A 50,891-nucleotide genomic window follows, 5' to 3' on the forward strand; every position below is an offset into this window, starting at 1 on the left:
TCGGTGGCTACAAGAAGTCCGGCGTCGGCCGCGAGACGCACAAGATGATGCTCGACCACTACCAGCAGACCAAGAACCTGCTGGTCAGCTACGACACCAACCCGCTGGGCTTCTTCTGACCCACCCTCGGGGCGCGCCTGGCGCGCTCCGTCTGCACGTCGTTGTACTCCTCGTTTCACCCCCCTTCAGACGCGGCTTCGGCCGCGTTTTTTTATGCACGGCGCCACCGTAGGGTGCGCCGCGCGCACCGCGCCGGTCCCCGATCGCCTCGGTCGCGTGATGAATCAGGCCGGATGCGATGGCGCCGATGGTGCGCACGGCGCACCCTACAATCGGGTTGCAACCGCATCCGTAGGGTGCGCCGCGCGCACCGAGACGGTCCCCGATTGCCGCGGATGTGTTACGCGACGGCGGCCACGGTGCGCATGGCGCACCCTACGGAAGCGTATCGAGACCATCCTGGAGAGCCGAGCTGCTGCGAGCGCGGCGCGTTGAGTGCGATCAGGCTTTGCGCCCGTTGAGGATCAGCAGGGTCACCACGCCGCCGACGATGCCCCAGAACGCCGAGCCGATGGACAGCAGGGTCATGCCGGAGGCGGTGATCATGAAGGTCACCAGCGCCGCCTCGCGCTCGCGGGCGTCCTGCATGGCATTGGTCAGGCCATTCATGATCGAACCGAGGAGGGCGAGCGCGGCGATCGACAGTACCAGCTCGCGCGGGAAGGCGGCGAACAGCGCGGCCAGGGTGGCGGCGAAAGTGCCGGCGATGGCGTAGAAGATGCCGCACCAGAAGGCCGCGGTGTAGCGTTTGTTCTTGTCTTCGTGGGCGTGCGGGCCGGTGCAGATGGCGGCGCTGATCGCCGCCAGACCGATGCCGTGGGCGCCGAACGGGGCGGTGATCAGCGAGATGATCCCGGTCGCGCTGACCAGCGGGGAGGCGGGTGTCTGGTAGCCGTCGACGCGCAGCACGGCGACGCCGGGCATGTTCTGCGAGGTCATCATCACCACGAACAGCGGAATGCCGATGCTGACCACGGAGGCGAAGGAGAAGCTCGGCGTGGTCCACACCGGTGCCGCCAGTTCCAGGGTGAAGTGGCTGAAATCCAGCAGCCCCAGGGCGCCCGCCAGCACGCAGCCGACCAACAGCGCCACCAGCACCGCATAGCGCGGTGCCAAACGCTTGGCGATCAGGTAGGAGAAGAACATGCCCAGCACCAGCCCGGTACGGTGCTGCGCGGCGACGAAGATCTCACTGCCGATCTTGAACAGGATGCCGGCGAGCAGGGCGGCGCACAGCGAGCCGGGCAGCTTGCGCATGATCTTCTCGAAGCTGCCGGTAAGGCCGCAGAGCAGCACCAGCGCGCCGCTGAACAGGTAGGCACCGATCGCCTCGCTGTACGGCACACCGGCAAGGCTGGTCACCAGCAGCGCCGCGCCCGGCGTGGACCAGGCGACGGTCACCGGCGTGCGGTAGTACAGCGACAGGCCGATGTTGCACACCGCCATGCCGATCGACAGTGCCCAGATCCACGAAGCGATCTGGCCGCCGCTGAGCCCGGCGTTCTGTCCGGCCTGGAACATCAGCACCAGCGAACTGGTGTAGCCAACCAGCATGGCGATGAAGCCGGCCACTACGGCTGAGGGCGCACTGTCGGCGAACGGACGCACCCGCGCCGTCGTCATCTGATTCATCGGAACGCTCCCTGAACATCCGCGAAAATGGGGTAAAGCGAGGCCACCAGCAACAGCGCCATGCCGACGTTGAACACACGCAGGATGCGTGGCCGCTCCAGCCAGCGCCGCAACAGGCTGCCGGCAACCGTCCAGAGGCCGACGCTGGGGCAGTTTATCAGGGCGAACAGCGCGGCAATCAGCAGCACGTTGACGATGAAGTTCTCCTGGGGCGCATAGGTGGTGATGGCGCCTATCGCCATGATCCAGGCTTTTGGATTGACCCACTGGAAGGCGGCGGCCTGAAGGAAGGTGAACGGTTTGCCACGCGCGTCGGCGCGGGTTTGCGGCGCGGCGGAGCCGGCAATCCTCCAGGCGAGGTAGAGCATGTAGGCCGCGCCGAGGTAGCGCAGCGCGGTGAACAGCAGCGGCACGCGCTCGAACAGCTGGCCGAGGCCAAGGCCGACGGCGATCACCAGCAGCATGAAGCCCAGGCTGATGCCGAGCATGTGCGGCAGCGTACGACGCACACCGAAGTTAACGCCGGACGCGAGAAGCATCATGTTGTTCGGTCCGGGCGTTACCGAGGTGACGAAGGCAAAGGCGATCAGGGCGACCAGCAGGTCCGGGCTCATGGGGCGTTCTCCTTGGGAGCGGAAAGCCTAAGGGCGCCCCCGGATGGCGTCGCCATACAGCCGGTTTTGCTTTGAGCGGTACAGTCGAGGACTGTTATTGAACTGTATCGGTAGGTACTGTCTGCACTGTCCAGTGTCATGGAGATCGGAACATGGAAGAAAACCCCTACAGCGCGCCCCAGGTCGCACTGGTCGATGACCACCGCCCCTCGAAACTGCCTGGTTGGAGTGTCGCGCAACTGGAACTGCTCGGCTGGCTGAGCCTGGTTTCGGTGCTCGGCACACTGGTGCTGCTGGTGCTGGCGTTCGTCGGCGGACTGACCGCGCAGGCCGGGCTGGAGCGCTACTCGAACTGGCTCGGCCTGGTCATGGTGCTGCTGGGGGATTACCTGTTGCTGCGCCTGAACAGCTTCGCCCAGGCCCGCTTCGAGGCGCGCGGGCTGAGCGCGCCGGTGTGGACGGTGGTGGCGCTGAGCCTGCTGATGGAAGCCTTCGACCTGACCTTCGGCAACCGCTCGTTCACCCATTTCAGTTGGGAAGCGCTGGTGTACTTCGGCCTGGTGTTCGCGCTTGGCGCCAGCAGCACCTGGTACGGCATTCGGCTGCTGAAGGTGCAGAACGTCTATCCGGCGTTCCGCCTGATGGCCTGGCTGGAGATCGTCGGCGGGCTGATGATGGCGACCCTGGTGCTGATGCTGCTGGGCATGCTGCCCCTGCTCGGCGCCACGTTGGCGATGATGGTGGTGTTCTTCAAGGGCGCGGCCGAGGTGCGCGAGCAGATCGCCTGAGACGTCAGTCCTCTTCGCCGCCGGCCAGGCGCCCGGCGCTCAGCGCAAGGTTCACCGCCAGCCAGCCTTCCACCGCCTGCTCGCCGGTCTCGGCGAACACCCGCTGGAGGATTCGCGCCTGCTCGCGACGCAGGGCCTGCTCGAGCTTCGCACCTTCGGCGGTGAAACCGAGCAGGCGCTTACGTTTGTCATCCTCGGCGGTCACGCTCTGCACCAGGCGCATCTCCACCAACTGGCGCAACGGGGTACTCAGCGCCTGTTTGCTGACGCCCAGGTAGCTGAGCAGCTCCTTCACGCTGAGCCCCGGATAGCGGGCGATGAAGAACAGGATGCGATGGTGCACGCGGGACAGTCCGCGCCGCGCGAGCATCTCGTCGGGCTTGGCGGTGAAGGCCTGGTAGCCGAAAAAGAAGGCTTCCATCGCCTGGCGCTGATCGGTCGATTTTTTTAGGTCAGTCATATTGACGTTTATACAACGGGCAGCGTAGTTTCGGTCAAGCAGTTTGACCAAAATTCCACGCCTTGCCCCGGTGACATCATGGCCTTTTCCGAACGCGTTTCCCGTCTCAAGAGTTCCCTCATTCGCGAAATTCTCGCCGCGGCGCAGCGTCCGGAAGTGATGTCCTTCGCCGGTGGTTTGCCGGCCGAATCCATGCTGCCGGCGATGGACTGGAGCGCGCTCCCGGCGAGCATCGGCCAGTACGGCATGAGCGAAGGCGAGCCGGCGCTGCGCGAGGCGATTGCCGCCGAGGCGCGCGCGCTGGGCATGGCCTGCGAGGCCAGCCAGGTGCTGATCGTCAGCGGATCGCAGCAGACCCTCGACCTCGCCGCCAAGCTGTTCATCGATCCGGGCACCGAAGTGCTGCTCGAAGCGCCGACCTACCTGGCGGCGCTGCAGGCATTCCAGCTGTTCGGCGCCGACTGCATCGGCGTGCCGCAGGAAGCCGATGGTCCGGAACTGAGCGCCCTGCGCGAAGCGCTGGAGACCCGCAAGCCGGCCTTCGCCTACCTGATCCCGACCTTCCAGAATCCGTCCGCGGTGCGCTACAGCGAGGCCAAGCGCGATGCCGTGGCGGCGCTGCTCGACGAATTCCAGGTCACCCTGATCGAAGACGAACCCTATCGCGAGCTGACCTTCGACGGCGGCAGCGCCACGCCGATCGTCACGCGCCTGAAAAAAACCAGCTGGATCTACACCGGCACCGTGTCCAAGACATTGCTGCCGGGGCTGCGCGTGGGCTTTCTGATCGCCACGCCGGACCTTTATCCGCATCTGCTGCGGCTGAAGCAGTCGGCAGACCTGCACACCAACCGCATCGGCCAGTGGCAGGCGCTGCAGTGGCTGGGCAGCGAGCAGTACCGCGCGCACCTGGTCGAGTTGCGCAGCTTCTATCGCACCCGCCGCGATGCGATGCAGGCCGCGCTGGAAGTGCATTTCGGCGACCTCGCCAGCTGGGAAGTGCCGCAGGGCGGGCTCTTCTACTGGCTCAAGCTGCATCGTCCGCTGGACACGCGCACACTGTTGAATCCGGCCCTGGCGCAGAATGTCGCCTTCATGCCGGGCGAGCCTTTCTTCATCGATCCGGAGGCCAATCCGGGTTATCTGCGGCTGAACTTCAGCCATGTGGCGCCGGAACGACTGAGCGAAGGCCTCAGGCGGCTGGCAGGCGTGATACGCGAAGCCCAGGCCGCCGAGGCGGCCTGAGTACGGAATATAGGGAGCATCGGCATGTACAAGGTTTACGGCGATTTCCGTTCGGGCAACTGCTACAAGGTGAAACTCATCCTCAACCTGCTCGGCAAGCCTTACGAGTGGGTGACGGTGGACATCCTCAAGGGCGGCACCAAGAGCCCCGAGTTCCTCGCGCTGAATCCGAACGGCAAGATTCCGGTGCTGCAACTGGAAGACGGCACCACGCTGTGGGAATCCAACGCGATCCTGAATTTCCTCGCCGACGGCAGCGACCTGCTGCCGACCGAGCCGCGCCTGCGTACCCAGGTGCTGCAGTGGCAGTTCTTCGAGCAGTACAGCCATGAGCCGTTCGTGGCCGTGGCGCGGCGCATCAAGTGGCTGGAGGGCATGCCGGAGGCGCGGCGCGAAGAGTACGAGGCCAAGCTGATCGACGGCTACCACGCCTTCGCGGTGATGGAGCAGCAGTTGCAGCGCACGCCGTATCTGGTAGGTGAGCAGTACACCATCGCCGACATCGCGCTCTACGCCTACACCCACATCGCCGACGAAGGCGGTTTCGATCTCGCCGGCTTCCCCGCGATCCAGGCCTGGATGAAGCGGGTAGCGAGCCATCCGCGGCACGTCGGGATGCTCGACTGAGAAACGAAAAACCGGCCTCGAGGGCCGGTTTTTTCTTGCCGCTCGATGGCGGGCGGTTCAATTCACCAGGCTGAGGAACTCGGCGCGGGTGTCGGAGTTCTCGCGGAACTCGCCGAGCATCACCGAGGTGACCATCGAGGAATTCTGCTTCTCCACGCCGCGCATCATCATGCACATGTGCTGCGCCTCGATGACCACCGCGACGCCGGCGGCATGGGTGATGCTCTGCACGGCATCGGCGATCTGCCGGGTGAGGTTTTCCTGGATCTGCAGGCGGCGCGCGTACATGTCCACGATGCGGGCGACCTTCGACAGGCCGAGGACCTTGCCGCTGGGCAGGTAGGCGACGTGCGCCTTGCCAATGAACGGAAGCATGTGGTGTTCGCACATCGAGTACAGCTCGATGTTCTTCACCAGCACCATCTCGCTGTTGTCGGAGCTGAACAGCGCGCCGTTGGTGACTTCTTCCAGCGTCTGCTGGTAACCGCGGCAGAGGTACTGCATGGCCTTGGCCGCCCGTTTGGGGGTGTCCAGCAGGCCCTCGCGGTTCACGTCCTCGCCGATCTCGGCCAGGATTTCCGTGTAATTCTTTTCCAGGGACATTGATCTACCTAGGGATGTACGCAGATAAGCACGGCAGGGTAGGTCGGCGCCGTCTGGCTGGCAAGCCTGATGCGTGTGCACCGGCTGATGGACGCAACTCCGCCGCTTCGCCGCCGTCGATTGCGGCCGGGTGTCGCGGGCCGCTAGCATGGGCGTTTTCCTGCTTCGGAGTCACCATGCTGGCCCGGTTGTTCGCCGTTCTGGCCCCCGTTCTGATCACCGCCGGACTCGGTTATGGCTGGGCCCGCAGCGGCCATGCGTACCCCACCGATTTCATCGCCAAACTGGTGCTGAACATCGCCACGCCCTGCCTGATTCTTTCCACCCTCAGCCGCGCGCAGCTCGATCGTCATGCCTTCGCCGAGATGGCCATCGCCTGTGTGCTGGTCACCGTCGCCATGGGCGTGGTCGGGTTGATCGCCAGCAGGATGTCGGGCAAAGATTGGCGGGTGCTGGTGCCGGGCTTCCTGTTTCCCAACTCCGGCAACATGGGCCTGCCGATGAGCCTGTATGCCTTCGGTGAGCACGGTCTGGCGCTGGCGGTGGCGTTCTTCATGGTCCTCTCGGTGGGGCATTTCAGCATCGGGCCGGCGATTTCCGGCAGCGCGCCCCCGCTGAAGAAGGTCTTCAGCAATCCGATCCTGATCAGCCTGGTGCTGGCCCTGCCGCTGGTGATCTTCGACATCGACCTGCCGCGCTGGCTGGACAACAGCCTCGATCTGCTGGCCGGGATGACCATTCCGCTGATGCTGCTCACCCTCGGGGTCTCGCTGGCATCGATCCGAGTGCATCATCTGGGCAGCGGGATGCTGCTCGGCGGGTTGCGAATTCTGTGCGGGGCCGGGGTCGGCTGGCTGGTCGGCGTGCTGCTCGGCCTGCCGCCGCTGAGTCTGGGCGTGCTGGTGATGCAGTCGGCGATGCCGGTGGCGGTGTTCAACTATCTGTTCGCGGTCCGTGCGAACCGCTCGCCGGAAGACGTGGCGAGCCTGGTGCTGTGTTCGACGTTGCTCTCGTTCGTGTTTCTTCCGTTGCTGCTGCTCTGGCTGCTGCCCGCGTCGAGCTGAGGGGCGACGGCTTCAGCCGATGAAGCCGGTGAGGTTCGGGACGATCAGGATCAGGGCGATGGCCACCACGATCAATCCTGCCTGGCGCATTTTCGGCTTTTTGAACATAGGCACGGCCTTTCTTCTTGTTGTTGACGGTGCTGCGACCGGTCGGCGCCGCCGGTCGATAGCGTCTGTTCGAGTAGACTCCACTCGCCGTGTCCTGTTGCACCGCCTCGCTGTGCCTGTCCCAACCCGGACCTTTACGTCGCAATTCCCCGTTCCAGAGCCTCTCCAGGCGCCTCGCCCTGCGTGGCAGCGGGCTGCCGTTCGTCTGAGCGTCGCGGTCAAGTCCGCTGAGCGCATCGGTCATTGCCTCCTGTACACGCGCGATTAAGGTGAACTCACCCCGGCCTGCCGCCGGTTCGTTCGTGATCAAAACGAGAACAAACCATGACCGAAGCAATGATTTTCGACGCGGTGCGCACGCCCCGCGGCAAGGGCAAGAAGGACGGCGCGCTGCATAGCGTGAAGCCGGTGAACCTGATGGCCGGGCTGTTGCGCGCCATCCAGCAGCGCAATGACCTGGACACCACGCAGGTCGACGACATCGTGCTCGGCTGCGTGACGCCGGTGGGCGACCAGGGCGCCGATATCGCCAAGACCGCCGCGCTGGTGGCCGACTGGGACGAGCAGGTCGCCGGGCAGCAGATCAACCGTTTCTGCGCCTCCGGCCTGGAAGCGGTGAACATCGGCGCGATGAAGGTGCGCTCGGGCTTCGAGGACCTGGTGCTGGTTGGCGGCGTGGAATCCATGTCGCGCGTGCCGATGGGTTCGGATGGCGGTGCCTGGGCGATGGACCCGGAAACCAACCTGCATACCCAGTTCGTCCCGCAGGGGATCGGCGCCGACCTGATCGCCACCCTCGGAGGGTTCAGCCGTCAGGATGTCGATGCCTTCGCCCTGCGCTCGCAGCAGAAGGCCGCCCGGGCCCGCGCCGAGCAGCGCTTCGCCCGCACGCTGGTGCCGGTGACCGACCAGAACGGCATCGTCCTGCTCGACAACGACGAGTTCATCCGCGCGGATTCCACCCTGGAAGGCCTAGGCGCCCTCAAGCCGAGCTTCGAGATGATGGGGCAGATGGGCTTCGACGCCACGGCGCTGCGCAAGTACAGCTACCTGGAGCGCATCGAGCACGTGCATACGCCGGGCAACAGCTCGGGCATCGTCGATGGCGCCGCGGCCATGCTGATCGGCTCCGAGGCCAAGGGCCGCGAGCTGGGCCTGAAGGCGCGCGGTCGTATCGTCGCCACCGCGGTGACCGGCAGCGATCCGACCATCATGCTCACCGGCCCGGCGCCGGCCACGCGCAAGGCGCTGGCCAAGGCCGGGCTGCGGGTCGAGGACATCGACCTGTTCGAGGTCAACGAGGCGTTCGCCTCCGTGGTGATGCGCTTCATGCGCGAGATGGGCGTCAGCGAAGACCGGGTCAACGTCAACGGCGGCTCCATCGCCATGGGCCATCCGCTCGGCGCCACCGGCTGCATCATCCTCGCCACGCTGCTCGACGAGCTGGAGCGCCGCCAGTTGCGCTACGGCCTGGCCACGCTCTGCGTCGGCGGCGGCATGGGTATCGCCACCATCATCGAACGCCTCTGAGGAGCGATCACGGGCTACTGCGCTCGGCCATGCCGCGTTGGAAAATCCTCCGAGAATGCTCATTGGCTGCAGCCAACTCAGGGGATTTCCGCCTTGCCTGACCTTCGCTCGTAATGCCCCTGAAGCGCTCCTCCACCAGGAGAACAACACAATGACCGACGCCATCCGTTACGAGAAAGACCAGGACAACGTCGTCCTGCTGACCATCGATATGCCCGGCCAGAGCGCCAACACCATGAATGCGACCTACCGTGCCGCCATGGCCGACACCGTCGCGCGCCTCGAGGCGGAGAAGGATTCGATCGCCGGGGTGATCGTCACCTCGGGCAAGAAGACCTTCTTCGCCGGCGGCGACCTCAACGAGCTGATCAAGGTCACGCCCGCCGATGCGGAGAGCTTCTACCGCATGGTGCTTGGCCTGAAGGCACAACTGCGCCGCCTGGAAACGCTCGGCAAGCCGGTCGTGGCCGCCATCAATGGCGCGGCGCTGGGCGGTGGCTGGGAAATCTGCCTGGCCTGCCATCAGCGCATCGCGCTGGACGATTCCAGCGTGCAGCTGGGCCTGCCGGAAGTCACCCTCGGCCTGTTGCCCGGCGGGGGCGGAGTGGTGCGCATGGTGCGCCTGCTCGGGCTGGAGAAGGCGCTGCCCTACCTTGCCGAAGGCAAGAAGGTGCGGCCGCAGGAAGCGCTCAAGGCCGGCCTGATCCATGCCCTCGCCAGCAGCCGCGAAGACCTGCTGAGCCAGGCGCGGGCCTGGGTGCTGGCCAACCCGAACGCCAGCCAGCCGTGGGACCAGAAGGGCTACAAGATTCCCGGCGGCACGCCGTCGAGCCCGGCGGTGGCGCAGATGCTCACCATCGCGCCGTCCGTGCTACGTGACAAGACCAAGGGCTGCTTCCCCGCGCCGGAGAAGATCATGTGCGCCGCGGTGGAAGGCGCGCAGGTGGATTTCGACACCGCGCAACTGATCGAGACGCGCTACTTCACCGAGCTGGCGACCGGCCAGGTGGCGAAGAACATGATCGGAACCTTCTGGTTCCAGCTCAACGAGATCAATGCCGGCGGCTCCCGGCCCAAGGGCTTCGAGCGGCGCAAGGTCAGCCGGGTCGGCGTGCTCGGCGCCGGCATGATGGGCGCGGGCATCGCCTACGTGTCGGCGGTCGCCGGCATCGAGGTGGTGCTCAAGGATGTGTCGACGCAAGCGGCCGAGAAGGGCAAGGCCTACTCGGCCAAGCTGCTGGAGAAGAAGGTCGGCCGCGGCCACATGAGCGCGGAAGCACGCGATGCGATCCTCGCGCGGATCCAGCCGACCGACAGCGATGCGGCGTTTTCCGGCTGCGACCTGATCATCGAGGCGGTGTTCGAGGACCGTGCGCTGAAGGCCAAGGTCACCGCCAGCGCCGAGGCCTCGGCGCTGCCCGATGCCTTGATCGCCTCCAACACCTCGACGCTGCCGATCACCGGCCTGGCGTCGGCGGTGGCGCGCCCGGAGAAGTTCATCGGCCTGCATTTCTTCAGCCCGGTGGACAAGATGCCGCTGGTGGAAATCATCCGCGGCGCGCAGACCTCGGACGAAACCCTGGCGCGCGGCTTCGACTTCGTCCAGCAGATCAGGAAGACGCCCATCGTCGTCGAGGACAGCCGCGGCTTCTTCACTTCGCGGGTGTTCGGCACCTTCACCAACGAGGGCATCGCCATGCTCGGCGAAGGCATTGGTGCGGCGCTGATCGAGAACGAGGCGCGGAAGGCGGGGATGCCGGTCGGCCCGCTGGCGATCTCCGACGAGGTTTCGTTGAGCCTGATGCAGCACATCCGCCAGCAGGCCGAGAAGGACCTCGCCGGCGAAGGCAAACCGGTGCCACAGCACCCGGCGTTCCCCACCATCGCGCTGATGCTGGAGGAGTACAAACGCCCCGGCAAGGCGGCCGGAGGCGGCTTCTACGATTATCCGGCCGGTGCCAAGAAGCGCCTGTGGCCCGGACTCAGGGAGCACTTCGAGAAGGCCGAGGCGCGCATTTCCGAGGAGGACGTGCGCGACCGCCTGCTGTTCGTGCAGGCCCTGGAAACCGTGCGCTGCCTGGAGGAGGGCGTGTTGAACTCGGTGGCCGATGCCAACGTCGGCTCGATCATGGGCATCGGTTTCGCCGCCTGGACCGGCGGTGCGCTGCAGTTCATCAACCAGTACGGCATCGATGACTTCATCGCCCGTGCGCAGTACCTCGCCGAACAGTACGGCGAGCGCTTCGAGCCCCCGGCGCTGTTGCTGGAGAAGGCGGCCAGCGGCGCGCGCTTCTGAGCCGTGAGAGGTACAACGAGCCCGGCACTGCCGGGCTTTTTCTTGCCCGCCGGTCAGCTGGCGGACGCCACTCGACAGCACCTTTGCCTGCGCGCGCTGCCAAAACTCCAGGACCCACAACGGAGGACCTCAGCATGTCAGGCCAGCGCAAAGAGTCGGTCGAGAACACCGAAGAGCAGGCGAGCAAGGTCGGCGAGAAGAACAAGCGCATGAATCAGGAGGGCGAACAGCCCCGCGCCGAAGATCAGAAAACCACCGAAGAGCAACTACGCAAGCAGACCAAGGGAGGCGAGCAGCCATGAATATCGTCATCCGAACCGCTGGTTTGCCGTTACTGTTCGCGCTGTGCGTGTCTGCCAGCGCAGGCGTCGCCGCCGATTCGGCGGGCATGCAGGCCGCTCCGGTGCAGCAGCCGTCGGGCGGCGCTGCCGGCAGCGTCGCTCCGGGTAGCGTCTCGAACCAAGCGCCGCGTGCACCGGTGGCGCCGCGTGCGCCCAACGCACCGGCCTACAACTCGAACAACAACGCGCGCGACGTGGCGCCCGAACCTTCCGTGCAGGAGCGCCCTTCGCTGGAGCAACAGCGTCGGCAGATCGGCAGCGAGATGGAAAACCGGCGCAAGCAATAGCACCTGAGCGCCGGTGTGGTTCAGACCGGCAGGAACGGTGTGGCGAAGGTATCGCCGGGGCCGCGTGGCGGCCTGTCATCGAGCGCTTCCAGCGCCTGGCGCAACTCGATGCTGCGGGAGAGCTTCGAGAGACTTTCGAGGGTGCGGGCCAGCGCGCCGGCCGACCCGGTGCCGAAGCCCAGCAACGTAGAACCGTTGGTGAACAGGGCGAAGGCAGCTACGACGAGAAGGTGTCCCCTGTGCATTTTCATCGTGGTTATCTACGATCGGGCCGCGTGCGTCGCGTCGGGCAACACGGGCGGCGAGGTCAGCGGGACGCGTCCGTCGCCACGGGCGGCGCGGCGTTGGCGGTGTGGGGTGCCATGCTTGTCGCCAGCAGCGGCAGCGCGACCAGCAGGTAAAGGCCGATAGCCCCGAAGGCGCCATTGCGAGCGAATTTCAACGTCTGGCTATGCATGAGCTATTACTCCTTTCGATAACTATCTCGACAATGGCGGGAAAAGCAATCGATCTGATCGATGTGTTGAAGCGAAAAAAACCAGCGGCCCTCAGGCCGCCTGGCATATGCCGTTCTGCAAACAGAGCAGGTCATGCACGGCCATTCGCTCGCTGTGCAGGGTCGGAACCTTCAGGGTCATCAGGCCGCCATCGTCGAGGTGCAGTGCTGCCTCGCTTTCGAACTCCAGCCCCGCATCACTCACGGTCACGTAGGTGACGCCGTAGGCATGCTTGCTGTGAAGAACATTGGTCATCGTTCGTCTCCTCGGCGCCACCGCGAAGTGGCGGTCCGTATCAGGGATGCTTGCTGGCGGCTGCCTTGCGGTCACTTTGGCGGGTGCTTTTCGGCGTCGGACGATAGAACTCCGAGTAGGTCGGCGTGGCGAATGCGGAGGCTGCGATAAGGCTGGCGATGGCGGCGTATTTGTTCATCTGCGTATCCTCGAAATGGCAATGGGGCGATGTGCCCGATGGCTGAATCATTGCCGAGTGCCGGTGCGCCAGGAAGTGAATGGCGCGCATGGTGAACATCGAAGCGGCTGATGATTCAGGCGCGGCCCATCGTCTGGCTCGATACGGTCACGGAGCGTGCCAGTGAGCCGAAGCCTGTTTCGCAGAAGTGGAGGCTATGTTAAGAAAAGGCCGTCACCCGCAGTGGGTGTGCCTTATCGTCACAATCGGGATTCGCCAATGTCGCTTCGTATCTGCATTCTTGAAACCGATAGCCTTCGTCCCGAACTGGTCGACCGTTATCAGGGTTACGGGCGCATGTTCGAGCGCCTGTTCGCGCAGCAACCGATTCCGGCCCGTTTCGAGCTGTTCAACGTCGTCGACGGCGTCTACCCGGGCGACGACGAGCGCTACGACGCCTACCTGGTAACCGGTAGCAAGGCCGATTCCTTCGCCAGCGACCCGTGGATCCAGACGCTCAAAGCCTTTCTCCTCGATCGTTACCAGCGCGGCGACAAGCTGCTCGGGATCTGTTTCGGCCACCAGTTGCTGGCGCTGCTGCTGGGAGGTCGCAGCGAGCGCGCGCGACAGGGCTGGGGCGTAGGCATCCACCGATACCGCCTCGCCGAGCAGCCGGCCTGGATGAAGCCGGCGGTGGAGGAACTGACGCTGCTGATCAGCCACCAGGATCAGGTCACGCAGTTGCCGGAAAACGCTACGGTGCTGGCCTCCAGCGATTTCTGCCCGATCGCCGCCTATCGTATCGAGGATCAGGTGCTGTGCTTCCAGGGCCATCCGGAGTTCATTCCGGACTATTCCCGGGCGCTGCTGGACATCCGCCAGAAGTGCATCGGCGAGCATGTCTACCAGCAGGGCATCGCCAGCCTCGAGCATCCGCACCACGGACCCACGGTGGCCGAGTGGATCATGCGCTTCGTCGCCGGCGAACGGCTCGCACAGTTCTCGCCAGCCCGCGAGAAGGTCACCGACACGGCCTGATCGCCGCCCAGCAAAAAAGCCCGGCGATTGCCGGGCTTTTTCGTATCCGTACCGATTCAGTCGCGCGCCAGTTCCCGGTCCATCGCCTGTATGCACAGCTGCATCTGCACCCGGCAGCGCTCCGCCAGCGCGGGCAGGTCGGCCTGGGTCAACCCCAGGGTCGGGATGGCGGGCAACGAGCGGATCAGGACGCGCCCGCTGTTCCAGCGATTCAGGCGCATGCTCCGTGCGTAGCTGCTGATGCAGACCGGGATGATGGGGACGCCGGCATCCACGGCGATCTGGAACGCGCCTTTCTTGAACGGCAGCAAGTCACCCTGGTTGCGCGTGCCCTCGGGGAACACCCAGATCGAGGTGTCCCGGTGCTGCAGCGTATCGGTGGTGGCCAGCAGCGCCTGGCGTGCCTGGCGGGCGTTGCTGCGGTCGATCAGCACATTGCCGGCCAGCCAGTACAGCTGGCCGAACAAGGGCACCCACTTCAGGCTCTTCTTGCCGATGCTCACCGTGCGCCGCGGGACGACGCGGCCGAGTACGTAGAGGTCGTAATTGGACTGGTGATTGGCGATGTAAACGCAGGTGCGCAGATCCTTTTGCGCGGCCATCTCGGCGTTCAGCCGCAACCCCAGAATCGGCAGCCCGCCCAGTGCGTAGAGGCGCGCGCACAGACGGCTGTTATCCGGATTGAACGGGCGGCAGATACCGATCAGCAAACCGAGGATGCCGGCCACTATGAAGTGCACGCCCATGAAGAACATACGCAGGAGAAACAGCATCGATCGTCGCCCGGGAATGAAAACGGCGCCGAGTGTATGAGTGTTCACTGTTTTCGGCAATCGGGATTCACGGCCCCGCCGACCGGGCACTTGGCAACAAAAAGCCCGGCACGGGGCCGGGCTTTTAGGGTGCTTTCCTGCGCCTCAGACGGCGTGCTGTTTATCCAGCTCGATGGCCTCGTCGAGGGTTTCCAGCAGCGCCTTGCGAACCTTCAGCTTGGTCTTGCGGTGCGCGTTCATGTTGATCTTCTTGAACTGCGCGGCGACGGCCATCGCGGTAGGCAGCAATTCGCCGACCGATACCACCCGGTCGAGGAAACCGGCCTCCCGCGCGCCCTGCGGGTCGAACATTTCGCCATTGATGACCGAGCGCTGGAACGCGGCCTTGCCAAGGCGGTCACGCGCCAGCTCGATACCGACGTGATGCATGGTCATGCCGATCTGTACTTCGTTCAGACCAATGTTGAACGGACCCTCGACGCCGATCCGGTAGTCCGCCGAGAGCAGAATGAAGGCGCCCTTGGCCACTGCATGACCGGGACAGGCAACGATGATCGGGTAGGGGTGCGCGAGCATCCGCCGCGCCAGCGTCGAACCCTGCGCCACCAGCGCGATGGCGTTCTGCGGGCCCGAGGTCATCACCTTGAGGTCGTATCCGCCCGAGAGAATGCCGGGCTGGCCGGTGACGATGACGATCGCCTTGTCCTGCGTCGCTCGATCCAGCGCCTCGTTGAAGGCGACGATCATGTCCGGGGAGATCGCGTTGACCTTGCCGTTGCTCAGCGTCAGGGTCGCGACGCCGTCGTCGAGGTGGTAGGAGATCAGCTCACTCATGGCGGGTATTCCTTGGAATTAGTCGGCCGAACTTACCCACCCACAGGCCACAGGTAAAGCGCCGTGACTGACCGGTGAGTCAGCCTTCCCGCGGTTTTCCGTCCGGTTAAGGGGCATGGAGGCTGTAGATCACTCCGCTGCGGCGACCGGGACGGCGATCTAAAAACAACCGCCACCTAAACGCATGAATAGCCTGAAAAAAAGTTTGCCTTCGCGGCGTCCTTCGACTAAATTAGCGCGCCTCGACGGACCAGACAGTCCGCCGAGATCCGGTGAAGTGTCCGAGCGGTTGAAGGAGCACGCCTGGAAAGTGTGTATACGGGAAACCGTATCGTGGGTTCGAATCCCACCTTCACCGCCAGACCAAAACGCAAAAGCCCCGAGAGCCAGCAGGTTCTCGGGGCTTTTTGCTTTGCGGGCCTGCAGGTGTCGAAGAACTGTCGACCGTCGGTCACGCGTAGATGGCCAGCGCCTGAGCACCTTCACCGTCTGTTCATCCTGGAGCGATTGATAAGCCAGTCTGTGCTGGATATTGATGTGCTTGGAATAGGCTCCGGTGAGGTCATCCATCGAATGATCTACAGGATGCTGGAGTCCAGGTGGAACTCTACGGAGTTATCTGCCCGCAACGCCTCTATAGTGCCAAATGCGGCCTAACGATGAAGCTAACGGGCAGACAAAAGCGCAGCTTTTGGCTGTCCAGCGAACGAAGTGAGCGGCAGTTGAACGTATTTTTAGACCTTACCCGAATTCATTTCTTATGTGCTCTAGAACTGCCTCAGTTGTAGGCGGAAAAATCTCTGTTTCCTTGCCGCTCTTATATGTGACGAGGCGCCAGCCGCTTTTTGTTTTGTATTTTCTGGCGTAAAAGGTTGCGTTAAGGCCTTGGATGGTAATTTCTCCATCTCCGCTGCTTCCATGTTCAAAATCGCCGAAGGCACTCGTAAGTTCTTTGAGGCGCAAAAGTTCTTGTTTAACACCTTGATGGGCAAAGCGGTCAAAGCTCTTCATGCATCCTCCGCAGGTCTAACGTTTGGTTAAGGGGCCGGCTTTAGCCGGTCCCGAGTGAGCGCAGCAAACGGCTTTGAACCAATTGGTAGAAGAATATCCTCTTGCCTAATCTCGATTGGCCCTGAAATTTTGATTTTTTCTAGCGCGTCATTCAGTAGTTCATTTCTTTTTATGGCAAAAACATCTTGAATGTAAATGCTGCTTAAACACTGGGTTAATGAACTCCAGATTACAGCTTTAGGTGTTTTTATTAGAAGGTGAACGCCTTCAATAATTTCGTTTTTTGATGAAATTCTTTCTAGACGGAGGTTTAAGGCAGAATGGAGGCTTTTCTGTTTTTCTTTGGTTAGGCTTGAGAAATATTTTTCCAGAGAAAATGTTACATTCGATGCGTTATGCACAAGCATATTCCTGAGCTCCGAGAGCTCGGATATAAATCGCCTTTCTGCTTTACTTAGCAGTTTGAGGGCGGAGATAAAGGCGGTTTTTCCAAATTTTTTATTGCTCATATCGAGATGCGCAAATATGTCGCCGAGTTGGTACTTGCCAAAGTAATGGCAAAGCATATCTGCACACGCGGATTCCAATAAGGCGTGCGACTTGATGATTAGAGACCAATCATCTTCATTGATGAGGCTGTCGATGAATCCTTTAGGAAGGCCGAAAGCTTCCTCAAGAGCAGCAAGGTCATCGATGCCTTGTTTCATCGTCACGCGTAATTCCTCTAACGTTTGGTTAAGGGGCGGGCTTTAGCCCGTCCTAGTGAGCGAAGCGAACGGTTTGAACCAGTTGTTATACGTCATTAATGATTACTTCGATGACTTGGGTTTTGACGTGGAGATATTCATACACGGCTCTGGTTTTATGTATGAAGGCAGCATCTCGCGAAAACAAATAATGTGAAAACGAAGCTATAGCGGCGTGTCCCGCATCACTCATTGCGGCAGTGAATCTTCTGTCATTCTTCATTTTGGAATCGGGGTAGTAGCCAATAACATTTAACACGTTGTATGCAGATGTCACTTTTTCGTGTAAATACATTTCTCTGTTGTAAATTGGGTTTTTTGAAACCCCTAAAAATTGCTCTATTAAAAAATTATTATCTCTGTAGCCATCAAGTTCTTTATATATCTCCCAAATTTTTTCTATTACGTTCGGCGGCTTAATGTTGTTCAGTTGCTTTGGCCCGACTTTCATATGATCGCGGTATGTCTGAACGCCAGAATAGTTAAATTCATCTTCTATATGTTTACGCAGCTCCGCTGTTGATTGAGCAAGGGCCTCATTGAAGCTGTTTTGCATTTCTTTCGTATAGGTAGAGACTGCGGCATCTATTCCAGGGGCTAAGTCTTTGACTTCGTCAATTCGATCTGAAATATAGTTCATTAAACTGCCAAATGAATCTATTTGCTCTCTGTTGATTTCATCAAGGTCGCTTCCTATTCGGCCACCATGGAATTTAAGCAATGACTGTGCTGTGGCTTTTTCCATTGCCTCATAAACTGGCTCAATATTTTTACAGTAATTTTCAAATGCATCGAAGGGGCTTAATTCTTTTAATGTGGCATTATCAGTTACCTTAAAGCTTTCAGTGACAAAGATCTGAAGGTGCATTGCCTCTAGGCTTTCAAGAGCTTCAAGAAAGTGTGAGCTATTATCTCCTGAGCGCTTAATTTCCTTGAGCGTTTCATCTGAATAAACAATCTGATATTTATCTTTAAGCTCAGTTGCAAATGGCAAATCTCGATTTTTCACAAATACATCAAGTATGTTGTGGTCTAAATATGCTGTTGGCTTTCCATCATAATTCTTATTCGGAGTTTTCACTCAATAGCCCTATGATGTATAACTACAAATAGACACCAATTGGTGCATAACAAACCGAAAATTGGTGGATAAAAAGCTCTTGCAGATCTAGCGCACAGCTCTAGTCAGCGGCATGCGCTACGAGGGAGCGTTATACACCGGCCTCAGCTCTGCAGGTCCCTTTGCCAGCGAGCTGGCGGTTGAGCGGAGATTAGCTTGCAGATGAAGCGAAGAACAATGCCCGGAAGCCATGGTGTCGAAACCAAATCCCATGCAAGGCAAGAGTTACCGAATGAAAGAGAAGGGGAGGCTTGTTTTGGCTGGCTTTGACCGAAGTTGCCGCTAACGAATGTGTGCCGAAATGGGTTCGAATCCCGCCTTCGCACCAGACCATAAGCAGAAAGCCCCGAGAGCCAGCAGGTTCTCGGGGCTTTTGCTTTCCGGGCCTTCCGGGATCGGCCAGCCGTGCTGACAGCTGCGGCTTCTGGCCGAGCGTCAGAGCCGAAAACGCGCCACCTTCGATTGCAGGTCGCTGCCCAGGCGGGCGAGCTGGATGCTCGAGGCGGCGGTTTCGTCGGTGGCGCTGGCTGACTGGTCGGCAATGCTGCTGACGTTGTGGACGTTGCGACTGATCTGCTCGGCGACCTGGCTTTGCTGGTCGGCGGCGGTGGCGATTTGCAGGTTCATCTGCTGGATGTCGCTGATCTTGCGGGTGATGCTCAGGACGGCGTTGCCCGTGTCGCCAACGTCCTTGACCGTTGCGTCGCTGGTCACCTTGCAGTTGAGCATGATGGCGGAGACTTCCTGGGCGATCTTCTGTAGCCCGGCGATCAGCGTTTCGATTTCCTGGGTGGCGTCCTGGGTCCGGCGCGCGAGGCTGCGTACTTCGTCGGCGACCACGGCAAAACCGCGGCCCGCTTCGCCAGCACGGGCGGCTTCGATGGCGGCGTTGAGGGCCAGCAGGTTGGTCTGGTCGGCGACCGATTTGATCACGTCCAGCACGCCGCCGATGTTGGTGCTTTCCTGCTGCAGACGGCCCATGGCCTCGGCCGAGCGGTTCACTTCGCCGGAAAGACGCTCGATCTGGCTCACTGCACGGCTCGCCATGCCGCTGCCTGCGGTAGCTTCGTTGGTGGCGTGTTGTGCCGCGGCGGCGGCCTGTTCGCAATGCCGCGCGACTTCCTGCACGGTGGCGGTCATCTGGTGCATCGCCGCGGCGACCTGGTCGACCTCGGATTTCTGCGCGGCGACGCCGGCGCGGGTCTGCTCCGCGCTGGTGGAAAGCTCTTCGGCCGCCGAGGAGATGACGTTGGCCGAGCCGCGCACGCTGCCGATCAGCTCGTTGAGTTTCGCCTGCATCTCGCCGAGCGATGCCATCACGCTGCCCGCGGGTTGGCTGGTGGCGGCGGCGCGCAGATCGCCCTCGGCGACACGCCGGGCTTCGTCGGAAAGCAGCGAAGGTTCCGCTCCCAAGGAGGTGAAGAGGCCCCGGGTGATGGCCAGGCCGAGCACCGCGGCGAGGATGATGGCGGCGACGCAGACCAGCAGAAGCAGGTTGCGTTGGTTGAAGTAGGCATTCTGGGCGTCGCCCAAATCACGCTCGGCCTGGCGTTCGCTGTAGGCCATGTAGTCGCCGGTAGCCGCGATCAGTTGGCTGAGCAGCGGCATGCAGTCGGTGTTCATCATGCTGATGGCTTTTTCCCGGTCGCCTTTCCAGGCGAGGTCGACGATTTTCAACGCCACCGGGCCGTACTGCGCTTCGACGCTGTCGATGCGGGCAACCAGGTCCTTCTCTTCGGGCGTTACGTCCGGGCTGGCAGCGATCTTCTGCTTCAGCTGGCCCATGGTGGTCTGCACGTCCTCGTGGGCGGCCAGCACCGCCGCGCGCTCGTGCTGGCGATCGTCGTTCTCGCTGACCAGTACCAGGTTGCGTGCGGCGATGGCTCTTAGGGTTGTGGCCAGACGGGCCTTGCCGGCCAACTGGCTGCGTTCGTTGGCACCGTGAACGATGTCCGAGAGTCGGTCGTTGGCGGCGTTGAGCGCGTAGAGGGAAATCAGCGAGACGAGCAGTGCCGTGGCGGTGACGGAGGCAAAGCTGAGGCCCAGCTTCGCCTTGACGGTAAGATTCATTTTTTCACCCGTGGGGAAACGCGCGATCCATCGCCTGAACAGCCTAGCGGAAGTGCCTGCTGTGTGATGTCATATTGACGTCAATAAAACTCTACAGGAAGTCTACAGAAAGGCCATGTCGGTTTAACTATTGCTCCGATAGTAAAGAGCATCATCAATCTGAAATCCGATCGAACGAGGCGGGCATGCAGGGCAGATCCTGGGACATCTTTTGCGCAGTGGTGGATAACTTCGGCGATATCGGGGTGACCTGGCGTCTGGCGAAGCAGTTGGCGCGCGAGCATGGCCAGGAGGTCCGGTTGTGGGTCGACGACCTCGCTGCGTTCGCCGCGCTGTGTCCGCAAGCCGACCCGCTCGCGGCGCAGCAGTGGCATGAAGGTGTCGAGGTTCGACAATGGCCTCGGCGCTGGCCGAACGCTACCGAGCCCGCTGACGTGGTGATCGAGGCGTTCGCCTGCCAGTTGCCCGAGGCTTACGAGGCCGCCATGGCCAGCCACGCGCGCAGTCTCTGGCTGAACCTCGAATACCTCAGCGCCGAGGAGTGGGTGGGTAACTGCCACGCGTTGCCGTCGCTGCAGCCGAATGGCGTGCGCAAGTATTTCTTCTTTCCCGGCTTCGTTTCCGGCACCGGCGGCCTGTTGCGCGAAGGCGATCTGCTCGAGCGCCGTGAGGCATTCCAGAGCGACCCGGCGGCCCAGGCCGCTTTTCTCTCCGGTCTCGGCGTGGCCCGCGTGGCGGAAGCCCGTCTGGTCTCGCTGTTCGCCTATGAGAACCCGGCACTGGGCAGTTGGCTGGAGGCGCTGTCCGGCGACAGCAGACCCACCCAGTTGCTGGTTCCCCAAGGTCGCATCGGGACGAGCCTTGCCGCCTGGCTCGGCGTGGAGTCCGTCCGCGCCGGCGAGCGTTTCGCGCGCGGCGCCCTGACGATTCAGGTGCTGAGGTTCCTCAGCCAGGGTGACTACGACCGTCTGCTGTGGTGCTGCGATTTCAACGCCGTTCGCGGCGAGGATTCCTTCCTCCGCGCGCAGTGGGCCGGCCGTCCGTTGCTCTGGCACATCTATCCCCAGCAGGACGACGCGCACTGGGACAAGCTGGAGGCGTTCCTCAGGCTCTACCTCGAGGGGCTGTCGGCTCCGGTGCGCGCCGCGTCCGAGGCGCTCTGGCGCGCCTGGAATGCCGGCGGAGCGATTGGCGCGGCATGGACGGAAGTCGCCCAGCACGAGGCGGAACTGAACGCGCATGCCGAGCACTGGTGTGCGGCGTTGGCGGTACAGGAGGATCTGGCCACGCAACTGCTGGCGTTCTCCCGGGCGATTCCACGCCCCTGACCGCGCGGGCCGACCCCGTTGACTCAGGTGCCTGGGCCCCCCGGTCGGCCCCTGGTTACAGCTCGGTGCAAATTGGCTATCATAGGCGGCCAATTTTTCGTCACTCATCCAACCGGATACCCCGTATGAAAACCGCACAAGAATTTCGCGCTGGCCAGGTAGCCAACATCAACGGCGCTCCCTGGGTCATCCAGAAAGCCGAGTTCAACAAGTCCGGCCGCAACAGCGCCGTGGTCAAGATGAAGCTGAAGAACCTGCTCAACGGTTCCGCTACCGAGACCGTGTACAAGGCCGACGACAAGCTTGAGCCGATCATTCTGGATCGCAAGGAAGTGACCTATTCCTACTTCGCCGATCCGCTGTACGTGTTCATGGATACCGAGTTCAACCAGTACGAGATCGAGAAAGACGACCTGGAAAGCGTGCTGACCTTCATCGAAGACGGCATGACCGACGTCTGCGAAGCGATCTTCTTCGGCGATAAGGTCATCTCCGTCGAACTGCCGACCACCATCGTTCGCCAGATCGCCTACACCGAGCCGTCCGTACGTGGCGATACCTCGGGCAAGGTGATGAAAACCGCGCGCCTGAACAACGGCGCCGAGCTGCAGGTTTCCGCGTTCTGCGAAATCGGCGACTCGATCGAGATCGATACCCGTACCGGCGAGTACAAGTCGCGCATCAAGGCCTGATCCTTGTCGCGACGAAAAAGCCCGGCCATGTGCCGGGCTTTTTCATGCCTGCACAAATGTCAGAGACGCGCCCAGAACGCCTCGGCGAAATCGCTCAGCGGGGCCTTTGGGCGGATCAGCTGGATCTGCAGCGGGATGTCCCAGTCCTGGTCGAACGCGCGGATCAGTGCGCCGTCCGCGACTTCCGCCTCGGCGAGGCTTTCCGGTAGCCAGGCGACGCCCTTGTTTTCCAGCGCCATGGACATCAGCACGGCGGCAAGGTGACTGCTGAACAGGGCATCGAGCGCGTGCGGCGTCGCCCGGCTGGCGAGCCGCGCGGCGACGATCCGGCCGAGCCCCGAGTCCGCGCTGTAGGCCAGATAGGGAAGGGCGCCGGTCGCATCGCCCGGCCCTAGCGCAGGGCTGACCAATGGCTGCAGCACGTCGCTGCCAATCACCTTGCTGTGGAAACGCTCGGGCTCGAACAGCGGCGAGGCGTGCGGGTCGCCGTGGCACAACAGGAATTGAACCTGGCCCTGCAGCAGCATCTGTTCGCAGTTGGCCATGCTGTCGGACAGCAGGCGTACGGCCTCGATCGGCGCACCGCGCTCGGCGCGCCGAATCCAGCGCGGGAAGAAGGTGAACGACAGCGAGTGGGTCGCGGCGAACTGCAGCGTCCTGGCGGCCTTGCCGGCGACCTCCTGCGCCTCGCTGCGCAATTGCTGCAGGCGCCGGGTCAGGTCCTGGGCGCCACCGAGCACCTGGCGGCCGGCGTCGGTCAGGTTGGCGCCGTGCACGCTGCGCTCGAACAGTTCGGCACCCATCCAGTTTTCCAGCGCGCGGATGCGCCGGCTGAAGGCCGGCTGGGTGACGTGTCGCGCCTCGGCGGCCCGCGAGAAGTTGCCGTGCTCGGCGAGGGCCGCGAAATCTTCCAACCAGATCAATTCCATGGGTGATGCCGTGGCTGCATGGGGCGGCGCATTTTTAGCATTGGTCGTCGCGCGCTCACAAGCCTTACTGTCCGGGCCTCTACAACAAGAGGCCGCTCCCATGCGCATCGTCGAAATCCGCGAAAAGACCGCGTCCATCGCATCGCCCATCGCCAACGCCTACATCGATTTCTCCAAGATGACCTGCTCGGTGGTCGCGGTGGTCACCGACGTGATCCGCGACGGCAAGCCGGTGATCGGCTACGGCTTCAACTCCAACGGGCGCTATGGGCAGGGCGCCCTGATGCGCGACCGCTTTCTCGCGCGCATCGCCGAGGCCGACCCGGAAAGCCTGATCGACCACGCCAACGACAACCTCGATCCGTTCGCCATCTGGAAGACCCTGATGACCAACGAGAAGCCCGGTGGCCACGGCGAACGTTCGGTGGCGGTCGGCACTATCGACATGGCGGTATGGGACGCGGTGGCGAAGATCGCCGGCAAGCCGCTCTATCGCCTGCTCGCCGAGCGTTATCGCGGCGGCGTGGCCGACGACAAGGTGTGGGTCTACGCCGCCGGTGGCTACTACTACCCGGGCAAGGACCACTCCAAGCTGCAGGATGAGATGCGCGGTTATCTGGATCGCGGCTACAGCACGGTGAAGATGAAGATCGGCGCCGTTTCGCTCGACGAGGACATCAGCCGCATCGAAGCGGTGCTCGATGTGGTCGGCGACGGCCAGCGCCTGTGCGTGGACGCCAACGGGCGCTTCGACCTGAAAACCGCCATCGCCTATGCCGAAGCGATGAAGCCCTACAACCTGTTCTGGTACGAAGAGGCAGGCGACCCGCTGGACTACGCGCTGCAGGCCGAACTGTCTAAGCACTATGACCGGCCGATGGCCACCGGCGAGAACCTGTTCTCCCATCAGGACGCGCGCAATCTGCTGCGTCACGGCGGCATGAACCCGGAACGCGACTTCCTGCAGTTCGACTGCGCGCTGTCCTACGGGCTGGTCGAGTACTTGCGCACGCTGGAAGTCATGGACGAGCTGGGCTGGTCGTCGCGCCGCGTGGTGCCGCACGGCGGTCACCAGATGTCGCTGAACATCGCCGCCGGCCTGCACCTGGGCGGCAACGAGTCGTACCCCGATGTGTTCCAGCCGTTCGGTGGTTTCGCCGACGGCATCCGCGTCGAGAACGGCTACGTCGGCCTGCCGGACATTCCGGGCGTCGGCTTCGAGGCCAAGTCTGCCTTGTACGCGGTGATGCGCGAACTGGGCGAGGGTGCCTGACGCATCGACAGCGGGCGGAAAGTCCAACGCCATCGCGGGTCAACCTGCCGTGCATTTGCGGTAGGATGACCCGCTTTTTTTCGGGATAACAATAATGACTGTGCTGGGCGTGCTGTTGGATCTGTTACTGGGCCTGGTGCTCGGCACCATCGGGGGGCTGTTCGGGATCGGCGGTGGTCTGATCGCGATTCCGGTGATCGGCCTGTTCTTCGGCCTCGACCAGCAGATGGCCCAGGGCACGGCGCTGGTGATGGTGGTGCCGAACGTCGTGCTCGCGGTCTGGCGCTACAACCAGCACAACCGCATCGACCTTCGCCAGGCCGCCGCGCTGGCGATTCCCGGCCTCTGCTGCGCGCTGCTGGCGTCGCGCCTGGCGCTGAGCCTGCCGGCCGAGGTGATGCGCCTGTTCTTCGTGGTGTTCCTGCTGGTCCTGGCCTTCTACAACTTCTATCGACTGGTCACCCGCGCGCCCTCGGGCGGTGCGCAGTTGCGCCACGGGCTGTTCGCGCTCGCCGTACTGGGTGCGATTGCCGGCGTGATGGGCGGATTGATGGCGGTGGGCAGCGCGGTGGTCGCCACCCCGGGGCTGACCAGCCTGTTCGGCGCCTCCCAAGTGGTCGCCCAGGGGCTTTCCCTGGCGCTGGCCCTGCCGAGCACCTTCGTGACGCTGGTCAGCTATGCGCTGCATGGCGACGTGGACTGGGCGCTGGGCATCCCGATGGCCATCGGCGGGCTGCTCAGCATCAGCTGGGGTGTGCGCCTGGCGCATACGTTGCCGGAGCAGGCACTGCGGGCCGGTTTCTGCCTGTTCCTGGTGATCAGTGCGGTGGCGCTCTATCTCAAGTGAGCGCCGCGTCGCTCAGAGCTTGAAGCCTTCGGCGATGTGTTCGGCCAGGCATTCGGTAATCGGTCCCTGGCTCGAGGCGTTGCGCAGCAGCATGATGTTAGCCACCGGCAACTCGCAGAGCCCCTCGGCCTCGCCGAGGATGCGCATGTCCGCGGTGATCAGGCTCTGCAGCTGCGCGGTGACGGCCAGCCCGGCGCTGACCACCGCCATGATCGCCGACAGGCTCGGGCTGGTGTAGGCGATGCGGTAGGGCCGGTCGAGGCTGGTCAGCGCGTTGCAGGCCCAGTCGCGGCAGAAACAGTCGGTGTTGAACATCGCCAGGGGAATCGGGTTCTGCTCGTGCGGCGTGAAGCCGTTGGCTTCGGCCCAGACGAAGCGCTCCTGGCGCAGCAGTTGGCCGATTTCCTTGCCCGGCTCACGGGTGACGATGGTCAGGTCGAGGTCCTGCCGCTGCAACAGCTGCAGCGAGGATTCGCAATGCACGTCCACCTGCACCAGTGGATAGGCCTGGGCGAAGCGCGACAGGATTCCCGGCAGAAAGCGCATCACGTAGTCGTCCGGCGTGCCGATGCGCACGGCGCCGATCATGTGCGGTTCGCGCAGCGTGGTGAACACCTCGCCATGCAGCTTGAGGATTCGCCGGGCGAAACCCAGCAGCACCTGGCCTTCCGCCGTCAGCCGGATCTGCCGCCCGTCGCGGGCGAACAGCGAACGCTGCAGCACGTCTTCCTCCAGCCGCTTCATCTGCATGCTCACCGCCGACTGCGTGCGGTTGACCATCTTCGCCGCTCGGGTGAAGCCGCCGTTGTCGGCGATCGCGACGAAGGTGCGCAGCAACTCGGTATCGATGCTGGGGAAGCTGTTCATTCATCAATCTCCAAGATGCTACGCATAAGAAACATTCGTTGGATTGATCTTAAGCTGCAGCCGAGACTGTTGCCAATCCCTTCTCCGATACGCAGTCGATTCGGTGTCGGGCGTGCAGGATCGTCCAAGAGCTCCGGGCTTTCGCCGGATAGATTCCTGGACGAATCAATCGGTCCGCGGACCCGTTCCGCTCGGAGGCAACATGAAAAAACAACAGCAAGGCTACGCCCTGGTAGTGCGCCCAACGTCTTACCTGCCGCTATGGCGGCGGCTGGCACAACGCGTCAGGTCCTGGCACGCGCTTTCGGTACAGCGTCATCGTCTCGCGACCCTGGGCGAGGCGACGTTGAAGGACCTCGGCCTCTCGCGCGCCGATATCGAGCAGGAAATCCATCGCCCGTTCTGGGACGGCCCGGCGGAGAGCGACGTGCTCAGGGACGACCGGCCGCATGATTGAGGTTATTCTTGCCGCCCCTCGGAAACTGTTCACGATCGCGTCAGTTGCGACGTTCCCGGATCGTGAACAGGTTCTCCGGGAGGGTTCTTTCCCGTCAGCCTCCAACAAGGGGATCCGCGTGTCGTTCCAAACCGTTCCCTCCTGCCTGGCCGGAGTCCGTCGATGAGCGGACGCAAGAATGCCGATGTCCAGGCATTCCTCCTGATGGTGCTGCTCTGCGCGATCTGGGGTGGCCAGCAGGTGTCGATCAAGCTGGCCGCCGGCGACATCGCGCCCGTCATGCAGGTGGCGTTGCGTTCGGTTATCTCTGGGTTGCTGATGCTGATTCCGCTGTGCTGGAGCGGCGCCTGGGCCACGGGGAGGGGCACGCGCGCGGTCGGCATGCTCGCCGGTTCGCTGTTCGCCCTGGAGTTCTGTCTGGTCGCCGTCGGGCTGCAATACACGTCGGCCTCGCACATGGTGGTGTTCCTCTACACCGCGCCGATCTTCTCCGCGCTGGGCCTGCACCTGCTGCAGCCCACCGAACGCCTGCGTCCCTTGCAGTGGATGGGTATCGGCCTGTGTTTCGTCGGCATCGGCGTGGCCTTCAGTGGCGGCTTCAGCAAGGCGATGGGTTCGAGCGTGCTGATCGGCGATGCCCTCGGGGTGCTGGCGGGGCTGGCGTGGGGCGCGACCACGGTGGTGGTGCGCTGCTCGAAACTGTCCGACGCACCGCCCAGCCTGACACTGTTCTACCAGCTGTCGATGGCGGTGGTCTTGCTGCTGGCCTACGCCGCGCTGAGCGGGCAACTGGATCACGTCCGACTGACCGGCATCAGCGTCGCCAGTCTGATGTTCCAGGGATTGGTCGTGTCCTTCTTCAGCTTCTTCATGTGGTTCTGGCTGCTGCGCCGCTATCGCGCGGCGAACCTCGGCGTGTTCACCTTCATGACCCCGCTGTTCGGTGTCAGCTTCGGTGTGATGATCCTCGGCGAAAAACTGGCGCCCAGCTTCATCGCCGCCGCGCTGCTGGTGCTGGCCGGTATCGGCCTGGTGAATGGCGAGGCCTTGCTGCGCAAGGCGTTCCGCCTGCGGGCAGTCGGGAGCGCCGATGCGCGGCAGTGATTCGCTCTCGCTGAAGCAGGCCCGGCGCCTGGCATTGTCGGCCCAGCAGTTCGGCAAGCCGATCGGGACGCTCGACACGCGCCGCGTGCGCGGGCTGATCGAACGCCTCGGCGTGTTGCAGATCGACTCGGTCAACGCGCTGGTGCGCTCGCACTACCTGCCGCTGTTCTCCCGCCTGGGCGACTATCCCGCCGCGCTGCTCGAGGAACTGGCCTGGGGTCCGAAACGGCGCCGTTCGCTGTTCGAGTACTGGGGCCACGAGGCCTCGCTGCTGCCTCTCGGTTTCTACCCACTGTTGCGATGGCGGATGCGCCGCGCCGAGCAGGGCATCGGAATCTATGACTGGCTGTCGCGTTTCGGCCGCGAGCATCCGCAGGCCATCGCCCAGGTGCTGCAGACGGTGCGCGAACAGGGGCCGCTGGGCGCCGGCGCGCTCGCCAAACGGGTGGAGAAGGCCGGCCCCTGGTGGGACTGGAGCAAGGAAAAGGCCGCGCTGGAATGGCTGTTCGCCGCCGGCCAGGTGAGCGTGGCCGGGCGCCGAGGCTTCGAACGTCTCTACGACCTCACCGAGCGCGTGCTGCCCGCGGCGCTGGTCAACGCGCCCGAACTGGAGACGGCGCAGGCGCAACGCGGCCTGCTGCTGCATGCGATGCAGGCGCTGGGTGTCGCCACGGAAAAGGACCTGCGCGACTATTTCCGGCTGACCCCGGCGGACAGCAAGGCGCGTCTGGCGGAGCTGGTCGAGGCCGGCACGTTCCGGCGCTTCAGCGTCGAGGGCTGGCAGACGCCGGCATACTGCCTCGGCGAGCCGCGTATCCCGCGCAAGGTGGAGGCCAGCGCGCTGCTGTCGCCGTTCGATTCGCTGGTCTGGGAGCGGGCGCGCACCGAACGGCTGTTCGATTTCCGCTACCGGCTAGAGATCTACACCCCGGCGCACAAGCGCGTGTACGGCTACTACGTGCTGCCGTTCCTGCACGGCGAACGCCTCGTCGGCCGCGTCGACCTGCGCGCCGAGCGCGCCCATGGCCGCCTGGCGGTGCACGGCGTGCATGCGGAAAGTACGGGGTTGGACGATGCGGCGCTGGCCGCGCTCGCCGGCCAGCTACGACCGATGGCCGGCTGGCTGGGCCTGCCGGAGGTGGCGTTGACCGGCAGTGGAGAGCTGGACGCGCGGCTCCGGGCCGCGCTCTAGAAGCTCAGCGGCGAACCTGTTTCAGCGTCTCGGCGATCATGAAGGCCAGTTCCAGCGACTGGTCGGCATTGAGCCGCGGGTCGCAATGGGTGTGGTAGCGATCGGATAGACCGTCCTCGGTGATCGGCCGGGCGCCTCCGATGCATTCGGTGACGTTCTGCCCGGTCATCTCGATGTGGATGCCGCCGGCGTAGCTGCCCTCGGCCTGGTGCACGTCGAAGAACTGCTTCACCTCGCCGAGAATCTGCGCGAAGTCGCGTGTCTTGTAGCCGCTGGACGCCTTGATGGTGTTGCCGTGCATGGGGTCGGAGCTCCACAGCACCTGGCGGCCTTCGCCCTGCACGGCGCGAACCAGGCGCGGCAGATTGGCTTCGACCTTGTCCGCACCCATGCGCACAATCAGGTTGAGGCGGCCCGGATCGTTCTCCGGGTTGAGGATGTCGATCAGGCGGATCAGTTCGTCGGTGTCCATGCTCGGGCCGACCTTGACGCCGATGGGGTTGCCGACGCCGCTGAGGAATTCCACGTGGGCACCGTCCAGTTGGCGCGTGCGGTCGCCGATCCAGAGCATGTGCGCCGAGCAGTCGTAGCATTCGCCGGTCAGGCTGTCGCGACGGACGAAGGCTTCCTCGTAGTTCAGCAGCAGCGCCTCGTGAGCGGTGAAGAAACTCGCTTCGCGCAGTTGCGGTGCGCTGTCCAGGCCGCAGGCGCGCATGAACGCGAGGGTCTCGTCGATGCGGTCGGCGAGCTGGCTGTAGCGTTCGGTCAGCGCCGAGTTGGCGATGAAGTCCAGGTTCCACTTGTGCACCTGGTGCACGTCGGCGAAACCGCCCTGGGCGAAGGCGCGCAGCAGGTTGAGGCTGGCGGTGGACTGGTGATAGGCCTGCAGCAGGCGCTCCGGGTCCGGGATGCGGCTCTTCTCGTCGAAGCCGATGCCGTTGACGATGTCGCCGCGGTACGCCGGCAGGGTCACACCGTCGATGGTCTCGTTGCCGGAGGAGCGCGGCTTGGCGAATTGCCCGGCCATGCGTCCGACCTTCACCACCGGGCAGCCGGCGGCGAAGGTCATGACGATTGCCATCTGCAGCAGCACCTTGAAGGTGTCGCGAATCTTCGCCGCGGAGAACTCGAAGAAGCTTTCCGCGCAATCGCCGCCCTGCAGCAGGAAGGCGCGACCGTGGGTGACCTCGGCGAACTGCCGGCGCAGCTCGCGCGCCTCGCCGGCGAACACCAGCGGCGGGTAGCTGGCCAGCGTGCGCTCGACCTGTGCCAGGTGCGCGGCGTCGGGGTATTCGGGTTGCTGCTGGATTGGCTTGCTTCTCCAGCTATCGGGGCTCCAGGTCTGGCTCATTGCGTGCTCTGTTCGTCGAAGGGCGGCGGTGCGGCATGGTAACCGATCATCCGCCGGGCCGCCGATAGAGCGCCTGTATGGCGGCGGGGTGAAATCGCCTCGCGCAGCCTCTAAGATGCGCCGAGCCAACGAGGAGTCGGGAATGGAACGAGAGGAACGCCTGCTGGCCGAAGTGCACGACGACTTCGGCCTGATCCGGGTGCTGGAGGTGGGCGATTATCGCTTCCTCGAATTCGGGGATTCGGTCGAGCAGAGCTGCGTGTTCGTCCGCGATCCGAGTTGGCTGGAGTACGACTACACCCGCGCCATGCTGATCGGCGCGCTCTGCCACGAGGCGCCGGAAACCGCGCTGTTCCTCGGCCTGGGTGCCGGCAACCTGACCCAGGCGTGCCTGCGCTTCCTGACGCTGGAGGATGTCGAGGTCATCGAACTGCGCCCCGACGTGCCGCGGCTCGCCATGGAATTCCTCGGCCTGACCGACGATCCGCGGCTGACCATCCGCATCGGCGACGCGCTGGATTTGCTGGACTCGGCGGAAACCGCCGACCTGATCTTCGTCGACCTTTATACCGACCAGGGGCCGGGCGTCGGCCACCTGGCCTGGAAATTCCTCGAAGCCTGCCAGCTCAAGCTCAATCCGGGCGGCTGGCTGGTGATCAACCAGTGGGCCACCACCGACGGCAAGCCGCTGGGCGCGGCGCTGCTGCGCGGCCTCTTCCATCGGCATTACTGGGAGTGTCCGGTGAAGGAGGGCAACGTCATCCTGCTGGTGCCGGCCGACCTCGAGCAGTCGCTCGACATGGACGCCCTGCGATCACGCTGCAAGGCACTGGAAGGTCGGCTCGGTTATTCGCTGGATTCGCTGCTCGCCGCGTTGCGCCCCTCGAGCTAGAGCGGCGGGTCGAACCCGCCGTGTGTCAGGTCTCGCCCGATACCCGACTGCAATGGTCCGGAACTTGCTCTGCATGATGTCGCATTGATATCAGATTCGATGTGCCTCGTTCGCAGAAGTCAAGGAGTCGGGCCATGTATCTTCGCAGTGAATCCATGCAGCTAACCTCCGCCGAAAAAAGCTGGTTACCGGTGTTCGGCAAGACCGGGAAACTGGCGATGGGCTGGGCCTGCCGCGCCAACCGTTCGATCTATCCCATTATCGAGCAGACGTTCGAGGGCATCGCCGAGACCCGCGTGAAGCTCCTGCAGAACTGGACGCAGGAGCAGTGGGACCATCTGGCCGAGCTGGCGACCACCCTAGCCCGCGAGTTCGACGCCCTGGACCCGCGCGTACTTGGCGAAAAACTGCTCCAGGCCAGGGATTTCTCGGAGCTTTTCGTCGTCTCGCCAGGTGGCGAGGTGATCGCCTCGACGCACCAGGCGCACTGCAACGGCAAGGATCTCGACCCGCGTGCACTGTCGCAGGGCCTCAGGCAGCCTTTCCTGCACGGCCCCTACACCGATCCGCTGACTCTGAAGATCGGGCCTTCCTCCTCACGCTTCCACGATGAAGTGACGCTGATGTTCTATCAGCCGCTGGTGCTCGACGGCACCACCCTGGGCTGCCTGTGTGGCCGCGTGCCGAACGATGTGCTGGGCGATCTGATCCAGCGCGAGGCCGGGCACATCTATACGGAGTCCGGCGACAACTACCTGTTCATGGTGCGTTCGAATTTCGACCCCTCCATCCAGCCGGGCGTGGCGCTGTCCCGCTCGCGCTTCGAGGATGACACCTTCACCCTCGGCGAAAACCTGCGCAGCGGCGTCAATACCGATTGGGGCCCGGTGCGCATCCAGCGCCACACCGAGCTGGAGCTGCGCTTCATCGACCCGGCGACCAAGCAGTTGCACCCCGGCGTGCGGGAGACCATCCGCAACGGCTCGAACCTGTTCGTCACCTATCCCGGCTACTCGGATTACCGGCACATACCGGTGATCGGCAAGGGCGTCACCTTCCAGTTGCCCGGCTCGCCGGACCGCTGGGGAATGATGTGCGAGGCGGACCTGGAAGAGGTCTATCGGCGCCGCTCGCTGAGCTTCAACCTGATGAAGCCTTACGTTTTCACCATGCTGGGCGTGCTCGGCTGCAATTTCATCGTGCAGCATTACAGCGGCCTCAGCCTGGCCTGGATCGACGGGTTGCAGCTGCTGAGCATGCTGTTCGCCGCGTTGCTGTTCACCACCCTGGGCCCGAGGCGGCTGGCGGCGCGGATGAACGAGCTCACCGGGGTCATCCGCACGCTCGCCGAGGGCGAAGGCAATCTCAGCCAGCGCCTGGACGTCGCGCACATGGCGAACGACGAGACCGGCGACATGGGACGCTGGATCAACAGTTTCATCGACAACCTGGACGGCATCGTCGGACAGGTGATCAATGCGTCCCTCACTGTCGGCAGGACCAACGAGATGATGCTTGGGCGCAGCCAGGAGGCGAACATGACGTCCGGCGAAGTCGCGGAGGCGGTCCATCGCATGATGGTCATCGTCGAGGGGCAACTGGGCGAAATCCAGCAGGCGTCGATGACCGCGGAAGAGATGAAGCGGGCGATGGACGAGGTGGTCGGCCGCGCCCGCGAGCAGTTCCAGGCCGTGCGCGCCGGCACGCAGAACATCCGCGACGTGGTCGAGCGCTCGTCCAGCAGCGTGCAGATGCTCGACAGCCGCATGTCGCAGATCGGCAGTATCGTCGGGCTGATTTCGGACATCACCAACCAGACCAACCTGCTGGCCCTCAACGCCGCCATCGAGGCTGCACGTGCCGGCGACCATGGACGCGGCTTTGCGGTGGTCGCCGACGAGGTACGCACCCTGGCGGCGCGCACGTCCAAGGCGGCAGAGGAGATACGCCAGGTGGTCGAAGGACTGCAGGGCGAAACCCAGCAGGCCGTAGCGTTCATGGAGGAGGGCGTGAAGGATGTCGACGACAGCCTGCGCCTGGCCGAGGAAGCCTCGTCGGAGAACGTCCAGTTGCACCAGGCGGTCGAGCGGATGTTCAACATCATCCAGCAGCTCAACGAGAGCAGCCTGGACTACGGCAAGACCATCCAGCAGGTCGACCAGGCGTCCGGAGAAATGCGCCAGACCGTCATCGTGCTGCAGAACAGCGCTGAAACCGTGCGGCTGAATGCCAACAAGCTGCAGAAGCTGGTCGGCCAATTCGAGGTCAGCTCGGTAGGGGGCTTGTCGGCCGCCTACTGAGGCGGATGGCGACTCCAGGAAGGCGGCCACGCCTGCTGGCCGAAGGCCTCTAGCCTGGGGGCTTCAGGCCGCTCTGCTGAATCTTCGCGCGACGCGCGGGTCAGAATGCTTCGCCACCGAGGCGTTCGATCCGGGGGCGCGCAGTAGCAGGACTTGCTTCGGCGTTGGCTAAGTACGCGTCGTCCATCGAAAAAACCTGCCCACAGGTCAGGTTTTTCCGGTATGATGCGCGCCCGCCGTAAAGCCGGCCCCGTTACTGTGCACCTCACGAAGCGCTGCTTCGGTTGCACACGCAAGGCGGGCATCTAGTTTCATTCATTCATCACGCGTTCTCGCAAATTCTCGCCGACCAGGCTGCCAGGGTGACCCAAAAGGTCCTACACGGCATGTGCAGCCTTGGAACAATGGGTCTTTGCGGATGCACACGAGGCAGACCCATGACCCAGGAACTCGGCGGCTTCGCCGCGCTCGGACTCAATCCCAACGTACTCGCAGCGGTTATCGCAACCGGCTACGAAGAGCCGTCGGCCATCCAATTGCAGTCGATTCCGGTGATCCTCGCCGGCCACGACATGATCGGCCAGGCGCAGACCGGTACCGGCAAGACCGCGGCTTTCGCCCTGCCGATCCTGTCGCGGATCGACCCGGCCAAGAAAGAACCCCAGGCGCTGATCCTCGCGCCGACCCGCGAGCTGGCCCTGCAGGTCGCCACCGCGTTCGAAACCTACGCCAAGCAGATGCCCGGCCTGAACGTCATCGCCGTCTACGGCGGCGCGCCGATGGGCCCGCAGCTCAAGGCCATCCGCCAGGGCGCCCAGGTCATCGTCGCCACGCCGGGTCGCCTGGTCGACCACCTGCGTCGTGACGAGAAGGTCCTGTCGACCATCCAGCACCTGGTGCTCGACGAAGCGGACGAAATGCTCAAGCTCGGCTTCATGGACGACCTCGAAGTGATCTTCCAGGCCATGCCGGAGTCCCGCCAGAGCGTGCTGTTCTCCGCCACGCTGCCGCACTCGATCCGCTCCATCGCCGAAAAGCACCTGAAAGAGCCGAAGCACGTCAAGATCGAGACCAAGACCCAGACCGTGACCGCGATCGAGCAGGCGCACCTGATGGTGCACGCCGACCAGAAAGTCGCCGCCGTCTGCCGCCTGCTGGAGGTCGAGGACTTCGACGCCCTGATCGCCTTCGTGCGCACCAAGCAGGCCACCCTGGACCTGGCGTCGGCGCTGGAAGCCAAGGGCTACAAGGTGGCGGCACTGAACGGCGACATCGCGCAGAACCAGCGTGAGCGCGTCATCGAATCGCTCAAGGATGGCCGTCTGGACATCGTCGTCGCCACCGACGTCGCCGCCCGTGGCCTGGACGTGCCGCGCATCACCCACGTGATGAACGTCGACATGCCCTACGATCCGGAGTCCTACGTGCACCGCATCGGCCGTACCGGCCGCGCCGGGCGTGCCGGTCGCGCGCTGCTGCTGGTCACCCCGCGCGAGCGCCGCATGCTGCAGGTCATCGAGCGCGTCACCGGGCAGAAAGTCGCCGAGGTGCGCCTGCCCGACAACCAGCAGGTGCTCGATGCGCGCATCCGCAAGCTGACCACCAGCCTTTCGCCCCTGGTGGCCGATGCCGAAGCCAGCCACGGCGATCTGCTCGACCGTCTGATCGCCGACATCGGCTGCAGCCCGCGTGCCCTCGCCGCAGCGCTGTTGCGCAAGGCCACCAACGGCCAGGCGCTGACCCTTGCCGAAGTCGAGCGCGAGCAGCCGCTAGTGCCGAGCTCCAGCGCTCCGCGCGAACGCCGTGAGCGTGACGGCGAGCGCAGCGGCGAACGCCGTGCGCCGGTTCCTCTGGCTGAAGGTCGCGTGCGTTGCCGCACCGCGCTGGGTACTCGCGACGGCATCGCCGCGAAGAACCTCCTCGGCGCCATCCTCAACGAGGGTGGTCTGGCTCGCGAAGCCATTGGCCGCATCCAGATCCGCGAGAGCTTCAGCCTGGTGGAGCTGCCGGAAGACGGCCTGGACCGCCTCCTGGGCAAGCTCAAGGACACCCGTGTTGCCGGCAAGCAGCTGAAGCTGCGTCGCTATCGCGAGGATTGATCCTTCGCTGAACGAAAAAGCCCCGCCGTTGCGGGGCTTTTTCATGGGTGCTGGAAAGTGCTGCGCTCAGTCGAAGCGGTAGATGTCCATCCCCAGTGCGCCTAGGGTGAAGCCGGCGTGTGCGACGCTGAACGCCGGCCCGCCAGCCGCGCGGGCGAAATACAGCGGCAGCAGGTGTTCATCGCTGGGGTGATTGCGCACCGCGAATGGCGCCTGGCGACGGTAGTCGAGCAGCGCGGCCTCGTCGTCGCCGGCCAGTCGCTCGACCATCCAGTCGCGAAACGCGCTCGCCCAGGGCTCGATGCGGTCCGGCCCGGCGTGCCAGTCCAGTTCGCCAAGGTTATGGGTGATGCTCCCGGAGCCAACGAGCAGTACGTCGCTCTCACGCAGGCCGGCGAGCGCGCGCCCGACCTGCTGCTGGAAAGCCGGGCCGCGGCGCGACGGCAGGGAAAGCTGCAGCACCGGGATATCCGCCTGCGGGTACATCAGCCGCATCGGCACCCAGGCGCCATGGTCGCGGGGGCGCTGCGGGTCGAGCTGGGCATCGAGCCCGGCCTGGCGGAGCTGCGCGATCACCTCGTCGGCCAGGCCCGGCGCGCCCGGTGCCGGGTAGTCGACGGCGTACAACGCCGGCGGGAAGCCGTAGAAGTCGTGCCAGGTTTCCGGCTGCACGGCATTGCCGACCAGCAGGTCGGGGCTTTCCCAGTGCGCGGATACCACCAGCACCGCTCGCGGGCGCGGAAGGCTGGCGGCCAGGCGCGCCAGGGCCGGACCACTGGCGCCGGGTTCCAGGGCGAGCATCGGCGAACCGTGGGAAATGAACAGGCTGGGCAGCATGGTGAACTCCTTGATCAGGCCTTCATCTTCGGCAGCGCCGCGCGGTGTTTCCAGCGGAAAATTCCAATGCGTATGAACGAATTCGCCGATGCAGCGAAGAACGGAGCGATGATCGTGGCGATGCGCCGACATGCGTCGCGACAATGAAAAAACGGCGCCCTGGGGCGCCGTTTTCGTCATCGCGATCGATCAGTTCTGGAAGCGTTTCAGCACCAGGGTGGCGTTGGTCCCGCCGAAGCCGAAGCTGTTGCTCATCACTGTGTCGATCTTGGCGTTCTCGCGGGTCTTCAGCAGGATCGGCAGGTCGCCGACCTCGGCGTCCAGCTCGTCGATGTTGGCCGATCCGGCCATGAAGTTGCCTTCCATCATCAGCATGCAGTAGATCGCTTCCTGGACGCCGGCGGCGCCGAGGGAGTGACCGGACAGGCTCTTGGTGGAGCTGATCGCCGGGGCCTTGTCACCGAACATGTTGCGCACGGCCTTGATTTCGGCGACGTCGCCCACCGGCGTGGAGGTGCCATGGGTGTTCAGGTAGTCGATCGGTTGGTCGACGGTGCTCATCGCCAGCTGCATGCAGCGCAGCGCGCCTTCACCGCTCGGCGCGACCATGTCGTAGCCGTCGGAGGTGGCGCCGTAGCCAACGATTTCGGCGTAGATCTTCGCGCCGCGCTTGAGGGCGTGTTCGAGTTCCTCGACCACCACCATGCCGCCGCCACCGGCGATGACGAAACCGTCACGCTTGGCGTCGTAGGCGCGCGAGGCTTTTTCCGGCGTGTCGTTGTACTGGGTGGAGAGGGCGCCCATGGCGTCGAACAGGCAGCTCTGGCTCCAGTGCTCTTCTTCACCGCCGCCGGCGAAGACCATGTCCTGCTTGCCCAGCTGGATCTGCTCCATGGCGCTGCCGATGCAGTGCGCGCTGGTGGCGCAGGCCGAGGAGATCGAGAAGTTGACGCCCTTGATCTTGAACGGCGTGGCCAGGCAGGCGGAAACGGTGCTGCCCATGGTGCGGGTGACGCGGTATGGGCCGATGCGCTTGACGCCTTTCTCGCGCAGCGTGTCGATGGCTTCCATCTGGTTCAGCGTCGAGGCACCGCCGGAACCGGCGATCAGGCCGACGCGCGGCGAGGAGATCTGCTCCTCGCTCAGGCCGGCGTCTTCGATGGCCTGCTGCATCGCCAGGTAGGCGTAGGCGGCGGCATCGCCCATGAAACGGAACAGCTTGCGGTCGATCAGTTCTTCGAGGTTCAGCTGCACCGAGCCGGAGACGTGGCTGCGCAGGCCCATCTCGGCGTATTCCGGGTTGAAGCGGATCCCTGCACGGCCGGCGCGCAAGTTGGCTGAGACGGTGTCTTTGTCATTGCCCAGGCAGGAAACGATACCCAGACCGGTGATTACGACGCGGCGCATGCGGATAACCCTTAAAAATTGTCAGTGGATGTGAACAGGCCGACGCGCAAGCCTTCGGCACTGTAGATCTCGCGGCCATCGACGCTTACCGAGCCATCGGCGATGGCGAGGATCAGCGAGCGGTTGATGGTGCGTTTGATATGGATGTTGTAGGTGATCTTCTTGGCGGTCGGCAGGACCTGGCCGAAGAACTTCACCTCGCCCGACCCCAGCGCACGGCCGCGGCCCGGATTGCCCTGCCAGCCGAGGTAGAAACCGACCAGTTGCCACATGGCGTCGAGGCCCAGGCAGCCCGGCATGACGGGGTCACCCTCGAAATGGCAGGCGAAAAACCACAGGTCAGGGTTGATGTCGAGCTCTGCGACTATCTCACCCTTGCCGTACTTGCCGCCGCTTTCGCTGATGTGAACGATGCGATCGATCATCAGCATGTTGGGGGCGGGCAGTTGCGCATTACCCGGACCGAAAAGCTCGCCGCGGCTGCAGGCAAGCAGGTCTTCGTAGGTAAAGGCGTGTTGTTTGGTCATGCGAGCTCCTCAATGGTCCCGTGCGTGAAGACCGGGGTGGATCGTCGTCCTGGCGACGGCAGCGCATGCCGTCAGCCTAGTCATAGACTGCGCGGCCTGGCTGAAAGTCACAGCGCAGCGAGTACAGTCGTACACTTGCATTGTCGCCGATTCGGCGGGCGTGCGGCACTTTATCATTACTCACCGCTTCCGAACGGGCGGGGCGGCAGCCAGCGCAGCAACAACTGCTGCAGCTCTGCCCGTTTGAATGGTTTCGCGAGGTAATCGTTCATCCCGGCTTCCAGGCAGCGTTCGCGGTCACCCTGCAGGGCGTTCGCCGTCAGCGCGATGATCGGCAGCATCGCGCGACCTTCGAGCCGGCGGATGCGACGTGTCGCCTCATAGCCGTCCAGGCCGGGCAGGCGGCAGTCCATCAGGATCACGTCGAATTCGTTGCGTTCGGCTTCGCGCACCGCCTGCACGCCGTCGTCGACCAGCGCGACGGTGTAACCGAGGCTGCGCAGCATCGCCTCGATGACCGTCTGGTTGACCGGATTGTCTTCCACCAGCAGCACGCGCTGGCCGCTGCCGGTACTGCCGACGACGGCGCGCTGGCCGTGACCACCAGGCACCTGCTGGCGGAACGGCAGGGGAATCTCCAGAGTGAATACCGAGCCTTGCGCCGCCTGGCTTTCCGCGCGCAGCGTGCCGCCCATGCGCTCTGCCAGCGTCCGCGCGATCGGCAGCCCGAGGCCGGTGCCGCCGTAGCGGCGGGAGATGGAACTGTCGGCCTGCTGGAAGGCGTCGAACATGTGCTCGAGCCGCTCCGGTGGGATACCGATGCCGCTGTCCTTCACCGCGCAGGTGAGCCAGAGCACTTCGGCATCCAGCGGCTGCCAGCGCACCTCCACCAGGATCTGGCCTTCCTCGGTAAACTTCAGCGCGTTGCCGATCAGGTTGACGAGAATCTGCCGGATGCGTGTCGGATCGCCCTGTACCTGAAGCCATTCCAGCCCTGGCTGGGTATCGATGCGCAGCTCCAGGCCGCGCTGCGCGGCGCTGTGCTGGAAGACCATGGCCGATGTCTGGATCAACTCGAAGAGCGAGAAGGGAATCCGCTCCAGCTCCAGCGCATCGCGCTCGATACGCGAGAAATCGAGGATGTCGTTGATCACCTTGAGCAGATGCTCGGTGGATTCGCTGGCCAGCGCGGCGTATTCCTCCTGCTCACGGGTCATCTCGGTGGTTTCCAGCAGTTGCAGCATGCCCAGCACGCCATTCATCGGTGTGCGCAACTCGTGGCTCATCATCGCCAGAAAGTCGGATTTCGCCCGGTTGGCCTGCTCGGCTTCCTCGCGGGCGTTGGTCAGCTGGGCGATGGTGCCTTCCTGTTCGGCGCTGGCCTGGGCGAGGCCGTCGGCCAGGCGGTTGATGTGCCGCGCCAGGTCGCCCAGCTCATGTTCGTCGACTTCCGGTAGCTGGGTCTCGAAACGACCCGCGCGGATCGCCTGCACCGCCTGGCCCATCGCGCTGATCGGTTCGGCGAGGCGCAGCGACAGCCGGCGCGCCAGCATGAAGGTGAAGACCAGCGCGAACAGCGCCAGCGCGGCGGCTTTCAGGAGGATTTCCTGCTGGCGGCTGCTGAACGCATCGTTGGACATGCCGACCACCACGCGGCCGAGGTGCTCGCTATCAGCCAGCGGCGGTATTTCCGGCTCACCGGTCAGGCTTGCCTCGTCATCGGGAAACACCAGCGCCTGCAGGCGTATGGGCGCCTGGAAGGTCGCCGAGGATTTCCCTCCGCTATCCCGGCCTCCGCGTTCGAGATAGACCAGGACCTTGTCGTCGCGGTCGCGTACCTCGAGATAGCGCACATGGGGCGTTTCCATCGTCGCCTTGAGCAGGCTGCGCAGGACCGGCAGGTTTCCGGAAATCACCCCGTATTCGCAGGCCGGCGCCAACTGGTCGGCGATCAACTGGCCGGTGTGCTGCAGCTCCTGCTGCAGGTCCTGCAGGCGGGTAAAGGTGAACAGACCAGTGAGCAGCAGGGTCAGCAACAGCGCCGGCCCCACGCTGATCAGCTGCGTCCGGGTATGGATATCCCAGCTCGGTCGGAACTTCATCGGCTGTGTTCTCCTGCTGCCAGGCGCCTCGCCAGTTCGGCGTCATCGTCCAGGGCGATGCCCAGGGCGCGTGCGACCTGGGGGTTGCTGAGCACTTTGAAATGCGTCGGATAGAGCGCTCTCGGCCAGCTCGCGGGGGGCTGGTCGAGCAGTTCATCGAGGCTTTGCAGCCAGTCGTCCTGGTCGCTGTAGGTGCTGCTCAGGCTACCGGCTCGGACGAAGGGCGCGTTGGGGCCGATCAGCGCGCGCTGGCGGGCGTAGCTGGTCAGCAGGAGGCTCTTGGCGGTCAGCGGGTTGTACAGGCTGGGCGCCTCGAAGCCGAGCAGCACCTCGCTGTCGTTGAGCAGCTCCAGGAGTGGACGGCTGTCGCGCGGGTTGGGCCATTCCCGAGCGACGATCTCCAGCTGCAGGGGCGCCGCGGCCTGGCGCAACGGTTCGAGCAGGTGCTGGCTGTCTACGTCGAAAAGCACGCCGACCCGGCGCACATGGGGGAGCAGCAGGCGCAGCAGTTTCAACTGGCGATCCAGCGGCGGATCGTTCCACAGCAGCGTGACGTTTTCCGGCCGCTGGCCGTTCAGCCAGCGGCGAGCCTCCAGGCGGTTGACCCGCATGATCAGGGTGGGCGATTCGATGGCCGTTTTGAGGCGCCACGCGAGGGCGTCTTCGCCGATCAGGATCAGCCGGGTGGTCGGTGGCGGAAGCGGGCCGATCGCTAGTTCGCCGATCGGCACGAAGCGCACCTGATCTTCAGGCCGCTGCGCCGCCAGTGCGGCAGTGAACTGGCGCACCGCGGGAGCGTCCTGGGCGCTGAGGATGATCTCGGCGGCATCCGCGCCGCGCAGCGCGAGGACGAGCAGCATCGACACGCAGGCCAGCGTGGCGTTCAGCAGACTCGTCCTTGAGGAGGGGCGCATCTCAGAAGCCCAGTTCGGCGCTGAGGTAGAACTGCTGGCGGTCGTCGTAGAGGTTTTCTTTCCAGGTCAGTGCCTCGTCGTCCAGCCGCTGTTGCAGTACGCCGGCGATCTGCAGGTCGGTGCTGCCGAGGCGCACGCGCCTGGCCAGGCGAAGGTCGAGCCGCTCGAAACGTCGTTCGTTGAGGGCGTCGGCACCGTAATAGATGATGCTGCTCGACCAGCCGTGGGCCCACTCGCGCATCCAGGCCGCCGACCCGCTGTTGCGTGCCGAAAGGCGCAGGTCGCGGTCTTCGGTGCCGGACTGGTCGACATAGGCGTACGTCAGGCGCACGCGGTCGCTGGCGCTCAGGCGCCAGTCCGCCTGCAGTTCGGCGCCCTGGAAACTCATGCTGTTGGCGTTGCTGGGGGTGTAGCCATCGCTGGTGAAGGCCTCGCTGATCATGTCGCTCACGTCTTCACGGAACAGCTTCAGGTCGATGCTCAACCCCAGGTTGGAGAACAGTCCGTTGTAGCCGAGCTCGCGCGAGCGCATGTGCTCCTCCTTGAGGCCACCCGTACCTGTGACCCTGGAGAAATAATAGGCGCTGTTCTGGCCGTTCACGCTCGGCGAAAGGTTGCTCACCTCATAGCGCAGGTCGAGGTTGTTCTCTGCCATGTCGGGGGTGCGCACGGCTTCGGAATACACCGCGCGCAAGCCGTGGCTGGGGGTGATCAGGTAGTTCACCGCGAGGCGCGGGGTAAGCGATTCGCCGCTGTTGCGGTCGTTCTCCAGCATCGCGCCGCCCTGCAGGATCCAGTGCGGGTCGATCGTCCACTCGAGGTGCGCGAAGGTGCGCAGGATGTCGTTGTCCAGCTTGCCGCCGAAGTAGGTGTCCGACGCCACTTCCTCGCGGCGGTACCCGGCGCCGCTGAGCAGGCGCAGGCTGTCGGTGACGCTGTAGGTGTCCTGCAGTTCGAGGTCGTAGCGGGTTTCTCGGATGTTCTGGTTGACGTCGCCGCAGACGGCCGGCTGCTGCGTGGTCACCTGTTCTTGCATCTGTTGCAGCACCTGTTGCGCCAGGGCTGCTTCCGTCACTGTGGTGCCGGCAGGTAGTGGGCGGGTAGGGAAGCGGAATACCCGCTTGGTCAGTACCGGATTCAGGCTCCAGAGCTCGGCGAGCTGCGGGCTGAAGGCCAGAGCGGCGTCACAGGCCACCCATTCCTGCTTGCGGTCCCAGTGCTGCGCCGCTCCCTGGATGTAAAGGCTGTGGCGCGGGTTCATGTCGAAGGTCCAGCGCATCGAGCCGGCATAGTCGCGGGCGACCACGTCGGAGTTGTTGTCCCCCGGCGCGATGCCGCCCGGAATCAGCCTGTCGAACACCGGCTCATAGTTGTAGGGCCGCTGGTTGGTTCCTTCCTTGGCCGCCAACTGCCAGTCGAGCGTCTGCTGCGCATCGAGGCGGTGAGTGGTGGAGAGGTTGAAACGGTTGGCGCGGGTGCTGTCGCGGAAGTCGTTGCCTTCGTCGTCATGGTCGAAACCGTCGTCCTGCAGCCCGGAGAGCGACAGGCGCATGTCGCCGTCCTGCCAGTTGAAGCCCTGGCTGGCGTACCAGTCGTTCACGCCACGCTTGCCGCGGGTGACCTTCAGGCGCGTGCCGATGCTCTCGGACGGCGAGCGGGTGATGATGTTGATCACACCCATCAGCGCGTTGGCACCGTAGCTGACCGTATTCGGCCCGCGAAACACCTCGATCCGATCGATGTCTTCCAGGGCCACCGGAATGTCCGCCCAGTCCACCGTCGCCAGGCCGGCGCGGTATACCGAGCGGCCGTCGATCAGTACCTGCATGCGCCGCGCTTCGCTGACGCTGCTGCCGTGATAGTTGACCATGCCCTGGTTGCCGGACAGGTAGCCGACCATCATCCCCGGCACCAGCCGCATCAACTCCGGCACGCTTCGCGCGCCGCTGGACTCGATCAGTTGCCGGTCAAGCAGGGTCACGCTGCCGGGAACGGCGGCGGGCGACTGCTTGAGTCGGGTCGCGGTGAGAATCTGCGGCACGCTTTCGCCGTCGGCGAAGAGGTCTTCGGCAGCTGCCGGATGGGTCGTGGCCAGCGCCAGCAGCGCGAAGGAGAAGGGGAGCGAAGGGCGTAGTGGCACGACGGCGATCATCGGGGGCAGCAAAGCGCGCATGTTAACCGAGCGGCCGGGCTTTGCCAGCGCACCGCGGTGGCATTTGGCCGTGCCACTGGTCGCTTCAACGGCGCGCCGTATAATGGATGCCGATTGCCATAACCCTGCGGACCTTCCATGACAGCACAGCAACCCATCGCGGTCCTCGGTGGCGGCAGCTTCGGCACCGCCATCGCCAACCTTCTGGCCGAGAACGGCCAGGCGGTCCGCCAATGGATGCGCGACCCCGAGCAGGCCGAGGCGATTCGCCAGAACCGCGAAAACCCGCGTTATCTCAAGGGCATCAAGGTGCATCCGGCGGTGGAACCGGTCACCGATCTGGCCGCCACGCTCGAGGCCAGCCATCTGCTGTTCGTTGCGCTGCCCTCGAGCGCGCTGCGCAGCGTGCTGTCGCCGGTGGCCGATCGATTGAGCGGCAAGTACCTGGTCAGCACCACCAAGGGCATCGAGGCGCAGAGCTTTCTGCTGATGAGCCAGATCCTCGAGGAGATCGCCCCGGAGGCTTCCATCGGGGTGATTTCCGGGCCGAACCTGGCCCGCGAAATCGCCGAGCACGCCCTCACCGCGACGGTCGTCGCCAGCGAAAACGCCGACCTCTGCAGCCGCGTGCAGCAGGTTCTGCACGGCCGCACGTTCCGCGTTTACGCCAGCCAGGACCGCTTCGGCGTCGAGTTGGGCGGCGCGCTGAAGAACGTCTACGCGATCATCGCCGGAATGGCCGTGGCACTGGGCATGGGCGAAAACACCAAGAGCATGCTGATCACCCGCGCACTGGCCGAGATGACCCGGTTCGCGGTGAAGCTGGGCGCCAATCCGATGACCTTTCTCGGCCTGGCCGGAGTCGGCGACCTGATCGTTACCTGTTCCTCGCCGAAGAGCCGCAACTACCAGGTCGGCTTCGCCCTCGGCGAAGGGCTCAGCCTGGAGCAGGCGGTCAATCGCCTCGGCGAAGTGGCGGAGGGCGTCAACACCATCAAGGTGCTGCGTGCCAAGGCCGAGGAACTGCGGGTCTACATGCCACTGGTCGCCGGTCTTCACGCGATCCTCTTCGAGGGCCGTACCCTGGCCCAGGTCATCGAGGCCCTGATGCGCGCCGAGCCGAAGACCGACGTGGACTTCATCTCGATCAGCGATTTCTGAACCCAAGGAGCTGTACATGAACGACGCCAAACCGCGCCGTGAATCCCTTGTGCTGCGGATTCTCTGGATGCTGCTGTTCTTTTTCGTCTGGCAGGTGACCGAGGTCCTGCTGGCGCTGCTGGTGGTGGCGCAGGTGGTGTTCCGCCTGATCAACGGCGCGCCGAGCGGTGCGCTGATGGACTTTGGCGACAGCCTCGCGCAGTACCTGGCGCAGATCGGTCGCTTCGGCGCCTTTCACACCGACAGCAAGCCCTGGCCGTTCGCCGACTGGCCGACGCCGCGTGTCGCCGATGGCGAAGCCCCGCTGCGTCCGGTCGAGCCGCTGAGCCGCGACGAGGCACAACCGTGAGGGTGTACCTGCTGCGACACGGCGAGGCCGAGGCACCGCGTACCAACGATGCGCGCCGCGCACTGACCGAACACGGTCGCGACGAAGTCCGCGCCAGCGCGTCGTTGCTTGCCGAAAGACCGTTGCAGGCGATCCTCGCCAGCCCCTACGTGCGCACCCAGCAGACCGCCGAGCTGGTGGCGACCCAGCTCGGCTACCGCGGGGTGATCGAGAGCGCCGATTGGCTGACCCCCGACAGCGATCTGCGCGAAGCCCTCGACCGCCTGAACGAGCGCAGCGAAGACGAACTGCTGCTGGTCACCCATCAGCCCCTGGTCGGCGCGCTGGGCGGGCTGCTGGTCCACGGCCACCGCCAGCAGCCGCTGCCCATGAGCACCGCGAGCCTGGCGGTCCTCGACGGCGAAATGGCTCTGGCCGGCGGCATGCAGCTGGTTTCCCTGACCCACCCGCGGGTTTGATTTCAAAAAGACACAATCTCGCGGTTGCAGCCCCTTGTTGCTCATGGAATAGTCAACCAAGCAAGTGCTTGGTTGATCCCCATAACAACAACAATGGAGGCGTCCCTGTGGCTACTGCGCAGCGTTTACCCCTCGCGCTCTTCTATGAGCGCGAACAGCGGCATCCGAACAAGCGTTATCTGGTCCAGCCATTGCCCGGCGGAGAACTGCAGGTGCTCAGCTGGGGCGAGGTGGGCGAGCAGGCGCGGCGTGCCGCGTGCTGGCTGCGCGGCCTCGAACTGGAGCCGGGCAGCCGTGTCGCGATCATCTCGAAGAACTGCGCGCACTGGATCGTCGCCGACCTGGCGATCTGGATGGCCGGGCATGTCTCCGTCCCGCTGTATCCCAACCTCACGGCCGATTCGGTGCGCCAGGTGCTCGAGCATTCCGGGACGCAGGTGGCCTTCATCGGCAAGCTGGACGACTGGGGCGCGATGGCGCCGGGCGTGCCGCCTGGCGTGAAGACGGTCAGCCTGCCGCTGCACCCGGCGGCCGATTTCCACCACACCTGGGACGAGCTGCAGACCTGCTCGCCGATCCGCGACAATCCGTTGCCGCCGGCCGGGCAGCTCGCCAGCATCATCTACACCTCCGGCACCACCGGCACACCCAAGGGCGTGATGCAGACCTTCGGCAGCTTCGGCTTCGCCGCCAGCAACGGCAGCCAGCTCACCGAGGTGGGCGAGGACGATCGCGTGCTGTCCTACCTGCCGCTGTGTCATGTCGCCGAGCGGATGTTCGTCGAGATGGCCTCGCTGTATGCCGGGCTTACGGTGTTCTTCGCCGAAAGCCTGGAGACCTTCCTCGATGACATGCGGCGTGCGCGGCCTACGGTGATCTTCGGCGTGCCGCGGATCTGGACCAAGTTCCAGATGGGCGTCTACAGCAAGATGCCCGCGCGCAAGCTGGATCGCCTGCTGGCACTGCCGCTGGTTGGACGTGTCGTCGGGCGCAAGGTGCTCGCCGGCTTAGGCCTGGACGCCGTGCGCTTCGCGCTGTCTGGCGCCGCGCCGGTGCCCGAGGCGCTGCTCGACTGGTATCGGCGCCTCGGCCTGGAGGTGCTCGAGGTGTACGGCATGACCGAGAACTGCGGCTACTCGCACCTGGGCCGCCCCGGTTTGCAACGCCCGGGCTGGATCGGCATCGCCAGCCCCGGCGTCGAAGTGCGGATCGACGATTCCGGCGAGGTGCTGATTCGCAGCGACGCGACCATGAGCGGCTACTACAAGGACCCGCAGCGAACCGCCGAGACCCTCACCGAGGACGGCTTCCTGCGTACCGGCGACAAGGGCGAACAGAATGCCGAGGGCTACCTGCGGCTGACCGGGCGGATCAAGGAAATCTTCAAGACCAGCAAGGGCAAGTACGTCGCCCCGGCACCGATCGAGAACCGCCTGGCGGTGCATTCGCGGATCGAGCAGGTCTGCGTGATCGGCGATGGCCTCGCGCAGCCGATGGCGCTCTGCGTACTTTCCGAAGTCGGCCGCGCGGAGGCGGCGAACGGCACCCGCACTGAACTGGAAAACAGCCTGCGCAACCTGCTCGAAGAGGTCAACGGCGGCCTCGACAAGCACGAACGGCTGCAGGGTCTGGTGCTGGTCAAGGACATCTGGGCGGTGGACAACGGCTTCCTCACGCCGACCCTGAAGATCAAGCGGGCGATGATCGAGGATGCCTACGGAGCGCGCTTCGGCGAATGGGCGGCCCGCTCGCAGGCGGTGCTCTGGCACGACTGACCGCCGGTGCCCTCCGGCGCCGCGCTGCAATTTTGTCCAAGAGCGTGGCGCCGTCAGCGGGTAAAATGGGCGCATGGAGCAGATCAACCACATCATCAGCGGGCTGTCGGGCGTGCGTCTCATCGACGCCGAGTACCACAGCTTCGCATTCCCCCGGCATTTCCACCTGGAGTACCACCTAGGCCTGCTGCTGCGCGGCGAGCACCGCTACGTGCATCGCGGCGAAAAGCGCCAGGTCGGCGCCGGCGACATGCTGCTGATGGCTCCGGAATGCATCCACGACGGCGCCAGCCTGACGGGCGAGGGTTATCGCATCCGCGTGATGGCGCTCGACCCGCAATGGCTCGACGACGCCAGCCGCAGCCTCAGTGACGGGCGCCAGGGCGCGCCGCGGCTGACCAGCGCGGTGCTGCGCGATCCTCGCCTGCAAGCGCATCTGCAGGATTTCCACGCGGCCATGCTCGGCGGCTCGCCGCTGTCCCAGGAAAGCACCCTCTGGCAGGCGCTGGCGCATCTGCTGGACATGGGTTCGAGCCTGCGTATCCGCGAGCCCGCCCAGGGCTTCGACCCGACGACCTGGAGGCGCCTGCGCGACTGGCTCGAATCGCGCCTCGACGCGCCGCCGAGCCTGGAAGAGCTGGCGGCATTCTGTGGTGTCAGCCCGTGGCAGGCGCTGCGCCGCTTCAGCCGGCAAACCGGCCTGCCGCCGCACCAGTGGCTGATGTCGCTGCGTCTGGAGAGGGCGCTGCCGCTGGTGTTGCGCGGTCTTCCCCTGAGCGACATCGCTCTGCGCCTGGGCTTCTACGACCAGGCGCACTTCTCCCGCTTGTTCCGCCGTACCTATGGGCTGTCGCCGGCGCGCTTGCGTCAGGGCTGACGGCCACGCTCGTTCATTTCGACCTTACCCCCGAATTCTGGAGAAAAGCATGCAGGAGACCTCCGTCTTGCTGTCGTTGATGGCGGTGTTCGCCGTGGCGCTGGTCAGCCCCGGGCCGGACGTGGCGCTGGTGGTGCGTACCGCGATCCATCAGGGCCGTCGCGCCGGTCTGCTCAGCGCGTTGGGCCTGGCGTGCGGCATCCTGCTGCACGGCACTCTGGTGCTCACCGGCGTTTCGCTGCTGCTGAGCCGCTCGCCGTTGCTGTTCACGGCGATCCAGCTGTTCGGCGCCGGTTACCTCGGCTGGCTCGGGGTCGGTGCGTTGCGCGCCTGGTTTCGCCGCGGCGAGGCGTCCGGCGGCGGGCTCGACGGTGAACTCGCGCCGTCGCCGCTTGGCCCCTGGTTGCGCGGGGTCGCGACCAACCTGTTCAATCCCAAGGCGCTGGTGTTCTTCCTCGCGCTGCTGACCAGCCTGATCCCGCCGCACATGTCCCTGCCGGGCAAGTTCGCCGCCGCGGGCATCCTGTTCTTCTTCGGCCTGGCCTGGTTCAGCCTGCTCAGCGTCGCGTTGACCCAGCCACGCCTGCAGCGCCGCCTGCTGCGCGCCGCGCCTGTCATCGACGGCCTCTGCGGGCTGGTGTTCCTGCTGGTGGCCGGTGCGATCCTGCTGCGGCTGGCGTTGCCGCACTGACGCCTGGCCGTTGCACCGCCATCACTGGCAGTTACGATCGTTGCCGCGCAGGAACGGCTGCCGGAGAATCCGTTGGACGATTCCCCGATAGATTCCCCAGAGAATCCCGAGCCGAGTGCCGCGCATGCCATCGCCGATCTTCTTCGCCCACGCCAACGGCTTTCCGTCCGCCACCTACGGCAAGCTGTTCGCCGCGCTGCGACCCGACTACCCGCTGCACTACCTGGAGCAGCACGCCCACGACCCGCGCTTTCCGGTGGACGACAACTGGGGCGGGCTGGTCGACGAGCTGCTGCATCACCTCGAAGCGCTCGAACAGCCGGTGTGGGGCGTCGGCCACTCCCTCGGCGGCGTGCTGCACTACCACGCGGCGCTGCGCCGTCCGCGGCTCTACCGCGGCGTGGTGATGCTCGACTCGCCGGTGCTGACGCTCGCCGACCGGCTGGTCATTCGCGCCGCCAAACGCTTCGGCTTCATCGACCGCATCACCCCGGCCGGGCGAACTCTCGGGCGCCGCGAAGCCTTCGACGACGCCGCGCAGGCGCGCCTGTACTTCGCCGGCAAGGGTCTGTTCCGCCGCTTCGATCCGGAATGCCTGGACGCCTACGTCGAGCACGGCCTCGCCCCCAGCGATAAGGGACTGCGCCTGAAATTCGACCCGGCTACGGAGATCAGTATCTACCGCAGCGTGCCGCACCTGAGCCCCGGGCGGCCGCAGCAGTTGCAGGTGCCGCTGGCCGTGGTGCGCGGCCGGCATAGTCGGGTAGTACTGCCGCACCATGCGCGTTCCGTGCAGCGCATCCCGCGCGGTGAGTACCTGACGCTGCCTGGCGGCCACATGTTCCCGCTGGAACGCCCGGCGCAGACGGCGGAACTGCTCAGGTCGCTGTTCCAGCGTTGGGAATCCCATTCCGATGCCGAAAAGGAGCCCGCATGAGCGCGCCCGTCGAAGAGATCCGCCTCAACCTCCCGCACATCGAGCTGGCCGCCCATCTCTACGGTCCGGAAGACGGGCGGCCGGTGATCGCCCTGCACGGCTGGCTGGACAACGCGGCGAGCTTCGCCCGGCTGGCGCCCAAGCTGACCGGGATGCGCATCGTCGCCCTGGATTTCGCCGGGCACGGGCATTCCGCGCACCGCGCCGCGGGCGCCGGTTACCAACTCTGGGATTACACGCTGGACGTGCTGCACGTCGCCGGGCAACTGGGCTGGTCGCGCTTCTCGTTGCTCGGCCACTCGATGGGCGCCATCGTCTCCGTCCTGCTGGCCGGCGCCATGCCACAGCGCATCGAGCGCCTGGCGTTGATCGATGGCTTGATTCCCTACCTGGGCGAGGCCGCCGATGCGCCGCGAAAACTGGGCGAGGCGTTGCAGGCGCAGCTCGACCTGCCGAACAAGCGCAAGCCGGTCTACGAAAAGGTCGAGCAGGCGGTGATGGCGCGGATGAAGGGCGTTGGCGCGGTCAGCCGCGAAGCCGCCGAGCTGCTCGCGCAGCGCGGGCTGATGCCGGTGCCCGGCGGCTACACCTGGCGTACCGATGCGCGGCTGACGCTGCCCAGCCCGTTGCGTTTCACCCGTGCGCACAGCCAGGCGTTTCTCGCCGCTGTGCAGTGCCCGGTCGACCTGGTGCTCGCCGAGAACGGCCTGCTGAAGGGCGAGCTGCCGCTGTTGCAGATGCTCGAATCATTGCCGTTCAACGTCACCCGACTCGCCGGCGGTCATCACCTGCACCTGGACGACGAAGCCGGCGCCGCCTCCGTAGCAGACTGTTTCAATAGGCGCTTCGCTTCGGCTTGACTTGCCGCCGGCAACTGGGAAGTCTGGGCGGCCAGACAAGGGAGAAGATCATGATCGACCTCTATACCGCCGCCACGCCCAATGGCCACAAGGTCTCAATCGCTCTGGAGGAACTCGGCCTGCCGTACGACCTGCACGTGCTGAGCTTCGATCGCAAGGAGCAGAAGACCCCCGAATTCCTGCGCATCAACCCCAACGGGCGGATTCCCGCGATCGTCGACCGCGACAACGACGACTTCGCCGTCTTCGAGTCCGGGGCAATTCTGGTCTACCTCGCCGAGAAGACCGGCCAACTGATGCCCAGCGACGTCAAGGGCCGCTCGCGGGTGCTGCAGTGGCTGATGTTCCAGATGGGCG

52 protein-coding genes, 1 tRNA gene and 1 pseudogene are annotated in these 50,891 nt (G+C 64.4%); 30 read left to right on the forward strand and 24 right to left on the reverse strand.

Translation table 11 applies throughout. The features are described from left to right. Window positions 1-119 (forward strand): hypothetical protein (locus B3E91_RS15535; protein WP_287030475.1); only part of this gene is annotated, 119 nt, incomplete at its 5' end. Window positions 120-501: 382 nt separating this feature from the next. On the opposite strand, the gene B3E91_RS15540 is transcribed toward B3E91_RS15535, so the two are convergent. Next, on the reverse strand, window positions 502-1,692 hold the full coding sequence (locus tag B3E91_RS15540) for a benzoate/H(+) symporter BenE family transporter (RefSeq protein ID WP_273234719.1): 1,191 nt from the start codon (window positions 1,690-1,692) through the stop codon (window positions 502-504). Next, window positions 1,689-2,306 (reverse strand): LysE family translocator, encoded by a 618-nt coding sequence (locus B3E91_RS15545; RefSeq protein ID WP_282341724.1) that lies wholly within the window; start codon window positions 2,304-2,306, stop codon window positions 1,689-1,691. Before B3E91_RS15545 ends, B3E91_RS15540 begins: the two co-directional genes overlap by 4 nt. A gap of 152 nt (window positions 2,307-2,458) precedes the next feature. Between B3E91_RS15545 and B3E91_RS15550 the strand changes: the two genes are divergently transcribed. Then, the gene (locus tag B3E91_RS15550) at window positions 2,459-3,094 is read left to right on the forward strand and encodes a hypothetical protein (RefSeq protein ID WP_287030337.1); all 636 of its coding nucleotides are present in this window, start codon (window positions 2,459-2,461) and stop codon (window positions 3,092-3,094) included. 4 nt (window positions 3,095-3,098) lie between these two features. Here the strand turns inward: B3E91_RS15550 and B3E91_RS15555 are convergent, their stop codons facing one another. After that, the gene (locus tag B3E91_RS15555; protein WP_287030347.1) at window positions 3,099-3,554 is read right to left on the reverse strand and encodes a MarR family winged helix-turn-helix transcriptional regulator; all 456 of its coding nucleotides are present in this window, start codon (window positions 3,552-3,554) and stop codon (window positions 3,099-3,101) included. A gap of 78 nt (window positions 3,555-3,632) precedes the next feature. Between B3E91_RS15555 and B3E91_RS15560 the strand changes: the two genes are divergently transcribed. Together B3E91_RS15560 and B3E91_RS15565 are read left to right on the forward strand one after the other, a co-directional pair. Next, entirely contained in the window at window positions 3,633-4,799 is a 1,167-nt protein-coding gene (locus B3E91_RS15560) for a PLP-dependent aminotransferase family protein (protein ID WP_287030352.1), read from the forward strand. A gap of 24 nt (window positions 4,800-4,823) precedes the next feature. Further along, complete coding sequence (locus B3E91_RS15565) at window positions 4,824-5,426, forward strand: glutathione S-transferase family protein (protein WP_287030353.1); 603 nt, start codon at window positions 4,824-4,826, stop codon at window positions 5,424-5,426. Between the two features lie 57 nt (window positions 5,427-5,483). Here the strand turns inward: B3E91_RS15565 and folE are convergent, their stop codons facing one another. Next, complete coding sequence (gene folE, locus B3E91_RS15570) at window positions 5,484-6,029, reverse strand: GTP cyclohydrolase I FolE (RefSeq protein WP_090231059.1); 546 nt, start codon at window positions 6,027-6,029, stop codon at window positions 5,484-5,486. A gap of 176 nt (window positions 6,030-6,205) precedes the next feature. Between folE and B3E91_RS15575 the strand changes: the two genes are divergently transcribed. From B3E91_RS15575 to B3E91_RS15595, 5 genes are all read left to right on the forward strand, one after another. Next, window positions 6,206-7,093: an AEC family transporter gene (locus B3E91_RS15575; protein ID WP_287030359.1), complete on the forward strand. Its 888-nt coding sequence runs from the start codon at window positions 6,206-6,208 to the stop codon at window positions 7,091-7,093. 432 nt (window positions 7,094-7,525) lie between these two features. Continuing rightward, the gene (locus B3E91_RS15580) at window positions 7,526-8,731 is read left to right on the forward strand and encodes an acetyl-CoA C-acetyltransferase (RefSeq protein ID WP_287030364.1); all 1,206 of its coding nucleotides are present in this window, start codon (window positions 7,526-7,528) and stop codon (window positions 8,729-8,731) included. A gap of 151 nt (window positions 8,732-8,882) precedes the next feature. Next, window positions 8,883-11,027, forward strand: a complete 2,145-nt coding sequence (locus B3E91_RS15585; RefSeq protein WP_287030365.1) for a 3-hydroxyacyl-CoA dehydrogenase NAD-binding domain-containing protein — start codon at window positions 8,883-8,885, stop codon at window positions 11,025-11,027. 134 nt (window positions 11,028-11,161) lie between these two features. Further along, the gene (locus tag B3E91_RS15590; protein WP_287030369.1) at window positions 11,162-11,329 is read left to right on the forward strand and encodes a hypothetical protein; all 168 of its coding nucleotides are present in this window, start codon (window positions 11,162-11,164) and stop codon (window positions 11,327-11,329) included. Further along, entirely contained in the window at window positions 11,326-11,655 is a 330-nt protein-coding gene (locus B3E91_RS15595; protein ID WP_287030370.1) for a hypothetical protein, read from the forward strand. Before B3E91_RS15590 ends, B3E91_RS15595 begins: the two co-directional genes overlap by 4 nt. A 20-nt stretch (window positions 11,656-11,675) precedes the next feature. On the opposite strand, the gene B3E91_RS15600 is transcribed toward B3E91_RS15595, so the two are convergent. The 4 genes from B3E91_RS15600 to B3E91_RS15615 form a co-directional block, all read right to left on the reverse strand. Next, window positions 11,676-11,906, reverse strand: coding sequence for a hypothetical protein (locus tag B3E91_RS15600; protein ID WP_273234738.1), 231 nt, complete (start codon window positions 11,904-11,906; stop codon window positions 11,676-11,678). Between the two features lie 56 nt (window positions 11,907-11,962). After that, window positions 11,963-12,112 (reverse strand): hypothetical protein, encoded by a 150-nt coding sequence (locus B3E91_RS15605; RefSeq protein ID WP_273234740.1) that lies wholly within the window; start codon window positions 12,110-12,112, stop codon window positions 11,963-11,965. Between the two features lie 91 nt (window positions 12,113-12,203). Further along, on the reverse strand, window positions 12,204-12,407 hold the full coding sequence (gene ptrC, locus B3E91_RS15610) for a type III secretion system co-regulatory protein PtrC (RefSeq protein WP_287030372.1): 204 nt from the start codon (window positions 12,405-12,407) through the stop codon (window positions 12,204-12,206). Window positions 12,408-12,447: 40 nt separating this feature from the next. After that, window positions 12,448-12,675, reverse strand: coding sequence for a hypothetical protein (locus B3E91_RS15615; protein WP_287030373.1), 228 nt, complete (start codon window positions 12,673-12,675; stop codon window positions 12,448-12,450). A 168-nt stretch (window positions 12,676-12,843) separates the two neighbouring features. Here B3E91_RS15615 and B3E91_RS15620 point away from each other — a divergent pair, with 168 nt between their 5' ends. After that, window positions 12,844-13,602, forward strand: coding sequence for an amidotransferase (locus tag B3E91_RS15620; RefSeq protein ID WP_287030374.1), 759 nt, complete (start codon window positions 12,844-12,846; stop codon window positions 13,600-13,602). A gap of 56 nt (window positions 13,603-13,658) precedes the next feature. Here B3E91_RS15620 and B3E91_RS15625 read toward each other — a convergent pair whose 3' ends face one another. Continuing rightward, on the reverse strand, window positions 13,659-14,375 hold the full coding sequence (locus tag B3E91_RS15625) for a 1-acylglycerol-3-phosphate O-acyltransferase (RefSeq protein ID WP_273234745.1): 717 nt from the start codon (window positions 14,373-14,375) through the stop codon (window positions 13,659-13,661). A 144-nt stretch (window positions 14,376-14,519) separates the two neighbouring features. Next, a complete protein-coding gene (locus tag B3E91_RS15630; protein WP_287030375.1) occupies window positions 14,520-15,209 on the reverse strand; it encodes a crotonase/enoyl-CoA hydratase family protein in 690 nt (229 codons plus the stop codon). Window positions 15,210-15,480: 271 nt separating this feature from the next. On the opposite strand from B3E91_RS15630, the gene B3E91_RS15635 reads away from it, so the two are divergent. Continuing rightward, window positions 15,481-15,570 (forward strand) — tRNA-Ser (locus tag B3E91_RS15635). 104 nt (window positions 15,571-15,674) lie between these two features. On the opposite strand, the pseudogene B3E91_RS15640 reads toward B3E91_RS15635, so the two are convergent. The 5 genes and pseudogenes from B3E91_RS15640 to B3E91_RS15660 all read right to left on the reverse strand — a co-directional run. After that, a pseudogene (locus B3E91_RS15640) lies at window positions 15,675-15,773 on the reverse strand (type II toxin-antitoxin system mRNA interferase toxin, RelE/StbE family); the annotation flags it as partial. Between the two features lie 177 nt (window positions 15,774-15,950). Then, window positions 15,951-16,220 carry a hypothetical protein gene (locus B3E91_RS15645; RefSeq protein WP_287030376.1) on the reverse strand — a complete coding sequence of 90 codons (270 nt, stop codon included), beginning with the start codon at window positions 16,218-16,220 and terminating at the stop codon, window positions 15,951-15,953. A gap of 26 nt (window positions 16,221-16,246) precedes the next feature. Next, the gene (locus B3E91_RS15650; protein WP_287030377.1) at window positions 16,247-16,933 is read right to left on the reverse strand and encodes a hypothetical protein; all 687 of its coding nucleotides are present in this window, start codon (window positions 16,931-16,933) and stop codon (window positions 16,247-16,249) included. A gap of 79 nt (window positions 16,934-17,012) precedes the next feature. Then, entirely contained in the window at window positions 17,013-18,047 is a 1,035-nt protein-coding gene (locus B3E91_RS15655; protein WP_287030378.1) for a hypothetical protein, read from the reverse strand. 474 nt (window positions 18,048-18,521) lie between these two features. Then, window positions 18,522-20,156 carry a methyl-accepting chemotaxis protein gene (locus tag B3E91_RS15660; RefSeq protein WP_287030380.1) on the reverse strand — a complete coding sequence of 545 codons (1,635 nt, stop codon included), beginning with the start codon at window positions 20,154-20,156 and terminating at the stop codon, window positions 18,522-18,524. Window positions 20,157-20,341: 185 nt separating this feature from the next. On the opposite strand from B3E91_RS15660, the gene earP reads away from it, so the two are divergent. Continuing rightward, complete coding sequence (earP, locus tag B3E91_RS15665) at window positions 20,342-21,484, forward strand: elongation factor P maturation arginine rhamnosyltransferase EarP (protein WP_287030381.1); 1,143 nt, start codon at window positions 20,342-20,344, stop codon at window positions 21,482-21,484. A gap of 125 nt (window positions 21,485-21,609) precedes the next feature. Then, on the forward strand, window positions 21,610-22,176 hold the full coding sequence (efp, locus tag B3E91_RS15670) for an elongation factor P (RefSeq protein WP_090231047.1): 567 nt from the start codon (window positions 21,610-21,612) through the stop codon (window positions 22,174-22,176). Window positions 22,177-22,235: 59 nt separating this feature from the next. Here the strand turns inward: efp and B3E91_RS15675 are convergent, their stop codons facing one another. Beyond that, the gene (locus tag B3E91_RS15675) at window positions 22,236-23,105 is read right to left on the reverse strand and encodes a LysR family transcriptional regulator (protein ID WP_287030383.1); all 870 of its coding nucleotides are present in this window, start codon (window positions 23,103-23,105) and stop codon (window positions 22,236-22,238) included. A 100-nt stretch (window positions 23,106-23,205) separates the two neighbouring features. On the opposite strand from B3E91_RS15675, the gene B3E91_RS15680 reads away from it, so the two are divergent. Both B3E91_RS15680 and B3E91_RS15685 read left to right on the forward strand, forming a co-directional pair. After that, entirely contained in the window at window positions 23,206-24,378 is a 1,173-nt protein-coding gene (locus B3E91_RS15680) for a mandelate racemase/muconate lactonizing enzyme family protein (protein ID WP_273231643.1), read from the forward strand. Between the two features lie 100 nt (window positions 24,379-24,478). Then, the gene (locus B3E91_RS15685) at window positions 24,479-25,225 is read left to right on the forward strand and encodes a sulfite exporter TauE/SafE family protein (protein WP_273231668.1); all 747 of its coding nucleotides are present in this window, start codon (window positions 24,479-24,481) and stop codon (window positions 25,223-25,225) included. 12 nt (window positions 25,226-25,237) lie between these two features. Here the strand turns inward: B3E91_RS15685 and B3E91_RS15690 are convergent, their stop codons facing one another. Continuing rightward, window positions 25,238-26,092, reverse strand: coding sequence for a LysR substrate-binding domain-containing protein (locus tag B3E91_RS15690; RefSeq protein ID WP_287030384.1), 855 nt, complete (start codon window positions 26,090-26,092; stop codon window positions 25,238-25,240). A gap of 202 nt (window positions 26,093-26,294) precedes the next feature. On the opposite strand from B3E91_RS15690, the gene B3E91_RS15695 reads away from it, so the two are divergent. The 3 genes from B3E91_RS15695 to B3E91_RS15705 all read left to right on the forward strand — a co-directional run bounded on the left by B3E91_RS15695 (window position 26,295) and on the right by B3E91_RS15705 (window position 28,845). Then, entirely contained in the window at window positions 26,295-26,549 is a 255-nt protein-coding gene (locus B3E91_RS15695; RefSeq protein ID WP_286785004.1) for a DUF1127 domain-containing protein, read from the forward strand. A 162-nt stretch (window positions 26,550-26,711) separates the two neighbouring features. Continuing rightward, window positions 26,712-27,653: a DMT family transporter gene (locus B3E91_RS15700; RefSeq protein WP_287030385.1), complete on the forward strand. Its 942-nt coding sequence runs from the start codon at window positions 26,712-26,714 to the stop codon at window positions 27,651-27,653. After that, the gene (locus B3E91_RS15705; protein WP_287030386.1) at window positions 27,640-28,845 is read left to right on the forward strand and encodes a winged helix-turn-helix domain-containing protein; all 1,206 of its coding nucleotides are present in this window, start codon (window positions 27,640-27,642) and stop codon (window positions 28,843-28,845) included. The genes B3E91_RS15700 and B3E91_RS15705 overlap by 14 nt, the downstream gene beginning before the upstream one ends. Window positions 28,846-28,849: 4 nt before the next feature. On the opposite strand, the gene B3E91_RS15710 is transcribed toward B3E91_RS15705, so the two are convergent. Continuing rightward, window positions 28,850-30,196 carry a class II 3-deoxy-7-phosphoheptulonate synthase gene (locus B3E91_RS15710; RefSeq protein ID WP_090231040.1) on the reverse strand — a complete coding sequence of 449 codons (1,347 nt, stop codon included), beginning with the start codon at window positions 30,194-30,196 and terminating at the stop codon, window positions 28,850-28,852. A 142-nt stretch (window positions 30,197-30,338) separates the two neighbouring features. Here B3E91_RS15710 and B3E91_RS15715 point away from each other — a divergent pair, with 142 nt between their 5' ends. The 3 genes from B3E91_RS15715 (at window position 30,339) to B3E91_RS15725 (ending at window position 35,487) form a co-directional block, all read left to right on the forward strand. After that, entirely contained in the window at window positions 30,339-31,088 is a 750-nt protein-coding gene (locus tag B3E91_RS15715) for a spermidine synthase (protein WP_287030387.1), read from the forward strand. Window positions 31,089-32,737: 1,649 nt separating this feature from the next. After that, window positions 32,738-33,388 carry a methyl-accepting chemotaxis protein gene (locus B3E91_RS22315; protein WP_407072436.1) on the forward strand — a complete coding sequence of 217 codons (651 nt, stop codon included), beginning with the start codon at window positions 32,738-32,740 and terminating at the stop codon, window positions 33,386-33,388. Between the two features lie 404 nt (window positions 33,389-33,792). After that, window positions 33,793-35,487, forward strand: a complete 1,695-nt coding sequence (locus tag B3E91_RS15725; RefSeq protein WP_273231622.1) for a DEAD/DEAH box helicase — start codon at window positions 33,793-33,795, stop codon at window positions 35,485-35,487. Between the two features lie 66 nt (window positions 35,488-35,553). Here the strand turns inward: B3E91_RS15725 and B3E91_RS15730 are convergent, their stop codons facing one another. From B3E91_RS15730 to B3E91_RS15755, 6 genes are all read right to left on the reverse strand, one after another. Next, window positions 35,554-36,324 (reverse strand): DODA-type extradiol aromatic ring-opening family dioxygenase, encoded by a 771-nt coding sequence (locus tag B3E91_RS15730; protein WP_287030393.1) that lies wholly within the window; start codon window positions 36,322-36,324, stop codon window positions 35,554-35,556. A 189-nt stretch (window positions 36,325-36,513) separates the two neighbouring features. After that, on the reverse strand, window positions 36,514-37,731 hold the full coding sequence (gene fabB, locus B3E91_RS15735; RefSeq protein ID WP_090231036.1) for a beta-ketoacyl-ACP synthase I: 1,218 nt from the start codon (window positions 37,729-37,731) through the stop codon (window positions 36,514-36,516). 11 nt (window positions 37,732-37,742) lie between these two features. Next, the gene (gene fabA / locus B3E91_RS15740) at window positions 37,743-38,258 is read right to left on the reverse strand and encodes a 3-hydroxyacyl-[acyl-carrier-protein] dehydratase FabA (protein WP_090231035.1); all 516 of its coding nucleotides are present in this window, start codon (window positions 38,256-38,258) and stop codon (window positions 37,743-37,745) included. Between the two features lie 176 nt (window positions 38,259-38,434). Continuing rightward, a complete protein-coding gene (locus B3E91_RS15745) occupies window positions 38,435-40,360 on the reverse strand; it encodes a response regulator (RefSeq protein WP_287030396.1) in 1,926 nt (641 codons plus the stop codon). Next, the gene (locus B3E91_RS15750; RefSeq protein WP_287030398.1) at window positions 40,357-41,274 is read right to left on the reverse strand and encodes an ABC transporter substrate-binding protein; all 918 of its coding nucleotides are present in this window, start codon (window positions 41,272-41,274) and stop codon (window positions 40,357-40,359) included. The genes B3E91_RS15745 and B3E91_RS15750 overlap by 4 nt, the downstream gene beginning before the upstream one ends. Before the next feature lies 1 nt (window position 41,275). Continuing rightward, window positions 41,276-43,426, reverse strand: a complete 2,151-nt coding sequence (locus B3E91_RS15755; protein ID WP_376747764.1) for a TonB-dependent receptor plug domain-containing protein — start codon at window positions 43,424-43,426, stop codon at window positions 41,276-41,278. Between the two features lie 138 nt (window positions 43,427-43,564). Between B3E91_RS15755 and B3E91_RS15760 the strand changes: the two genes are divergently transcribed. The 9 genes from B3E91_RS15760 to B3E91_RS15800 all read left to right on the forward strand — a co-directional run. Further along, window positions 43,565-44,587, forward strand: a complete 1,023-nt coding sequence (locus B3E91_RS15760; RefSeq protein ID WP_090231032.1) for an NAD(P)H-dependent glycerol-3-phosphate dehydrogenase — start codon at window positions 43,565-43,567, stop codon at window positions 44,585-44,587. 16 nt (window positions 44,588-44,603) lie between these two features. Next, a complete protein-coding gene (locus B3E91_RS15765) occupies window positions 44,604-44,936 on the forward strand; it encodes a DUF4389 domain-containing protein (protein ID WP_287030401.1) in 333 nt (110 codons plus the stop codon). Next, window positions 44,933-45,394 carry a phosphohistidine phosphatase SixA gene (gene sixA, locus B3E91_RS15770; RefSeq protein ID WP_286784995.1) on the forward strand — a complete coding sequence of 154 codons (462 nt, stop codon included), beginning with the start codon at window positions 44,933-44,935 and terminating at the stop codon, window positions 45,392-45,394. The genes B3E91_RS15765 and sixA overlap by 4 nt, the downstream gene beginning before the upstream one ends. Window positions 45,395-45,501: 107 nt before the next feature. Continuing rightward, window positions 45,502-47,169 carry an AMP-binding protein gene (locus B3E91_RS15775; protein WP_287030405.1) on the forward strand — a complete coding sequence of 556 codons (1,668 nt, stop codon included), beginning with the start codon at window positions 45,502-45,504 and terminating at the stop codon, window positions 47,167-47,169. 73 nt (window positions 47,170-47,242) lie between these two features. Continuing rightward, on the forward strand, window positions 47,243-48,046 hold the full coding sequence (locus B3E91_RS15780) for an AraC family transcriptional regulator (protein WP_287030406.1): 804 nt from the start codon (window positions 47,243-47,245) through the stop codon (window positions 48,044-48,046). 49 nt (window positions 48,047-48,095) lie between these two features. Then, complete coding sequence (locus B3E91_RS15785) at window positions 48,096-48,737, forward strand: LysE family translocator (RefSeq protein WP_287030408.1); 642 nt, start codon at window positions 48,096-48,098, stop codon at window positions 48,735-48,737. Between the two features lie 124 nt (window positions 48,738-48,861). After that, the gene (locus B3E91_RS15790) at window positions 48,862-49,674 is read left to right on the forward strand and encodes an alpha/beta fold hydrolase (protein WP_287030410.1); all 813 of its coding nucleotides are present in this window, start codon (window positions 48,862-48,864) and stop codon (window positions 49,672-49,674) included. Beyond that, complete coding sequence (locus B3E91_RS15795; protein ID WP_287030411.1) at window positions 49,671-50,534, forward strand: alpha/beta fold hydrolase; 864 nt, start codon at window positions 49,671-49,673, stop codon at window positions 50,532-50,534. The genes B3E91_RS15790 and B3E91_RS15795 overlap by 4 nt, the downstream gene beginning before the upstream one ends. A gap of 50 nt (window positions 50,535-50,584) precedes the next feature. Further along, window positions 50,585-50,891: glutathione S-transferase N-terminal domain-containing protein (locus B3E91_RS15800; protein WP_287030412.1), on the forward strand; the 307-nt coding region annotated here is incomplete at its 3' end.

This window comes from Pseudomonas sp. UBA6310 (assembly GCF_002438225.1).
Taxonomy (GTDB): Bacteria; Pseudomonadota; Gammaproteobacteria; order Pseudomonadales; family Pseudomonadaceae; genus Pseudomonas_O; species Pseudomonas_O kuykendallii.

Bases quoted from the DNA above. Each gene is read 5' to 3' on its own strand.
- B3E91_RS15540 (WP_273234719.1), bottom strand. From the start codon at position 1,692: ATGAATCAGATGACGACGGCGCGGGTGCGTCCGTTCGCCGACAGTGCG.
- B3E91_RS15545 (WP_282341724.1), bottom strand. From the start codon at position 2,306: ATGAGCCCGGACCTGCTGGTCGCCCTGATCGCCTTTGCCTTCGTCACC.
- B3E91_RS15550 (WP_287030337.1), top strand. From the start codon at position 2,459: ATGGAAGAAAACCCCTACAGCGCGCCCCAGGTCGCACTGGTCGATGAC.
- B3E91_RS15555 (WP_287030347.1), bottom strand. From the start codon at position 3,554: ATGACTGACCTAAAAAAATCGACCGATCAGCGCCAGGCGATGGAAGCC.
- B3E91_RS15560 (WP_287030352.1), top strand. From the start codon at position 3,633: ATGGCCTTTTCCGAACGCGTTTCCCGTCTCAAGAGTTCCCTCATTCGC.
- B3E91_RS15565 (WP_287030353.1), top strand. From the start codon at position 4,824: ATGTACAAGGTTTACGGCGATTTCCGTTCGGGCAACTGCTACAAGGTG.
- folE (WP_090231059.1), bottom strand. From the start codon at position 6,029: ATGTCCCTGGAAAAGAATTACACGGAAATCCTGGCCGAGATCGGCGAG.
- B3E91_RS15575 (WP_287030359.1), top strand. From the start codon at position 6,206: ATGCTGGCCCGGTTGTTCGCCGTTCTGGCCCCCGTTCTGATCACCGCC.
- B3E91_RS15580 (WP_287030364.1), top strand. From the start codon at position 7,526: ATGACCGAAGCAATGATTTTCGACGCGGTGCGCACGCCCCGCGGCAAG.
- B3E91_RS15585 (WP_287030365.1), top strand. From the start codon at position 8,883: ATGACCGACGCCATCCGTTACGAGAAAGACCAGGACAACGTCGTCCTG.
- B3E91_RS15590 (WP_287030369.1), top strand. From the start codon at position 11,162: ATGTCAGGCCAGCGCAAAGAGTCGGTCGAGAACACCGAAGAGCAGGCG.
- B3E91_RS15595 (WP_287030370.1), top strand. From the start codon at position 11,326: ATGAATATCGTCATCCGAACCGCTGGTTTGCCGTTACTGTTCGCGCTG.
- B3E91_RS15600 (WP_273234738.1), bottom strand. From the start codon at position 11,906: ATGAAAATGCACAGGGGACACCTTCTCGTCGTAGCTGCCTTCGCCCTG.
- B3E91_RS15605 (WP_273234740.1), bottom strand. From the start codon at position 12,112: ATGCATAGCCAGACGTTGAAATTCGCTCGCAATGGCGCCTTCGGGGCT.
- ptrC (WP_287030372.1), bottom strand. From the start codon at position 12,407: ATGACCAATGTTCTTCACAGCAAGCATGCCTACGGCGTCACCTACGTG.
- B3E91_RS15615 (WP_287030373.1), bottom strand. From the start codon at position 12,675: ATGCGCGCCATTCACTTCCTGGCGCACCGGCACTCGGCAATGATTCAG.
- B3E91_RS15620 (WP_287030374.1), top strand. From the start codon at position 12,844: ATGTCGCTTCGTATCTGCATTCTTGAAACCGATAGCCTTCGTCCCGAA.
- B3E91_RS15625 (WP_273234745.1), bottom strand. From the start codon at position 14,375: ATGCTGTTTCTCCTGCGTATGTTCTTCATGGGCGTGCACTTCATAGTG.
- B3E91_RS15630 (WP_287030375.1), bottom strand. From the start codon at position 15,209: ATGAGTGAGCTGATCTCCTACCACCTCGACGACGGCGTCGCGACCCTG.
- B3E91_RS15645 (WP_287030376.1), bottom strand. From the start codon at position 16,220: ATGAAGAGCTTTGACCGCTTTGCCCATCAAGGTGTTAAACAAGAACTT.
- B3E91_RS15660 (WP_287030380.1), bottom strand. From the start codon at position 20,156: ATGAATCTTACCGTCAAGGCGAAGCTGGGCCTCAGCTTTGCCTCCGTC.
- earP (WP_287030381.1), top strand. From the start codon at position 20,342: ATGCAGGGCAGATCCTGGGACATCTTTTGCGCAGTGGTGGATAACTTC.
- efp (WP_090231047.1), top strand. From the start codon at position 21,610: ATGAAAACCGCACAAGAATTTCGCGCTGGCCAGGTAGCCAACATCAAC.
- B3E91_RS15675 (WP_287030383.1), bottom strand. From the start codon at position 23,105: ATGGAATTGATCTGGTTGGAAGATTTCGCGGCCCTCGCCGAGCACGGC.
- B3E91_RS15680 (WP_273231643.1), top strand. From the start codon at position 23,206: ATGCGCATCGTCGAAATCCGCGAAAAGACCGCGTCCATCGCATCGCCC.
- B3E91_RS15690 (WP_287030384.1), bottom strand. From the start codon at position 26,092: ATGAACAGCTTCCCCAGCATCGATACCGAGTTGCTGCGCACCTTCGTC.
- B3E91_RS15695 (WP_286785004.1), top strand. From the start codon at position 26,295: ATGAAAAAACAACAGCAAGGCTACGCCCTGGTAGTGCGCCCAACGTCT.
- B3E91_RS15700 (WP_287030385.1), top strand. From the start codon at position 26,712: ATGAGCGGACGCAAGAATGCCGATGTCCAGGCATTCCTCCTGATGGTG.
- B3E91_RS15705 (WP_287030386.1), top strand. From the start codon at position 27,640: ATGCGCGGCAGTGATTCGCTCTCGCTGAAGCAGGCCCGGCGCCTGGCA.
- B3E91_RS15710 (WP_090231040.1), bottom strand. From the start codon at position 30,196: ATGAGCCAGACCTGGAGCCCCGATAGCTGGAGAAGCAAGCCAATCCAG.
- B3E91_RS15715 (WP_287030387.1), top strand. From the start codon at position 30,339: ATGGAACGAGAGGAACGCCTGCTGGCCGAAGTGCACGACGACTTCGGC.
- B3E91_RS22315 (WP_407072436.1), top strand. From the start codon at position 32,738: ATGGACGAGGTGGTCGGCCGCGCCCGCGAGCAGTTCCAGGCCGTGCGC.
- B3E91_RS15725 (WP_273231622.1), top strand. From the start codon at position 33,793: ATGGGTCTTTGCGGATGCACACGAGGCAGACCCATGACCCAGGAACTC.
- B3E91_RS15730 (WP_287030393.1), bottom strand. From the start codon at position 36,324: ATGCTGCCCAGCCTGTTCATTTCCCACGGTTCGCCGATGCTCGCCCTG.
- fabB (WP_090231036.1), bottom strand. From the start codon at position 37,731: ATGCGCCGCGTCGTAATCACCGGTCTGGGTATCGTTTCCTGCCTGGGC.
- fabA (WP_090231035.1), bottom strand. From the start codon at position 38,258: ATGACCAAACAACACGCCTTTACCTACGAAGACCTGCTTGCCTGCAGC.
- B3E91_RS15745 (WP_287030396.1), bottom strand. From the start codon at position 40,360: ATGAAGTTCCGACCGAGCTGGGATATCCATACCCGGACGCAGCTGATC.
- B3E91_RS15750 (WP_287030398.1), bottom strand. From the start codon at position 41,274: ATGCGCCCCTCCTCAAGGACGAGTCTGCTGAACGCCACGCTGGCCTGC.
- B3E91_RS15755 (WP_376747764.1), bottom strand. From the start codon at position 43,426: ATGATCGCCGTCGTGCCACTACGCCCTTCGCTCCCCTTCTCCTTCGCG.
- B3E91_RS15760 (WP_090231032.1), top strand. From the start codon at position 43,565: ATGACAGCACAGCAACCCATCGCGGTCCTCGGTGGCGGCAGCTTCGGC.
- B3E91_RS15765 (WP_287030401.1), top strand. From the start codon at position 44,604: ATGAACGACGCCAAACCGCGCCGTGAATCCCTTGTGCTGCGGATTCTC.
- B3E91_RS15780 (WP_287030406.1), top strand. From the start codon at position 47,243: ATGGAGCAGATCAACCACATCATCAGCGGGCTGTCGGGCGTGCGTCTC.
- B3E91_RS15785 (WP_287030408.1), top strand. From the start codon at position 48,096: ATGCAGGAGACCTCCGTCTTGCTGTCGTTGATGGCGGTGTTCGCCGTG.
- B3E91_RS15790 (WP_287030410.1), top strand. From the start codon at position 48,862: ATGCCATCGCCGATCTTCTTCGCCCACGCCAACGGCTTTCCGTCCGCC.
- B3E91_RS15795 (WP_287030411.1), top strand. From the start codon at position 49,671: ATGAGCGCGCCCGTCGAAGAGATCCGCCTCAACCTCCCGCACATCGAG.